This window comes from Vibrio mytili (genome assembly GCF_000830505.1).
In the GTDB taxonomy this organism is placed as follows: domain Bacteria; phylum Pseudomonadota; class Gammaproteobacteria; order Enterobacterales; family Vibrionaceae; genus Vibrio; species Vibrio mytili.
Window position 1 is genome coordinate 1 of the sequence record NZ_JXOK01000003.1, and the last position, 40,551, is coordinate 40,551.

37 protein-coding genes, 1 other RNA gene and 1 pseudogene are annotated in these 40,551 nt (G+C 44.9%); 27 read left to right on the forward strand and 12 right to left on the reverse strand.

Features of this window, described 5'->3' with window-relative positions; all coding sequences use genetic code 11:
• Positions 1-195 precede the first annotated feature (195 nt).
• The 4 genes from epd (at position 196) to mscS (ending at position 5,108) form a co-directional block, all read left to right on the forward strand.
• Positions 196-1,236, forward strand: coding sequence for an erythrose-4-phosphate dehydrogenase (epd, locus tag SU60_RS00405; protein WP_041153821.1), 1,041 nt, complete (start codon positions 196-198; stop codon positions 1,234-1,236).
• 162 nt (positions 1,237-1,398) lie between these two features.
• Positions 1,399-2,559: a phosphoglycerate kinase gene (locus tag SU60_RS00410; RefSeq protein WP_041153822.1), complete on the forward strand. Its 1,161-nt coding sequence runs from the start codon at positions 1,399-1,401 to the stop codon at positions 2,557-2,559.
• 154 nt (positions 2,560-2,713) lie between these two features.
• Positions 2,714-3,790, forward strand: coding sequence for a class II fructose-bisphosphate aldolase (gene fbaA, locus SU60_RS00415; protein WP_041153823.1), 1,077 nt, complete (start codon positions 2,714-2,716; stop codon positions 3,788-3,790).
• Positions 3,791-4,241: 451 nt separating this feature from the next.
• Complete coding sequence (gene mscS, locus SU60_RS00420) at positions 4,242-5,108, forward strand: small-conductance mechanosensitive channel MscS (RefSeq protein ID WP_041153824.1); 867 nt, start codon at positions 4,242-4,244, stop codon at positions 5,106-5,108.
• Positions 5,109-5,196: 88 nt separating this feature from the next.
• Here mscS and SU60_RS00425 read toward each other — a convergent pair whose 3' ends face one another.
• Entirely contained in the window at positions 5,197-5,826 is a 630-nt protein-coding gene (locus tag SU60_RS00425; RefSeq protein WP_041153825.1) for a LysE/ArgO family amino acid transporter, read from the reverse strand.
• 132 nt (positions 5,827-5,958) lie between these two features.
• On the opposite strand from SU60_RS00425, the gene SU60_RS00430 reads away from it, so the two are divergent.
• Both SU60_RS00430 and SU60_RS00435 read left to right on the forward strand, forming a co-directional pair.
• Positions 5,959-6,855 (forward strand): LysR family transcriptional regulator ArgP, encoded by an 897-nt coding sequence (locus SU60_RS00430; RefSeq protein ID WP_041153826.1) that lies wholly within the window; start codon positions 5,959-5,961, stop codon positions 6,853-6,855.
• Positions 6,856-7,038: 183 nt separating this feature from the next.
• Positions 7,039-7,749: an oxidative stress defense protein gene (locus SU60_RS00435; RefSeq protein WP_041153827.1), complete on the forward strand. Its 711-nt coding sequence runs from the start codon at positions 7,039-7,041 to the stop codon at positions 7,747-7,749.
• Positions 7,750-7,827: 78 nt separating this feature from the next.
• On the opposite strand, the gene serA is transcribed toward SU60_RS00435, so the two are convergent.
• The 5 genes from serA to SU60_RS00455 all read right to left on the reverse strand — a co-directional run bounded on the left by serA (position 7,828) and on the right by SU60_RS00455 (position 11,145).
• Positions 7,828-9,060 (reverse strand): phosphoglycerate dehydrogenase, encoded by a 1,233-nt coding sequence (gene serA, locus SU60_RS00440; protein ID WP_041153828.1) that lies wholly within the window; start codon positions 9,058-9,060, stop codon positions 7,828-7,830.
• Between the two features lie 271 nt (positions 9,061-9,331).
• Positions 9,332-9,988: a ribose-5-phosphate isomerase RpiA gene (gene rpiA / locus SU60_RS00445; RefSeq protein WP_041153829.1), complete on the reverse strand. Its 657-nt coding sequence runs from the start codon at positions 9,986-9,988 to the stop codon at positions 9,332-9,334.
• A 52-nt stretch (positions 9,989-10,040) separates the two neighbouring features.
• Complete coding sequence (locus SU60_RS00450; RefSeq protein ID WP_041153830.1) at positions 10,041-10,640, reverse strand: 5-formyltetrahydrofolate cyclo-ligase; 600 nt, start codon at positions 10,638-10,640, stop codon at positions 10,041-10,043.
• Positions 10,641-10,642: 2 nt separating this feature from the next.
• Positions 10,643-10,825, reverse strand: a non-coding RNA gene (ssrS, locus tag SU60_RS21080) — 6S RNA.
• An 8-nt stretch (positions 10,826-10,833) separates the two neighbouring features.
• On the reverse strand, positions 10,834-11,145 hold the full coding sequence (locus SU60_RS00455; RefSeq protein ID WP_041153831.1) for a cell division protein ZapA: 312 nt from the start codon (positions 11,143-11,145) through the stop codon (positions 10,834-10,836).
• A 249-nt stretch (positions 11,146-11,394) separates the two neighbouring features.
• Between SU60_RS00455 and SU60_RS00460 the strand changes: the two genes are divergently transcribed.
• The 3 genes from SU60_RS00460 (at position 11,395) to SU60_RS00470 (ending at position 14,453) form a co-directional block, all read left to right on the forward strand.
• Positions 11,395-11,973 (forward strand): YecA/YgfB family protein, encoded by a 579-nt coding sequence (locus tag SU60_RS00460; RefSeq protein ID WP_041153832.1) that lies wholly within the window; start codon positions 11,395-11,397, stop codon positions 11,971-11,973.
• A 22-nt stretch (positions 11,974-11,995) separates the two neighbouring features.
• Complete coding sequence (gene ubiH / locus SU60_RS00465) at positions 11,996-13,174, forward strand: 2-octaprenyl-6-methoxyphenyl hydroxylase (RefSeq protein ID WP_041153833.1); 1,179 nt, start codon at positions 11,996-11,998, stop codon at positions 13,172-13,174.
• Positions 13,175-13,241: 67 nt separating this feature from the next.
• Entirely contained in the window at positions 13,242-14,453 is a 1,212-nt protein-coding gene (locus SU60_RS00470) for an FAD-dependent 2-octaprenylphenol hydroxylase (RefSeq protein ID WP_041153834.1), read from the forward strand.
• 121 nt (positions 14,454-14,574) lie between these two features.
• Here the strand turns inward: SU60_RS00470 and SU60_RS00475 are convergent, their stop codons facing one another.
• From SU60_RS00475 to ygfZ, 3 genes are all read right to left on the reverse strand, one after another.
• Positions 14,575-14,781 carry a DUF1107 domain-containing protein gene (locus SU60_RS00475; RefSeq protein WP_041153835.1) on the reverse strand — a complete coding sequence of 69 codons (207 nt, stop codon included), beginning with the start codon at positions 14,779-14,781 and terminating at the stop codon, positions 14,575-14,577.
• A gap of 615 nt (positions 14,782-15,396) precedes the next feature.
• Positions 15,397-15,870 carry an aminoacyl-tRNA deacylase gene (locus tag SU60_RS00480; RefSeq protein WP_041153852.1) on the reverse strand — a complete coding sequence of 158 codons (474 nt, stop codon included), beginning with the start codon at positions 15,868-15,870 and terminating at the stop codon, positions 15,397-15,399.
• 29 nt (positions 15,871-15,899) lie between these two features.
• Positions 15,900-16,895, reverse strand: coding sequence for a tRNA-modifying protein YgfZ (gene ygfZ / locus SU60_RS00485; RefSeq protein ID WP_041153836.1), 996 nt, complete (start codon positions 16,893-16,895; stop codon positions 15,900-15,902).
• Positions 16,896-17,101: 206 nt separating this feature from the next.
• Between ygfZ and SU60_RS00490 the strand changes: the two genes are divergently transcribed.
• Together SU60_RS00490 and SU60_RS22700 are read left to right on the forward strand one after the other, a co-directional pair.
• Positions 17,102-17,362 carry an FAD assembly factor SdhE gene (locus SU60_RS00490; protein ID WP_041153837.1) on the forward strand — a complete coding sequence of 87 codons (261 nt, stop codon included), beginning with the start codon at positions 17,102-17,104 and terminating at the stop codon, positions 17,360-17,362.
• Positions 17,310-17,741 carry a protein YgfX gene (locus SU60_RS22700; protein WP_342418099.1) on the forward strand — a complete coding sequence of 144 codons (432 nt, stop codon included), beginning with the start codon at positions 17,310-17,312 and terminating at the stop codon, positions 17,739-17,741. Before SU60_RS00490 ends, SU60_RS22700 begins: the two co-directional genes overlap by 53 nt.
• Before the next feature lie 119 nt (positions 17,742-17,860).
• Here the strand turns inward: SU60_RS22700 and nadB are convergent, their stop codons facing one another.
• On the reverse strand, positions 17,861-19,483 hold the full coding sequence (gene nadB, locus SU60_RS00495) for an L-aspartate oxidase (RefSeq protein WP_041153853.1): 1,623 nt from the start codon (positions 19,481-19,483) through the stop codon (positions 17,861-17,863).
• 572 nt (positions 19,484-20,055) lie between these two features.
• Here nadB and rpoE point away from each other — a divergent pair.
• The 11 genes and pseudogenes from rpoE (at position 20,056) to acpS (ending at position 29,468) form a co-directional block, all read left to right on the forward strand.
• On the forward strand, positions 20,056-20,634 hold the full coding sequence (gene rpoE / locus SU60_RS00500) for an RNA polymerase sigma factor RpoE (protein ID WP_014233001.1): 579 nt from the start codon (positions 20,056-20,058) through the stop codon (positions 20,632-20,634).
• A 26-nt stretch (positions 20,635-20,660) separates the two neighbouring features.
• Positions 20,661-21,287, forward strand: coding sequence for a sigma-E factor negative regulatory protein (locus tag SU60_RS00505; protein ID WP_041153838.1), 627 nt, complete (start codon positions 20,661-20,663; stop codon positions 21,285-21,287).
• The gene (gene rseB, locus SU60_RS00510) at positions 21,284-22,249 is read left to right on the forward strand and encodes a sigma-E factor regulatory protein RseB (protein WP_041153839.1); all 966 of its coding nucleotides are present in this window, start codon (positions 21,284-21,286) and stop codon (positions 22,247-22,249) included. Before SU60_RS00505 ends, rseB begins: the two co-directional genes overlap by 4 nt.
• The gene (locus SU60_RS00515) at positions 22,246-22,716 is read left to right on the forward strand and encodes a SoxR reducing system RseC family protein (RefSeq protein ID WP_041153840.1); all 471 of its coding nucleotides are present in this window, start codon (positions 22,246-22,248) and stop codon (positions 22,714-22,716) included. Before rseB ends, SU60_RS00515 begins: the two co-directional genes overlap by 4 nt.
• 140 nt (positions 22,717-22,856) lie before the next feature.
• Positions 22,857-24,650 (forward strand): translation elongation factor 4, encoded by a 1,794-nt coding sequence (gene lepA / locus SU60_RS00520; protein WP_041153841.1) that lies wholly within the window; start codon positions 22,857-22,859, stop codon positions 24,648-24,650.
• Positions 24,651-24,801: 151 nt separating this feature from the next.
• The gene (gene lepB / locus SU60_RS00525) at positions 24,802-25,701 is read left to right on the forward strand and encodes a signal peptidase I (RefSeq protein WP_041153842.1); all 900 of its coding nucleotides are present in this window, start codon (positions 24,802-24,804) and stop codon (positions 25,699-25,701) included.
• A gap of 163 nt (positions 25,702-25,864) precedes the next feature.
• Positions 25,865-26,542 (forward strand): ribonuclease III, encoded by a 678-nt coding sequence (gene rnc / locus SU60_RS00530; RefSeq protein ID WP_041153843.1) that lies wholly within the window; start codon positions 25,865-25,867, stop codon positions 26,540-26,542.
• Complete coding sequence (gene era / locus SU60_RS00535; protein WP_041153844.1) at positions 26,535-27,497, forward strand: GTPase Era; 963 nt, start codon at positions 26,535-26,537, stop codon at positions 27,495-27,497. The genes rnc and era overlap by 8 nt, the downstream gene beginning before the upstream one ends.
• Positions 27,498-27,615: 118 nt before the next feature.
• A pseudogene (gene recO / locus SU60_RS00540) lies at positions 27,616-28,346 on the forward strand (DNA repair protein RecO).
• Positions 28,343-29,074 carry a pyridoxine 5'-phosphate synthase gene (pdxJ, locus tag SU60_RS00545; RefSeq protein ID WP_041153845.1) on the forward strand — a complete coding sequence of 244 codons (732 nt, stop codon included), beginning with the start codon at positions 28,343-28,345 and terminating at the stop codon, positions 29,072-29,074. Before recO ends, pdxJ begins: the two are co-directional and overlap by 4 nt.
• A 13-nt stretch (positions 29,075-29,087) precedes the next feature.
• Positions 29,088-29,468 (forward strand): holo-ACP synthase, encoded by a 381-nt coding sequence (acpS, locus tag SU60_RS00550; protein ID WP_041153846.1) that lies wholly within the window; start codon positions 29,088-29,090, stop codon positions 29,466-29,468.
• Between the two features lie 145 nt (positions 29,469-29,613).
• On the opposite strand, the gene barA is transcribed toward acpS, so the two are convergent.
• The gene (gene barA, locus SU60_RS00555) at positions 29,614-31,695 is read right to left on the reverse strand and encodes a two-component sensor histidine kinase BarA (protein WP_425337363.1); all 2,082 of its coding nucleotides are present in this window, start codon (positions 31,693-31,695) and stop codon (positions 29,614-29,616) included.
• Entirely contained in the window at positions 31,647-32,387 is a 741-nt protein-coding gene (locus SU60_RS22800) for a HAMP domain-containing protein (protein WP_425337364.1), read from the reverse strand. Before SU60_RS22800 ends, barA begins: the two co-directional genes overlap by 49 nt.
• A 216-nt stretch (positions 32,388-32,603) precedes the next feature.
• Between SU60_RS22800 and rlmD the strand changes: the two genes are divergently transcribed.
• The 5 genes from rlmD to eno all read left to right on the forward strand — a co-directional run.
• Positions 32,604-33,929, forward strand: coding sequence for a 23S rRNA (uracil(1939)-C(5))-methyltransferase RlmD (gene rlmD / locus SU60_RS00560; protein WP_041153847.1), 1,326 nt, complete (start codon positions 32,604-32,606; stop codon positions 33,927-33,929).
• A gap of 126 nt (positions 33,930-34,055) precedes the next feature.
• Positions 34,056-36,275: a GTP diphosphokinase gene (relA, locus tag SU60_RS00565; protein WP_041153848.1), complete on the forward strand. Its 2,220-nt coding sequence runs from the start codon at positions 34,056-34,058 to the stop codon at positions 36,273-36,275.
• Positions 36,276-36,500: 225 nt separating this feature from the next.
• The gene (mazG, locus tag SU60_RS00570; RefSeq protein ID WP_041153849.1) at positions 36,501-37,304 is read left to right on the forward strand and encodes a nucleoside triphosphate pyrophosphohydrolase; all 804 of its coding nucleotides are present in this window, start codon (positions 36,501-36,503) and stop codon (positions 37,302-37,304) included.
• A gap of 253 nt (positions 37,305-37,557) precedes the next feature.
• Entirely contained in the window at positions 37,558-39,198 is a 1,641-nt protein-coding gene (locus SU60_RS00575) for a CTP synthase (protein ID WP_041153850.1), read from the forward strand.
• Positions 39,199-39,280: 82 nt separating this feature from the next.
• A partial coding sequence (gene eno / locus SU60_RS00580) for a phosphopyruvate hydratase (protein WP_041153851.1) occupies positions 39,281-40,551 on the forward strand: 1,271 nt, incomplete at its 3' end.

A 40,551-nucleotide genomic window follows, 5' to 3' on the forward strand; every position in this document is an offset into this window, starting at 1 on the left:
GACTGACAATGTTGTAAACACAGCCAAAGAACTTCTGGCATAATTTTTAGCGTGATAAAAACGCAATGAAAAAACCGAGCACATGTGCTCGGTTTTTTGTGTTTGAAGAGAAGGTAAACGTCACTTACTTAATGCGTTTTCGTTTCTCATCGGGTACTATTTGTGACACGAAATTTCTGCTAGAGCGAAGGATAAATGCTAAAGGTTGCGATCAATGGATTTGGACGTATAGGTCGTAATGTTCTGCGAGCTGTATATGAGAGCGGGAAGCATCAGCAAATAAAGGTTGTCGCGGTAAACGAGTTGGCTCAGCCCGAGGCCATGGTCCATTTACTTCAATACGACACCAGTCATGGTCGTTTTGGCAAGAAAGTCACCCATGACCAAGAGCATTTACATATTCACCATGGCTGCTCAAAGCAGAACTCGGGTGAATATGATTCTATTCGAATTCTTCATCTCGCTGAAATTGAACTACTTCCATGGCGAGATCTTGACGTAGACATTGTATTGGATTGTACCGGCGTCTACGGTTCAAAATCTGACGGGCTTGCTCACATAGCCGCAGGTGCTAAAAAAGTACTATTTTCTCACCCAGCTTCTGCCGATATCGATAACACCATTATCTATGGTGTGAACCACGATACACTCAAAGCTGAACACAAAGTGGTTTCAAATGGTTCTTGTACGACCAACTGCATTGTTCCTATTATTAAGGTTTTGGATGAAGCTTTCGGGATTGAATCTGGCACGATAACAACCATTCACTCTTCCATGAATGATCAACAAGTCATTGATGCTTACCACAGTGATCTACGGCGAACTCGGGCCGCAAGCCAGTCAATTATTCCAGTTGACACCAAGTTGCATAAAGGAATTGAAAGAATCTTCCCGAAATTTTCCAACAAATTTGAAGCGATTTCTGTCCGAGTACCGACAGTTAACGTGACTGCAATGGATTTAAGCGTCACAATAAGTACAAATGTGAAAGTTAATGACGTAAATCAAACCATTGTTAAGGCATCTCAGTGTACATTACGTGACATTGTTGACTATACTGAATCGCCACTCGTTTCCATAGACTTCAACCACGATCCTCATAGTGCGATTGTTGATGGAACCCAAACCAGAGTGAGTAACGGGCAATTGGTAAAAATGCTTGTTTGGTGTGATAACGAATGGGGCTTTGCTAACCGGATGCTGGATACCGCATTAGCAATGGACGCTTTTTCATAAGCTTTGCGTCATGATGAAAAAGTGATGGAGAATTTTTATTTTAAGGCTTGAAATAAATCAGATGTATCTCCATATCAATAACCAGTTTAACGAATTAACAGGCTTGGCAGGGTTGCCGAGTTTTCAAAAACTTTAATTATTAAATATTTGAGAGGACAAATCATGTCTGTGATCAAGATGACTGACCTGGATCTTGCGGGTAAACGTGTATTCATCCGTGCTGACCTAAACGTGCCAGTTAAAGACGGCAAAGTAACTTCAGATGCACGTATCCTTGCATCTCTTCCTACTATCAAGCACTGCCTAGAAGCTGGCGCTAAAGTAATGGTTACTTCTCACCTAGGTCGTCCAACTGAAGGTGAATACGCTGAAGAGTTCTCTCTACAACCTGTTGTTAACTACCTAAACGACGCACTAGATTGCGAAGTTAAGCTAGCAAAAGATTACCTAGACGGCCTTGAGCTAAATGCTGGTGAGCTTGTTGTTCTTGAAAACGTTCGCTTTAACAAAGGCGAAAAGAAAAACGAAGAAGAGCTATCTAAGAAATACGCAGCACTATGTGATGTATTCGTAATGGATGCATTCGGTACTGCTCACCGTGCACAAGCCTCTACTCACGGTGTAGGCATGCACGCGCCTGTTGCGTGTGCTGGTCCTCTACTAGCAAATGAACTAGAAGCACTAGGTAAAGCAATGGACAAGCCAGCTCGTCCAATGGTTGCTATCGTAGGCGGTTCAAAAGTTTCTACTAAACTGACTGTTCTTGAATCTCTATCTAAAATCGCTGACCAACTTGTTGTTGGTGGTGGTATCGCCAACACATTCATTGCGGCTGCTGGCCACAACGTTGGTAAATCTCTATACGAAGCAGACCTAGTTGACACAGCGAAAAAGCTTATGGACGAGTGTGCAATTCCTGTTGCGACTGACGTTGCATGTGCAAAAGCATTCGACGAGAACGCTGAAGCTGAAATCAAAGACGTTTCTGAAGTACAAGACGACGACATGATCTTCGACCTTGGTCCAGATTCAACAGCAGCATTGGCTGAAATTCTTAAGAACGCTAAGACTATCCTATGGAACGGTCCTGTAGGCGTATTCGAATTCAAGAACTTCGAAGCGGGTACTAAAGGAATTTCTGAAGCTATCGCTGCTTCTGAAGGTTTCTCTGTTGCTGGTGGCGGTGACACGCTAGCTGCTATCGATAAATTCGGCATCAAAGCAGACGTATCTTACATCTCAACTGGTGGCGGTGCTTTCCTTGAGTTTGTAGAAGGTAAAGTACTTCCAGCTGTAGAAATGCTAGAAGCACGCGCTAAATAATTAATAGAAAGCGGGGGAATGATTCACCCGCTTTCTTGTTTGCTGCAACGCATAAGGAACTCTGCTAGAATAGCCTTAGTTGTGAGCAAACGTTTGCAAGATTTTCAACTTAACAAGTTTTGTTTAAAAACGACAGATAAATAGGATTACATCCATGTCTAAGATCTTCGACTTCGTAAAACCAGGTGTTATCTCTGGCGATGACGTTCAGAAAGTATTTGAAGTTGCAAAAGAAAACAACTTCGCACTTCCAGCGGTAAACGTTGTAGGTACTGATTCTGTAAACGCAGTACTTGAAGCAGCAGCAAAAGTGAAAGCTCCAGTTGTTGTTCAGTTCTCTAACGGCGGTGCTGCTTTCTTCGCTGGTAAAGGCGTTAAACTTGAAGGTCAAGGTCCTCAAATCCTTGGTGCTGTAGCTGGTGCGAAATACGTTCATACTGTAGCTGAAGCTTACGGTGTGCCAGTAATTCTTCATACTGACCACGCAGCTAAGAAACTTCTACCATGGATTGACGGTCTTCTAGATGCTGGTGAAGCACACTTTGCTGAAACTGGTAAGCCTCTATTCTCTTCTCACATGATCGACCTTTCTGAAGAGTCTCTAGAAGAGAACATCGAAATCTGTGCTAAATACCTAGAGCGTATGGCTAAGATGAACATGACTCTAGAGATCGAACTAGGTTGTACTGGCGGTGAAGAAGATGGCGTTGACAACTCTGATATGGACGCGTCTGAGCTATACACTTCTCCAGAAGACGTTGCATACGCTTACGAAAAACTAAGCGCAGTTAGCCCGCGTTTCACTATCGCAGCATCTTTCGGTAACGTACACGGTGTTTACAAGCCAGGTAACGTTGTTCTAACTCCAACTATCCTGCGTGACTCTCAAGCGTACGTTTCTGAGAAGTTCGGTCTTCCTGCTAACTCTCTAAACTTCGTATTCCACGGTGGTTCAGGTTCTTCTCAAGAAGAAATCCAAGAGTCTATCGGTTACGGTGTTATCAAAATGAACATCGATACTGATACACAGTGGGCAACTTGGGATGGTATCCGTCAGTACGAAGCGGAAAACCACGATTACCTACAAGGTCAAATCGGTAACCCTACTGGCGAAGATGCACCAAACAAGAAGTACTACGATCCACGCGTTTGGCTACGTGCAGGTCAAGCTTCAATGGTTGCTCGTCTAGAGAAAGCATTTGCCGACCTTAACGCTGTTGACGTACTTTAATTCTTAAGAATTAACGTTTTTATAAAGCCCGCTCATTGAGCGGGCTTTTTTTTGTTCTATTTCTAAGTACTTATTTGCTGTGACTGGTATAAGTGATGTTGCTTTGGTTGTTAGCAAGTAAATGCACTCATATGAATAAGATTAAAATTTGTGCGTTTGAGATTCTTTTTTAAACGCTTTGTGAGAATGTGAGTAATAGAAGTGGCGAAATGTATTGACTTTGCGTAACCTATAACAGTTCGATGTAGGAATTTTCTGATAACACCTTGTTTTGCATGTCTTTGCTCAACTAAGTCTATGCAACAAGTCAGAGTTGAGATATCGTTCACAAAAATCTGACACAGCTCAGTAGAACAATAGAACGTTGTTATAGATAAGAGTCATTTAAAAAACGGACTCATTCGTTGGCGGCAATTGGATTGAACTATCTTTATATTTGAGGATAAGAATTATGGCAGGTGAATCGATGGGTATCGATACCACTTTAACTGACGGCTTGAGTAAGGCTGAGAGCTGGCTTTCAAACAACTCAGACTTACTGGTTCAGTATGGTGTAAACATTATTTCCGCACTGATTATTCTGTTTATCGGTAACATGATCGTAAAAGCAGTGGCAGGAAGCGTTTCTAAAGTACTTGAAAAGAAAAACATGGATAAGGCGGTCGTGGAGTTCGTTCACGGTCTTGTTCGTTACTTACTATTCGTTATCGTGTTGATTGCAGCGCTTGGTCGCCTTGGTGTTCAAACTGCATCAGTAGTTGCTGTTATCGGTGCGGCAGGTTTGGCTGTTGGCCTTGCTCTACAAGGTTCTCTTTCAAACTTTGCAGCTGGTGTGCTGATTGTTGCATTCCGTCCATTTAAATCAGGTGATTACGTAGAGATTGGCGGTGTGGCGGGTAGTGTAGAAGCCATCCAAATTTTCCAAACCGTACTAAAAACGCCAGACAACAAAATGGTTGTTGTGCCTAACTCTGGCGTGATTGGTGGTGCAATCACCAACTACTCACGTCACGCTACGCGCCGTGTTGATCTCGTGATTGGTGTCTCATACAAGGCTGATCTTAAACTTACCAAAAAAGTGATTCGTGAAACGTTGGAAAAAGATCCGCGCATCTTGAAAGATCCAGATATAACAATCGGTGTGCTCGCTCTTGCCGATTCTTCAGTGAATTTTGTTGTTCGTCCTTGGGTTAAAACTGCGGACTACTGGGGTGTGTATTTTGATGCAATGCAAGGCATTAAAGAAGCGCTCGATGAAAACGGTATCGAAATTCCATTCCCGCAAATGGATGTTCATCTGAACAAAGTCGATGCTTAATTTACGGCATTGAGTGTTTAGAAAGCGAGGCGTTAAGCCTCGCTTTTTTATATCTCGTAAGGGAATTATTGCAAAGTTGTTCTGATGATTACCAATACTTCTCAATCAACTCGTTAGCCAAGACGCATGCTATGGTGAACATCATCAAGGCTACTGCAACGTCGATACCTTTTTTTACTTTTGGCTTCGACAACGTAGGGCCGAGTTTAGCCGCACCGAGAGACAGTGCGTAAAACCAGACAAATGAGGCCATGATGGTGCCGATAGCAAACGCAAAGCGGTCACTACCTTCAAACTGTCCTCCAATCGAGCCGAGAATAACCACGGTATCTAAATAAAGGTGTGGGTTAAGTACTGTCACTGCGAGCGCACCTAAAATCACCGTGCGTCGTCCACGAGCGGTCACTTCATGTGTCGACTCAGACTGTTTAGTGGGCTTTAGTGCACTTCTAAGTGAGAGGTAGCCATAAACACTTAAAAAGGAGATGCCTCCTACTGTTACTAAAGTAAGTAAGAGTTCATTTTGGGATAGTAGCGCACCACCTCCAAAAATACCCAACGAAATAAATAACATATCCAATATGCTACAAATGGTCGCTGTCGTTAAATGGTGATTACGTTTTATTCCTTGATTCAAGACATAAGCATTTTGTGCTCCGATCGGAATTATCATTGATGCACCTAGACCAAACCCTTGTAATAACACCCAAAAACTCACAACTCACCTCAAAAAAATAATAATGTAACGAACGAGGTTTGGAAGATAAATCTTTTGCTTAAATAAGTATAATTAATGATTTTAATATATTATTAGCAACCCTTATTTCGGTTTGAGTTTGGAGTCGTGCTGATGCGTGGATTGGATTATAAATGGATAGAAGCGCTTGATGCGGTGGTTCATCAAGGCAGTTTTGAGCGCGCAGCTGATAACCTGTATGTGTCTCAATCTGCGGTTTCTCAACGGATTAAACAGTTAGAAAAGTTTTTAGCACAACCGGTGTTGATTCGTGAACAACCTCCAAAGCCAACACCAATCGGCAAGAAGTTGTTGGGATTGTACCGTCGAGTTCGTTTGTTAGAACATGAGATTCTTCCTGAACTCACCAATGACACGAGTGCTCGTCCTGTACAGCTATCCTTAGCGACGAATGCGGATAGTTTGTCAACCTGGTTATTGCCCGCTTTACAAGGTGTCATGAAAACACGTCAAGTTGAGTTAAAGCTGACCATTTATGGAGAGTCGCGATCAATTGAGAAGTTAAAAAGTGGCGAGGTAGCAGGGGCAATCAGTTTAGAGTCACAAGCGATTCCGGGGTGCAGGGCGGATTACTTAGGCCGTGTTGATTATGTGTGTGTAGCAAGCCCTGAGTTTTATCAGCGTTATTTTTCCGCTGGCGTAAATAACATCACATTAGCCCAAGCGCCGGCAGTGTCTTACGACCAGTATGACGAGTTACACAAAAAGTTTCTTACGGAACATTTCAACCTGCGCCCCGATAGTGTTATTCACCACAATATCAGCAGCTCTGAAGCGTTTCTAAAAGTGGCGCTAGCGGGAGTCGCGTACTGCTTGATCCCAAGTCTGCAGATTACCGATGAGCTAGAACAAGGTTTGTTGGTTGATATCACTCCGGGTTTTTTGATGACCAATCGTATTTATTGGCATCACTGGCAATTGGAAACGGGCGTTTTACAAGAAATATCTGAATCAATTGTCAACTATGCTCAGCGACATTTACCACAGTGAAGTTAATGTTTTTGAAGATGTTTTGCCTTGTTTCAGCCTGTCTTGATTAAAATTACAGCAAAGTTACACAGTTAAAGTTATGTTAGGAGTGAATAGCGGCGCTTGGATAATTATCTTAAGGTCTTATTATTAACAATAAACCAATAGATTAGGTTCAGTGTGATTAATGGATGGATTTGTGTAATGAAACGGTATTTGTGTTTACTGACTGCGGCATTTAGTTTATCTAGCATACCACCAGTAGCGGGGGCGGCAGTATCAGAGCAAAGCCCTGGGTTCGCTCACGTTACAACAACAGGGTTTGGCGAGGTAGTCGCTACACCTGATATGGCGACATTCTCCGTGACAGTGGTGGATACAACGATGACAGCAGAGCAAGCAAAACAATCTGTTGATGATTCTGTTGATGAGTTTTTGAAAACTTTATCCGAATCTGGGTTATCGAAAGATCAAGTGACTAGCACGAATTTGTATCTAGCGCCTCAGTATCATTACCCGAAATCGGGTAAGGCTGAACTAGTGGGATACCGGGCTTCTCGCAAAGTTAGTGTTACCGTAACGGAATTAAGCCAGTTGAATCACTATTTGGACCTGGCTCTTCAAGCTGGTATTAATCAAGTAGATAATATTCAGCTTAAAGTCCGCAATCCTGCAGAGTATAAAGAGAAAGCGCGTGTCGCTGCAATCAAAGATGCGCGAGAAAAGGCACGGTCGCTCGCGACTGGATTTGATAAAAAGCTAGGCGATATCTGGCAAATTCATTACAACCAAGTTAATGATCAGCCTGTGCTTATGCGAACTATGGCGATGGATAGTAAGCGTAACGCTGATAGCTATCAGGATTCAACGATGGTGATTCGTGACCAAGTTGATGTGGTTTATCGCCTCAAATAACATCGCGTTCTCTGGTTGTGAGAGAACAAAAAGAAAAGGCAGGGAAATCCCTGCCTTTATCATTTGTATCACGCGGACTTAGTGCAGAATACGAGCACGGATAGTACCTTCGATTCCTTTAAGCTTAGTGAGTGCTTCTTCAGAGCGTTCTGTCTCAACATCGATGACTACATAGCCAATTTCTGCCGCTGTTTGTAGGTACTGCGCCGCGATGTTGATGCCTTCTTCTGCGAAGATGGTGTTAATCTGCGTAAGAATACCTGGACGGTTTTTGTGTATATGTAATAAACGAGAGCATTCACCACCATGTTCAGGCAATGATACTTCAGGGAAATTCACGCTTGAAAGTGTTGAGCCGTTATCTGAGTACTTAGCCAGCTTACCTGCAACTTCAACGCCGATATTTTCTTGCGCTTCTTGAGTTGAGCCGCCTACGTGTGGAGTAAGAATCACGTTATCGAATTTTTGTAATGGCGTTTCAAATGGATCTGCGTTGGTTTTCGGTTCAGTTGGGAAAACATCCACAGCGGCACCTGAAAGGTGACCATTTTCTAGGCTTTGGCATAATGCTGGGATATCTACAACGGTCCCACGCGCAGCATTGATGAAAATGGCTCCTGGCTTCATTAGGGCAAACTCAGCTTCGCCCATCATATTTTTGGTTTCAGGCGTTTCTGGTACATGCAGTGAGATGACGTCACATTTATTTAAAAGCTCTGTCATGGTGTGCACTTGTGTTGCGTTACCGAGAGACAGTTTATTCTCGATATCATAGTAGTACACTCGCATACCTAAGTTTTCGGCCACGATACCTAGCTGGGTGCCAATGTGACCATAGCCAATGATACCAAGACGCTTTCCGCGTGCTTCGTAAGAGTTGTCGGCACTCTTTTTCCAGATACCGCGATGTGCTAGTGCGTTCTTCTCTGGAATACCACGAAGTAGTAATAGAATTTGACCTAGAACCAGTTCAGCAACACTTCGTGTGTTTGAGAAAGGTGCGTTAAATACTGGCACACCACGCTTGGCGGCCGCATTTAGATCAACTTGGTTAGTGCCAATACAAAAACAGCCAATAGCCACCAGCTTGTTCGCCGCATTGATCACGTTCTCAGTTAGGTTCGAGCGGGAACGAATACCGATGAAGTGCACATCTTTGACAGCTTCGATCAATTCTTCCTCAGGAAGTGAGCCTTTGTGATATTCAATATTGGTATAACCAGCTGCTTGCAGTACTTCAACAGAAGAAGGGTGCAGTCCCTCAAGTAAGAGGATCTTAATCTTGTCTTTTTCCAGTGAAACTTTGGCCATTTTTCTCGTCCTTTAAATGGAAAGGTGGGCTAATGTGGCGCACATTGGGCAAAACCATTAAAAAGGGGATAATTAATAGTTTTATTGGGAGACAAACGTTTCCTTGTGCGTCTTCTGTTCAATAAAGTAACAAAAAAAAAAACGCTTTGGGTAAGAAAATTACGGAATAAGGAATAATTTTCTGCGGAAAAAGAAACAAAAACGGTGCATTGCTGCACCGTATGTAATGAAATGACAAAAACTGAGTCAAATATGAGACAGTTGGTGTTATTTACTCTTCGATTTTTGCACCTTCAGGTGTACCTGTAATCACGATGTCAGCACCACGATGAGCAAAAAGCCCGTTAGTGACAACACCTGCGATACTGTTAATTTTGTCTTCCATCTCTTTTGGATTGGTGATTTGCATATTGTGTACGTCGAGAATGATGTTGCCGTTATCTGTCACAACACCCTCACGGTATGCTGGGTCGCCACCGAGCTTGACCAGTTCGCGAGCCACGTATGAACGCGCCATTGGAATAACTTCAACAGGAAGAGGGAACTTACCTAATACATCAACGGCTTTAGTGCCATCGACGATACAGACAAACTTATCCGAGATCGCGGCAACGATTTTTTCTCGAGTTAACGCTGCGCCACCACCTTTAATCATGTCGCGCGTTGGGTTGATTTCATCCGCACCATCAACATAAACATCCAGCTTAATTACGTCGTTACACTCAAATACTTCAATACCAAGCTCCTTCAGACGCTCAGTAGAAGCAATAGAGCTAGAGACGGCACCTTTGATATCGTCTTTCATCGTACCGAGTGCATCGATGAAGTGATTCACGGTAGAGCCTGTGCCAACACCGACAATGCTGCCTTTTTCAACATATTTTAGTGCTGCCCAACCAGCCGCTTTCTTCATTTCATCTTGAGTCATGCCAATCTCCTGAATAGATGTTCGTTAACATTTGCGGCGTGATTATAGCGGCTTACTTGTCACTTTCCCATTGCCAGATTCGGCTTGGCGTCACGATCTTTGGTAAAGGGATATCCCAACTTGCAATTGGTAACTTGTCTACATGTTGACAGTCGTGAGCGATTCCAATAGGTGTGGCGCCTTCTCCGGTCGTAAACCAGTGCGCGAGTGTACGGTCGTAATAACCGCCTCCCATACCCAAACGGTGCCCGATACTGTCAAAACCAACCAATGGCGTACAGATAAGATCGAGTTGTCGTACTGGTTTGAGGTGGCGTATATCGAGCTTAGGCTCCAAAATGCCGTATTTGTTGTATATCAACTGATCGTCATCCAGATACTGCAGAAACAGCAGATGCCCTTTAGCAAAAGGGTGGATAACAGGAAGATAAATGGACTTTCCCTGTTGCCATAACCATTCAATCAGAGGTTTGGTGTCGAGCTCGCCATCGGCGGATAAGTAGATAGCAATATGCTGTGAGGTTTGGATTTCGGGTAATTGCGAAAATTGAGAGATGAGGTCTAGCCCAGCCTGAAACTGAGTATCACTGCACAGCGCGTTGCGCTTTTCACGGATAAGTTTACGAAAATCTTGACGCGTAAGTTCTAACATAGGAGTACCCCAGGGTGCCGTTGAGGATTGTGGCCCTTGAACCAGCTGGTTCAAGGCGGATCAGCAATGATAACCGTAGGCTTCTCGGTGCATGCCGAGCTTGCTCAATAGCTATCAAGTACCAACTTAGGTATTGCTTATCGGCTCAGGGACTTACATCCTGCTGACGCACACCCCAGGGTAAATTTTGTAACTACTGCTGCTGTCCTTGCGTAACTTTACTTAATGCGTTTTCTAAAGACGCAGTGAGCTTTTCCATTCGCTCAGTGATTTCTCTTTGTTGACCGTTAGATTCGTATGATTTGGTATGCAACTCATAGCAAATGTTTAAAGCGGCAAACGTCAGTAGCTGAATCTCATTGGTTACCTTAGTACGTTCGCTCATCTCTTTCAATCGTCGATCGAGATCTTTTGCTGCTGCAGCAAGAGAATCTTCCTGCCCCGTAGGACAGTTCACTCGTGTAACTTTGCCTAGTATTTCAACGTCGATCGCTTGATTGCTCATGATGAATAAACTCTATACTCGCGCTATCTAAGGTGTTGTATCGTACAACTACCGAGGGAGAAACTATAGAAAAACCGCTATTAAGATTCAAGCATTTCCCATTACAGAGAAAGAAATGATGAAGCGATCACACAGGAAATGGTCAAATCGAACAAATGCTGTCCAAAATTGAATTTGATAGTCGTTTCAGACAACAGGGCTTGATGGTACGATACGTCGATATAATGTTAAGCAAATATGAGTCGAGTTATGAGTGAAATCACCCTTCCAGAATATCAATCTATTGCTGCTGAGCTACAATCTGCAAGCCTGGCGGTGACTCCTGCAGAGTTACATGGCTTGTTTATTGGCATGCTAAGTGGAGGGCTCTCAGTAAACGATCAAACTTGGCAACCGATTTTGTTTGATTACACCAATGATGGAATGGGGTGGCCAAGCACAGCGCTATCCTTTGCACAGAGTATATTTAAAGTCAGTGTCGATGAGCTGACTGGTACATCAATGGAGCTCTCGCTATTATTGCCAGATGAGCCGGGTGAAGAAGGCTTGTTTGCATTGGCTGACAGTGTTTCTGACTTCGTAAATCATTTTATTTCAGGCCTCGGTTTATCAGGCGTTTCGTTGAATAAAGCCTCTGATGATGTAAAAGAAGCCTTAGCGGATCTCGAAGAAATCGCCAAGCTGGGCATTGATGAAGATGATGACCTTGACGAGCAAGCCCAACTGCTGGAGCAGGTTATTGAACACATTAAAGCGTGTGTTTTGACTATCCATGCAGAGCTTGGTGCTCGCCCAAAGAGTAACGTTAGCCAGCCTACTATTCATTAATCGTCGAGTTTTAGAGGTAAGCATGAGACAGTATGATGTAGTCATTGCAGGTGGAGCCATGGCGGGGGGGACATTGGCGTTGGCCCTTGAACATTTATCCCAAGGTGATATGCGCATCGCAGTCGTCGAGCCATTTAAGGCGCAGTCGGATGCACATCCAGGCTTTGACTCACGGTCGATTGCCTTATCTTACGGTACGGTAAATTTATTGCGCCATTTGCAGCTTTGGTCTGCGCTTGAACCCTTTGCGACACCGATTGAACACATCCATGTTTCGGATCGTTTTCACGCAGGAATGACTGCTATCACCAAGCAAGAGGTTGGGGTTGAGGCGCTTGGTTACGTTGTGGAGTTGGCGGACGTCGGTCGAGTATACCAAGCCTTGCTGACTGAGCGTGTGACGATCGACTTTTTCTGTCCAGATTCGGTTACGTCTATCGCGCGTGAGCAAGACTTCACAAATGTGACGTTAAGTAGTGGAGAGACGCTAACCGCTAAGTTAATCGTCGCTGCTGACGGGGCAGTTTCACAATGCTGCCAACTAATCGGTTTAACTCAGGTTGAGCACGACTTTGATCAAGTGGCAGTTATTGCCAATGTTGTTACGCAAGAAGCACATCAAGGTCGAGCATTTGAGCGTTTTACTGAAAATGGTCCTGTCGCTCTGTTGCCAATGAGTGATAATCGAATGTCTCTGGTCTGGTGTCTGTCCCCGCAGCAAGCCGAAACGGTGATGGGGCTTTCTGAACGGGACTTTCTTGCGCGTTTACAACAAGATTTTGGTTGGCGTTTAGGCGCGATGACAAAAGTGGGGCAGCGAGCCAGTTATCCGTTGCTGCTAAAACAGCGTAAACAGAACATTTCTCACCGTTTCGCGATTGTAGGGAATGCGGCTCAAACCTTACATCCGATTGCTGGTCAAGGTTTTAATTTGGGCATTCGTGATGTGATGTCTTTGGCTGAAGAAGTGGCTAAACAGCGCGATGACGCAGGACGTTATCAAGGGTTAATGCGTTTCAGTCAACGCAGAGACGCTGACCGTTGTGAGACCATTTGGTTAACGAGTTCACTGGTGCATGTTTTTTCAAATGATTTGCCCGCAATGCGATTTGGTCGAAACATCGCTTTAGCCGCGATGGATAACCTTTCTCTTTTAAAACAGCCACTCCTACGCCAGACGCTTGGTTTAGTGAAACGATAAACGGCTGAAATAAACTAGGTAACTTACCGTTACTGAGTCATCAATAGTCATTAGGTAGTGAATAGCAATGATGCAAAGTGTAGATATCGCCATCATCGGCGGAGGGATGGTTGGATTGGCGCTCGCCGCCGCGTTCAAGGATAGCGATCTGCGTATTGCTGTTATCGAGGGGAGTGTGCCTGACGAGAGACTTGGTACATTGCCTGATGTCCGCGTATCCGCCTTGAGCCGCTCCAGTGAAACCCTGTTACGCAAACTGGGGATTTGGCAAGGTATTGAGCAGCGTCGAGCCACACCATACTACGGTATGGAAGTCTGGGAGCAAGATAGCTTTGCAAAGATCGAGTTTGATGCGTCCAGTATGGCGCAGCCTGATTTAGGTCATATTGTTGAGAACCGAGTGATTCAGTTGGCGCTTCTAGAGCAAGTTGAAAAGCTTGATAATGTGATTCTGCATATGCCAGCGCACTGCGCTACATTGGCCGTGGGTGAACAAGAGAGTTGGCTAACACTCGATAACGGACAGGCCTTAACGGCAAAGCTGGTGGTTGGGGCCGACGGCGCGAATTCTTGGTTACGTCAGCAAATGGCTATTCCTCTTACACATTGGGATTATGGTCATCATGCCATTGTTGCGAATGTAAAAACGGCAGAACCTCACCAGAATATCGCTCGTCAAATTTTCACTCCTCATGGGCCTTTGGCATTATTGCCGCTGTCTGAGCCCAATATGTGTTCAATTGTGTGGTCTACGCAACCAAACAGAGCAGAAAAACTATTAGCGATGCCTGAGGAAGCTTTCAATAAGGTTTTGACCAGTGAGTTTGATGTTCGTCTTGGTGTATGCGAAGTGCAGGGCGAGCGGACTGCCTTTCCGTTAAAAATGCGTTATGCGCGGGATTTTGTGGTTGAGAGAGTGGCTTTGGTTGGTGATGCCGCCCACACCATTCATCCACTGGCTGGACAAGGTGTGAACTTAGGTTTGTTAGATGCCGCTAGCTTGGCGCAAGAAGTGTTAACACTGTGGAACAAAGGCCACGATATTGGTAGCAAACGCAATTTACGCAGCTATGAACGCTGGCGTAAAGCGGAAGCGGCTAAAATGATCGCAGCGATGCAAGGTTTTCGTGATTTATTCTCTGGAGAGAATCCTGCGAAGAAGTTGGTTCGTGGCATTGGCTTAAGCTTGGCCGGACAGTTACCTGGCGCTAAAGATGAAATTATGAAACGTGCGCTTGGCTTGAAGGGGCATTTGCCTGAATTGGCACGCCAATCGTAATCACAGTTCAGTCATTAGTTGATCGTTTCAGACTTGCTTGCTGGTTCATCGCTGCGGAAGACACCATCAAGGACAATAAAAAAGGCTGGGATTTCCAGCCTTTCAGTTCATCGATGTTTTGCTAAGCGTATGCACATCTGAGTTTCATGATTTCTTGATTAATTTCTTTCACTGCGCGGAAGTGTCGTTGCTCGGCTTTTTCCGGCAAGATTAATTTACCATTATCAAACTCAAATCTACCGACTCCGTAAATATAAATTCTACCTTTGAAAAGGCGACTAATGTGCTTCGCTATCATACCGGGTGTGTAGCGTTTAAACAGTCTCATATTTACTTTCCTTTCTCTTACTTAGCCCAGTCATTTTACGTTTTAAACGAAAAAATTTGTGTGATAGAAACAATATTCAGTAAAGGGATTTGTAACGGTTTCAATCTTTGTGTTGTGTTCGACAAATTGACAAAACCAAACCTCAAATAGCGTGAGGATTACCCAAAAAATTATCATTAAATAGTGACGTCATACTTGTCACCTTCTTTGTACGGTGAGCATTAAGCAATAGTTTTGTTACAAGATTAAGAATAGAAAGAAATGGATTGTTTGCGAATTGTTTCTTTTTATTCCACCTCATCTATTTAGAAGAAGATACGAGTAAAAAGTTCAACGCAAAAAAATGCCCGCTTTGGGCGGGCGAATGTCACAGATGCATTACACAAAAGTGGACGACTGACATGATGAGTACAGTCATACTAGTCAGCAGCTTCACTTTGCATCAGCTAGGTTTCTGTTCAGTACCTAACTGATAACTGCAGCATATATGAGTTTTTTATTTGTGACTATTTATGTTTTATTTTTGATTAAAAATTCTTTGTTAATTTATGCGCGGTGTGATCATGGTCACTTTAATGGAGGGTGGCTTGCAATCGTTTACATCAAGTGAATTAGTTAGCGACATATATCGGCGATGGTCGGACAACATAAACCGACCAGATCATCTATCGATAGGGCGAGTCCTGCCATTCGATCTCCGCTACTGATAGTGACTTCCTTTTCCTTTAGAAGAGCCGGATCAAATACAATAGGCATATGGCGCTTAAGAAGCAGGGGCGTTACCGTTCCTACTTTATAACCCGTGATTGCTTCGACATCTGCATGAGCGACACATGTCATCCTGCGGCATTGTAAAAGTGCACGTACTTTCTTTGGGTCGACATTGCGATCACCGGGCGCACAAGCGAGCGCATATTGGTGTCCCATGTCTCGCAGAAGGATTGCTTTGACCATTTGAGAAGGGCGAATGCCGCGTTGCTGTGCGGCATCCTCGATGGTGGTTGCAGGGCTTTGATGCGGTAGAATACGAAACGCGATATTTTGATCGGCTAGAAACTGCATCAACGGCGTTGATAGCACATTATTCATATCATACAAAAAACTGCTCATTTAAAGAATTACTCATCATCCAGTGAGTACGGCAGCTCTGAAATTGTCCATTCGCATTCAGGCTGAGAGGTTAGGCGAAGACGAGTGTCTGCATCTAAATTATTGGGTAACACAATTAAGCCAATCGCATGGTTGTTGCTGAATTGATAGTGCGTGAGAAGCGCACCAACCGAGCGCCAGTTTTCCCCGACACTACGTTCTAGCTCAATTATGCCTTCAGGTAATTCGGACGATGTAGGTCCTTGTACGATACACATCGCTCGTTTATTGATCCCGCGGTATTTTGCACGTGCTACAGTTTCTTGTCCTGTGTAGCAACCTTTAGTAAAGCTGATCCCGCCGAGTGCTTGGAGGTTAAGTGCTTGTGGTATGTGCTCATTCTGAGCTGCAGCGGACACAAATGGTAATCCTGCCTCAATATCAAACCGATCCCACAGTTGGTGAGTAGTGAGCACTGCATCGCTGCCTTCACTTGATGATTCAACCAGCGATTGTGCGCTTTCTTCGTCCAATATTAACAACCAGCGATTCGTCGCGACATTGACGGCGGTGCCGCCGCGAACGACGCGCACATCACTAGATTCTTGGTTGCCATGCTCTTGACTCAAAGCTGAGATAAAATCATCAGCATCAATACCTGCAACACCGAGAATAATCTGACTTGATGATTCGATAGTGACTTTAGAAAATATAGCGTACTTCTTAATTTCGTTAAGCTCTACGTCAATCGCAGACTTTGGTTGAACCATGGCGTAACCATCTTGGTGATGAAAAAGACGGAACACGCTCCAGACTTTACCTTTGGCATCGCAATGCGCACCTAACGTAGATTGTGTTTTTTCTAGAGAGACAACATCACAAGTGACTTGGCCTTGTAAGTAGGACTTTTTATCATCACCGACCATAGTGATGAGGCCTAAATTGTCCAGCAGTGAGATTGACAGTTTTGGTAAAGCGTCTTGAGTTGAGAGTGGGTATGCTGAAAAACGAGTTTGCCATTCCATGATAACGATGCCTTTTGAAGATGTTTTTCGCTATGTTAAATGTAGTTAACGGATTTGTCAGCTTTGAATACTTTTCTATCGCTTAATATTAAACCTCAGTTTTGAGCCAACTCGGGTATAGCGTATTGTGACCGGTACACTAGTTGCGTAAGTGAACCCTTGCTACACTCCGCATTCATAATAAGACATCTATGAAGGAATTCTGAATGTACACTCCGGAAGAAAAGGCGCGTATTAAATGGGGTTGCCGTCGTGGCATGCTAGAGCTCGACGTGGTGATTATGCCGTTTTTTGAAGAGTGCTTTGATACGTTGACAGAGCAAGAGCAACGTGATTTTGTCTCCTTGCTAGAATGCGATGATCCTGATTTATTTACTTGGGTGATGGGGCATGGCCGCAGTGAAAACCTAAGCCATGCATCTATGGTCGATAAAATTGTCGCTCACAACCTCAGTAAAGTTCGTTAGTTTTACGACTTACCCCTCAACAACGGCCCAAATTATTAACGTATCTCTTCTGTTCTTAATGGTTTGGGCGGTTATCCTTTCTGACGTACCACTCGTTATTTGTATCTATTTGTTGTTACTGCTGTTAACGACTTACCGAGAACAACATTTTGTTTTTCCTAGTGTGCAAGGTTGCTGGTCAGTTCATTGCGATGGTACCGTGCGAAGCGAGTCGGGTGTTTCCCTGCTAAATTGGGTGGATACATCGACGCTTCCGATTAAGCTGAGTTTTCAACTCACCTCTGGTAAAAAAGTAACGATTTGGCGGGATAGTTGCGCTGATGAGCACTATCGTCAATTGAGTCTAGTCTTGCGACAATGGGAACGCTCTCAGTCGTAAACAATCCCTTTACTCTGAATAATAAGTCATGCTTTTTCTGAGCTGAGCTGAGCTGAGCTTGATAGGGCCAGTTATTAAAACAGGGAGCCGAGGCTCCCTGTTGAGTTGATATTCTGGCATTACTGCTCAGTTTGCTGTTTAGCCGGAACCAGTATTGTTGGTCCACTGTTCTCCAATTGATATGGGTAGTCGAGAGTATAGTGAAGGCCACGGCTTTCTTTACGCTGCATGGCACAGCGGACCATCAATTCGGCGACTTGTAATAAGTTGCGGAGTTCCAGCAAATTATTTGATACACGGAAGTTACTGTAGTATTCGTGAGTCTCTTGTTGCAGCATCTGAATGCGGCGTAGGGCGCGCTCTAAGCGCTTGTCGGTACGTACGATCCCCATGTAGTCCCACATAAACAACCGCAGCTCGTGCCAGTTATGCTGAATGATCACTTCTTCATCGCTGTTGGTCACTTTGCTTTCATCCCAGCAAGGCACTTGTGAAGCGAGTGATACCTGGTCTCTATGTTTAAGGATATCTTTGGCGGCTGACCAAGCGTAAACCACACATTCGAGCAATGAGTTTGATGCCATTCGGTTGGCGCCATGCAGTCCGGTATAACTGACCTCACCAATCGCATATAAGTTTTTCAGATCCGTGCTGCCATTTCTGTCCACCATCACTCCGCCACAAGTGTAGTGCGCGGCTGGAACAATTGGGATCGGCTCTTTGGTCATATCAATACCAAGATCCATCAAGCGAGAATAGATGGTCGGGAAATGCTTGGTGATAAAATCTGCGGGTTTGTGGCTGATGTCTAAATACATACAATCAGCCCCTAAGCGTTTCATTTCAAAGTCGATTGCGCGCGCAACGACGTCGCGTGGCGCCAGCTCTTTACGTTCATCGAAGTCGGGCATAAAACGTGAACCATCAGGGCGACGTAGATAGGCTCCTTCGCCACGTAAGGCTTCTGTAAGCAGAAAATTACGCGCTTCAGGGTGATATAAGCAGGTTGGGTGGAACTGGTTAAATTCTAAATTAGCCACACGGCATCCAGCACGCCAAGCGATCGCGATACCGTCTCCTGATGAGACATCTGGATTTGACGTGTACTGATACACTTTAGACGACCCGCCCGTTGCGAGAACGACAAATTTAGCTCGCACCGTCTCGACATGTTCATCATTGCGGTTCCAAATATAGGCACCTATGACTTTATTTTTATCGCCACCTATTTTGTCTTCCGTGATGAGATCGAGCGCATTATGGCGTTCCAGAACATGAATGTTTGGGTGATTATGGGCATTATCTTGTAAGGACGTTTGCATCGCCATGCCAGTGGCATCCGCCGCGTGAAGAATTCGGCGACGACTATGTCCCCCTTCGCGGGTTAAGTGGTAACGAGGTGCGTCGTCAGAATCGTCTTCTTCACGATCAAATGGGACGCCACCATCAATTAGCCACTGTACACACTCTTTGGAATGTTCTGCAATGAACTTAACGGTTTCTTCGTCACAAAGGCCGTCACCTGCAATTTGAGTATCCTCAACATGCGATTCAATCGTATCTGATTCATCGAATACTGCTGCGATACCGCCCTGCGCGTAAAACGTTGCTCCTTCACTACGAGGACCTTTACTCAGTACAATGACTTTACAGTGGTTTGCCACACGTAAAGCTAACGATAAGCCAGCAGCGCCACTCCCTACTACTAACACATCACATTCATGTTCACGATTCGTGTTCATATAACTTTTATAATCCCAAGCTAAGATAACAATGTTATCTTGTGTAAAATTTGCACACCATGTGCTTTCCATGTACGCGACATCCGTCGCTGAGGGCTAAGTAGGGAAGCGTCCCGACACCTTTGCTACTTTGGTAACTCTAGTTACTCTTATTTTCATGAGTCGATTGTGTCCATGCAAAGCGCATCATTTACGGTCTGGATAAACTGCGCAACGCAACGACCAGCTATTTTGTTCACTATGCAAATGAAAAGTAATACTTTGTCAATCTGATTGCTTTTCTATCCGCTACCCAGCACAATCTGAGACAAATAAGATTTTATTATACCTATTTCATTCGAATATGCTTAACTGCAAAACTTAGAATTAAGCGCGGTTTAGCCAGAAATAGGTGTATGACATCACACTGTGACCCATACGAGTAAAAAAACTTGGTCAATCAAGGAACTTTCTTATTCAGACTGTAGTCACAATAGTGCTCAAGTAAGCAGTGGTGTCAATACTACGTTTTGCATAATTAGTACCCATATCTGAGAAGAGTAGGGGCATAACAAATAGGAGTATCCGCTCGAATGAACGAGCAGCTGACCGATCAAGTATTGATTGAGCGAGTTCAGAATGGTGATAAGCAAGCATTCAATCTGTTAGTAACTAAATACCAGAACAAAGTATGCAACCTTATTTCCAGATACGTAAGTAATCCTGGCGATGTACCAGATGTAGCACAAGAAGCGTTTATCAAGGCTTACCGAGCTATTCCCAGTTTTCGTGGGGAAAGTGCTTTTTATACATGGCTGTATCGCATTGCGGTGAATACTGCGAAAAATCACATTGTGGCTCAAGGGCGTAGACCCCCAGCGACAGATGTTGATGCTGAAGATGCTGAATTTTACGAAACAGGTAGTGCACTTAAAGAAATTTCGAACCCTGAGAACTTAACGTTGTCCAAAGAATTGCAACGGGTTGTGTTCAGTGCAATCGAAGCGTTACCTGAAGATTTAAAAACAGCGATGACATTGCGAGAGCTTGATGGCTTGAGCTATGAAGAAATCGCTGAAGTGATGGATTGCCCGGTAGGAACGGTACGCTCACGTATCTTCCGTGCTCGTGAGGCGGTGGAAAAGAAAATTAAACCTCTTTTACAGCGTTAGTACAAGTAACAACTATGGTGAAAATAATGGCTGACAAACAAAAACTTTCAGCTCTCATGGATGGAGAATTGGTCGATAAGGCTTTAATTCAAGAATTAGAGCAAGACCAAGAGAGCCGTGAAGCTTGGCAAAACTATCACCTGATTGGTGATGTGATGCGAGGCGAAGCACCAGCGAAGCTAGAGTGGAGTATTGCTGAAAGCGTAGCGTTAGCGTTAGAAAACGAACCTGAGCATCGAGCGATTGATTCGCACAATGCCAATGTTGTCTCAATTTCTGATGCGCCAAAAGAGTCGCAACCAGAGCCGAGAAAAGCCAAACGTCAGCTGCCAAGTTGGTTGACTCAGTTTGGTCAGGTTGCTGTTGCTGCGTGTGTATCGATGGTGGTGATTTTAGGCGTACAACAGTACGGTGGCGGTGACTCAGGAATGCCACAAACCGAACAGTTACCAGTGTTGCAAACGGTTCCATTTGCTGGAAGTGCTGAGCCGGTAAGTTTAACTCGTGAGTCCATGGAACGCTCGGTGAGTGAGGCAAATATGCAGGAGCAGCGTAAGCGTGTTCATGCTATGCTGCGAGATTACGAATTGCAGTTGAGAATCAACAGTGATGCTTCTCAGCAAGATGCACATCTGACTCCGGATATTGAATGAAAAAATTTCTGATCAGCGCTTGCGCTCTGTTCAGTATGATGTCTTCGCAAGCCTTTGCCAGTGATAAGCCGGCGGAGGCTTTATTGCATCAAATGAGCGAGGCGAGTAACAACTTAAGCTACGAACTTTCTTATATCCTTATTAGGAAAAGCAGTATTGAGCCTTTACTGTATCGTCATGCGACTCACGGTGAGGACCAGTATGCGCACCTTGTGTATTTAAGCGGTCCTGTTAGGGAAGTGATCCGTCGCGGCAGCGAAATCAGTTACATAGAAACTGGTACGGAACCTTTTACAATAGAGTCGGGGAAAATGGTTGCGCCAACCATGCCAATGCTGAATAGCAATATCGATGAGTTAAACCGTTACTACGACTATGTCCAGGTCGGGCGTGCGCGTGAATCGGGCGTAGCGACACAAGTTTTACGTATTGTGCCGAAAGACGGGATGCGTTATTCCTACATGTTGTGGATTGATGAGAAAAGTAAGCTTCCTTTGCGTGCAGATCTTGTCGATCGTGATGGTGAAATGCTCGAGCAATACCGAACCATCGCATATACTGTAAACCCCAAAATTGCCGAATTAATGAGCGGCTTGCAAGATGTGCAACTACCTGCTGTTCTCACGATGCCAAAAGGTGATGTTGGAACCAGTAATTGGCATGTCGGATGGACACCCGATGGGTTTGAACCAAACGAGTTGAATCGTTACCGTATGGCCGTCACCGATCAAATGGTTGAAAGTCAATTGTATTCTGACGGCTTATTTAGTTTTTCTGTTTATGTAGCAAATAGAGATGAGCACTCATTGAAAGGGCAGCTTGTTCGACAGGGCCGAAGAACGTTACACAGTTTTGTCAGCGGTAACTATGAAATTTCGGTTGTGGGCGATATACCGCCAGCTACAGCACAACGCATAGCTCAGTCTGTCACATTCGATGTCGCAAAGAGTGAATTGCCATGATGACAGCATTGGCTACCGTGACAGGTGTTCACCGAAACGGTCAACAATACGAAATTGATTTAAGCTGTGAGCAACAAACCAGTTGCAGTAGTTGCTCTTCACAGAAAAGCTGTGGCACGGGCGTGGTCACCAAAGCGGTGGGAAACAAAAGTCTGTTTTGGAACCTCACTACTGAACAGTCAGTGCAAGTGGGACAGGTCGTGGAAATTGGCTTTCCTGAAGACAGCCTGATCAAATCGGCAATGGCGGTCTATTTGTTGCCATTGTTCGGTTTAATCATTGGCGCGATGCTGGGCCATTTTTTATTGTTACCGATCGTTGCTGGCGGTGAGGGGATTGTCATCTTATCCTCATTTGTATTTGCTGCTGGTGGCGTATGGATTGCGAAACGACTCTCTCGCCCGCTGGAGGCACAGTCAAAGCAGCAGGTCACGCTTATTCGTATTCTTGGTGAACCGATCCTTTAAAGCCTCTCGTCTTAAACTCGCACTTAAATTAGGTGCGCCCGCTCATTAAATTCGGTAGAATCTGCCAACTTGATTGAAATGCCGTCAGACGATGGCTTTCATACTGTCCCAATTTGTAAAGAGTTAGTCAGCCTAAATCTATGAAGCACATTCGTAACTTTTCGATTATCGCCCACATCGACCATGGTAAGTCGACCCTATCTGACCGTCTAATCCAAGTTTGTGGAGGATTAAGCGATCGTGAAATGGCCGCACAGGTTCTGGATTCTATGGATCTTGAACGTGAGCGTGGTATCACCATTAAATCTCAGAGTGTGACGCTTAACTACACGGCAAAAGACGGTGAGACTTATCAGCTGAACTTCATCGATACTCCGGGGCACGTAGACTTTGCTTATGAAGTTTCTCGCTCTCTGGCAGCTTGTGAAGGCGCACTTTTGGTCGTTGACGCGGGTCAGGGTGTTGAAGCGCAGACATTGGCGAACTGTTACACCGCGATCGAGATGGATCTTGAAGTCGTCCCTATTCTCAATAAAATCGATTTGCCGGCTGCTGATCCTGAGCGCGTGGCAGAAGAAATTGAAGAAATTGTTGGTATTGATGCAATGGAAGCGACCCGCTGTTCTGCGAAGACAGGTATTGGGGTTGATGACGTGTTAGAAAATATCGTATCGGCAATTCCTGCACCAGAAGGTGATCCAAAAGCCCCATTGCAAGCACTGATCATCGACTCATGGTTTGACAATTACCTAGGTGTTGTTTCTCTAGTCCGTATCAAAAATGGTGTTCTAAAGAAAAACGACAAGATCAAAGTCATGAGCACAGGCCAAACGTGGGGTGTAGACCGTTTGGGCATCTTCACACCTAAACGTGTGGACACCGATGTTCTTAATACTGGCGAAGTAGGCTGGGTTGTTTGTGGTATTAAAGACATCCTAGGCGCGCCCGTTGGCGATACGCTGACACAGGCGAAAAATGGCAGTGAAAAGCCATTACCAGGCTTTAAGAAAGTAAAGCCTCAGGTATACGCAGGTCTGTTTCCAGTTTCATCTGACGATTATGAAAACTTCCGTGATGCCTTAGGCAAGTTAAGTCTTAATGATGCATCACTATTCTACGAGCCAGAAAACTCTGCGGCTCTGGGCTTTGGTTTCCGTTGTGGTTTCCTTGGCATGCTGCACATGGAAATTATCCAAGAGCGTCTGGAGCGTGAATACGATCTTGACTTGATTACTACGGCGCCAACCGTAGTGTATGAAGTAAAAGAAACCAACGGTAACTTATTATATGTTGATAGCCCGGCAAAACTGCCTGCTGTTAACGATATCGAAGAAATTCGTGAGCCAATCGCGCGTTGTAATATCCTTGTGCCTTCTGAGTACTTAGGTAACGTAATCACACTGTGTGTTGAGAAGCGTGGTACGCAGGTGGATATGGTATATCACGGTAACCAAGTTGCAGTGACTTACGATATTCCAATGGCAGAAGTGGTGCTTGATTTCTTCGATCGACTAAAATCGACGTCTCGTGGCTACGCTTCATTGGATTACAACTTCCAACGCTTTGAAGCCTCAAATATGGTACGTGTCGATGTATTACTCAACGGTGATACGGTTGATGCACTGGCGATGATTACTCATAAAGATCAGTCACAGACGCGTGGCCGTCAGTTGGTTGAGAAGATGAAAGAGTTCATCCCACGTCAAATGTTTGATATCGCGATTCAAGCAGCGATCGGTAACCACATTATTGCACGCTCGACGGTGAAACAGTTACGTAAGAACGTTATCGCAAAATGTTACGGTGGTGATGTGAGCCGTAAGAAAAAGCTTCTTAAGAAACAAAAAGAAGGTAAAAAGCGTATGAAGCAGATTGGTAACGTCGAACTGCCGCAAGAAGCATTCTTGGCGATTCTTCATGTCGGTAAAGATTAATACTAATCGTAGTAAATCAAGCGTCATGAACAATGGCGTTTGGTATTAGTTGAACTTTACTCCACCTTTGTCGGTCATAAGACGTTAGAACTTAAAATAAGTGAAAGAGTTGATGCTCTTTCACTTTCGCATTTTTAGATAAGGGAATTTAATGGCGAATACATTCTCACTGATTTTGGTTATCGTGACTTTGGTAACTGGAGTTGTTTGGCTACTGGAAAAACTGGTTTTTGCAAAGAAACGTCAGGAAAAAGTAGCGGAAGTCGAAGCGCAAACAGCCAATGGTTTAGATGCGGTAACCTTGCAGAAAGTGGAGCGCCAACCTTGGTGGGTTGAAAACAGCGTATCTATTTTCCCTGTGATCGCATTTGTCCTTATTTTGCGCTCTTTCATCTACGAACCGTTTCAAATCCCATCAGGCTCAATGATGCCGACGTTATTGGTTGGCGACTTTATCTTGGTAGAAAAATATGCCTATGGTCTCAAAGACCCTGTGTGGCGAAATCAACTTGTTGAAACTGGCAAGCCAGAACGTGGTGATATTGTCGTCTTTAAGTACCCACCTCATCCAAGCATTGATTACATAAAGCGTGTAGTTGGTCTTCCAGGTGATGTTGTTCGCTATACCGGTGACAAACAGCTGTGCATTCAGAGTCAAGGTGATGGAGCATGTAAGCCTGTCAAACTGAGTAATGTTGAAGAAAGCCAGTTCGTTTCAAATGGTATCCCAATGATCCAAATGGATGAAAAATTGGGTAATGTTGAACATAATATTTTGGTTAACCCTCTGGTTCGTAATCACGTGGAGCAGTACTTTCCACGCAGTGGTACAACAGAATGGGTTGTTCCTCAAGGTCAGTACTTTGTGATGGGGGATAACCGTGACAACAGTGCTGATAGCCGATACTGGGGCTTTGTTCCAGAAGCCAACTTAGTTGGCAAAGCTGTTGCCATTTGGATTAGCTTCGAATTTGAGCGTGGCGCAGATAGCATTTTACCGTCATGGATTCCGACTGGTGTGCGTTTCAACCGCATCGGTGGTATCCACTAACTTCTCGTCATATTTGAGGTTGTAGCCTTGTTGACTACATTAATCCACCGGATCGCCGGCTGCCCTAATAACACGGTATGTCTATGCTATTGAGGCTGAATTTATTTGTCGCTTAGCTGCAACTCCAACTATATAGAGAAATAAACATTGATATCGAGAGAGTATGACTTCTCCAATTGATAAACTAGAACGAATGCTCGGCTACCAATTCAAAGATGCCGAGCTGATTAACTTGGCGCTGACTCACCGCAGCGCTAATAGTAAGCATAATGAACGTCTTGAGTTTCTGGGCGATTCAATTTTAAGTTTTGTCATCGCTGATGATCTCTACCATCGTTTTCCTAAAGTAAATGAAGGTGATATGAGTCGTATGCGCGCAACACTTGTTCGCGGACACACATTGGCGGAACTGGGTCGTGAGTTCGACCTAGGAGATTATTTAAAATTAGGTCCAGGTGAATTGAAGAGTGGCGGCTTTCGACGTGACTCTATTTTAGCCGACGCAGTAGAAGCGATTATCGGTGCAATTTACCTTGATAGTGATCTTGAAGCCGTGCGTGGCATTGTGCTGAGCTGGTATAAAACTCGTCTTGAAGCGATTAAACCGGGTGTTTCACAAAAAGATCCTAAAACTCGCCTTCAAGAGTTCCTGCAAGGTAGAAGAAAACCGCTGCCTGTGTATACAGTGACTAATATTAAAGGTGAAGCACACAACCAAGAGTTTACGGTTGAGTGTGAAGTTGCAGGTGTGGATAAACCTGTAATCGGCAAAGGCACCAGCCGCCGCAAGGCAGAACAGGCGGCAGCGGAAACAGCATTAGAGCAATTAACGAATGGCTGATAACGAATTTGATATTGATGCATTTTTTGCATCACACGGTGAAGTAAGCTCACCAGAAAACCAGCATTGTGGCTTTATTGCCATCGTTGGTCGACCGAACGTGGGTAAATCGACCCTACTAAACAAAATTCTCGGTCAGAAGATTTCCATTACATCTCGTAAGCCACAGACAACGCGTCACCGCATCATGGGTGTCGATACCGATGGTGATTATCAAGCGATTTATGTGGATACGCCAGGACTGCACATTGAAGAAAAACGTGCAATCAACCGCTTGATGAACCGTGCTGCAAACTCGTCATTGAGTGATGTCAACTTGGTGTTTTTCTTAGTCGATGGGACGCATTGGACCAAAGACGATGAAATGGTGCTGACCAAGCTACAAAAATCGAACTTCCCAGTGGTATTGTGCGTCAATAAAGTTGACAACGTACAAGATCGCAATGAAGTGATGCTGCACATGGCGGACATGTCCAAGAAAATGGACTTTGTTGATGTCGTACCAATTTCCGCCAAGCAAGGTAAGAACATCGATGTGCTTCGTAAGCATGTTCGTGAGCATTTACCCCAAGCAACGCACCACTTCCCTGAAGAGTATGTCACAGACCGCTCACAGCGCTTTATGGCATCGGAAATCGTGCGTGAAAAACTGATGCGCTTTACCGGTGAAGAATTACCTTACTCCGTTACGGTCGAAATCGAACGCTTCGATTACAACCCAGACACAGACGGCTTCCATATCAATGCCTTGATTCTGGTTGAGCGTAATGGTCAGAAGAAAATGGTGATTGGTAAAGGTGGTGAAAAAATCAAAACCATCGGTCGTGAAGCTCGTTTAGATATGGAAGAGCTTTTCGGGCGCAAAGTTTACCTAGAAACCTGGGTTAAAGTGAAATCCGGTTGGGCTGACGACGAACGAGCACTGCGCTCTCTGGGTTATATTGACGACCTATAAATAGTTCGATTAGCCACCAATATCGATTAGAATAAGGAGCCACTTGGCTCCTTATTTTTTATTTTCATACTTTTGGGCACACTGATCCAGATAGGCATTATTAGGCACAGCAATAGAAATGAGTAATTTGTCTGCAGAAGGCTTACAGCGCTGTTTTGTCCTGCACCGGCGCCCTTACAGTGAATCGAGCTTAATTCTTGATGTTTTTAGTGAAGAGTATGGTCGTATCACGTTGATGGCGAAAGGGGCTCGCAGTAAACGCTCAAACCTTAAAGGTGCATTGCAACCTTTTACGCCTTTATTACTTAAATGGTCCGGTAAAGGCTCAATGAAAACCTTACGCCAAGCTGAACCCATTAGTCTTGGCTTGCCTCTTACTGGCATCAATCTTTACTCTGCCTTATATGTGAATGACTGATAGGTCGAGTGTTAATGGCCGAAGTGCCAATGCCGGCGCTGTTTCACGATTATCTACATGCGTTAACCGAGCTGGCTCAGTGTACCAACCCAGAGCCAGCACTGCGCCGTTTTGAATTGGCTTTGCTTTCTGCGCTGGGATATGGAGTCGACTTTTTGCATTGTGCTGGTACTGGTGAGGCAGTGGAGTCTGATATGACGTACCGTTACCGGGAGCAAAAAGGGTTCATTGCATCAGTGAGGCACGATAATCTGACATTTTTAGGCAATGAATTGATTGCGATCAGTGAGCGCCGATTTGTTACGAAAGAGCAGTTAAAAGCGGCAAAACGCTTTACACGTATAGCACTAAAGCCGTATCTTGGCGGCAAACCTTTAAAAAGTCGTGAATTGTTTATTCAGACATCCAGAGCACGGAGTAATGGAAAATGAGCTCAATCTATTTAGGCGTTAATATCGACCATATCGCTACTTTGCGTAATGCACGCGGAACCAAGTACCCAGATCCAGTTCATGCTGCGGAAATCGCAGAGCGAGCAGGGGCGGACGGTATTACCATTCACTTGCGTGAAGACCGTCGCCATATTTTAGACCGTGATGTTCGTATTTTGCGTGAAACGCTCCAGACTCGCATGAATCTGGAAATGGCGGTCACTGACGAAATGGTTGAGATTGCGCTCCAGACTAAGCCTGAGTTTGTGTGTCTGGTTCCAGAAAAGCGCGAAGAGCTGACCACAGAAGGTGGCTTAGATGTTGTTGGTCAATTGGATAAGATCAAAGCAGCCACTAAAAAGTTGACCAAAGCGGGCATTAAAGTGTCTTTGTTCATCGACGCGGATCGTCAGCAGATCGAAGCGGCCAAAAAATGCGGTGCGCCTTTTATCGAGTTGCACACGGGGCATTACGCCGACGCGACGAATGAAGACGATCAGCAAGCGGAACTGAAAAAAATCGCCGCAGGCGCAAGCTACGCAGATGATTTGGGTATCATCGTCAACGCAGGTCATGGCCTGACGTACCATAACGTTGCACCCATTGCCGCACTACCAGAAATTTATGAATTGAACATTGGTCACTCTATCATTGGCCGTGCGGTGTTCGATGGCTTAGAAAAAGCAGTGGCTGATATGAAAGCCATCATGATCGAAGCTCGCAAGTAATCAGGCATTCCTGATGGCTATTGTAGGGTTAGGTACCGACATCGCAGAAATTGAACGTATTGAAAAAGCACTGAGCCGAAGTGGTGAAGCGTTTGCTCAACGGATTTTATCAGAAACCGAAATGGCCAAGTTTTCATTGCTCAAACAAAAAGCTCGCTACCTTGCTAAACGTTTTGCGGTAAAAGAGGCAGCTTCTAAAGCATTGGGAACAGGAATCGCGAAGGGAGTGACATTCCACGACTTCACCGTTTGCAATGATGCGCTAGGCAAGCCTGTTGTTACACTCTCTGGCGTCGCGAAACAAATGGCCGCTCAGATGGGGGTGAAGCATATTCACTTGTCGATATCAGATGAACGTCATTATGCCGTTGCGACGGTGATTTTCGAGTCGTAAGTCATATCATTGGTGTTAAATAACGGCTCATTCTCGATGGTCAAACGTGGTTGATAACGTCGTTAACTTCTCATTGCTATGATGTGCGGATAGGAATAAAAAACCAGAGCCACATTTCACGCTCTGGTTTTTTGTGTAAGCCTAGTTACTGAGCTAGGTACAATTTTGCTGTAGTGGTCACTTTAATCATCTCATCTTGTAACTCGAACATTTCAGGTTCCACTTCTTCGATGGTTGCACCTGAGCGCAGTGCTTTTTCAAGTGTCGCGCATAAAGTTTTCAACCTTGGAACTCCGCAATAAGAACTGCTGCCATGCAGTTTGTGAACCAAATGAATCAAATCATCACGAGAGAAATGACTGTCTTCTAACGCTTGCTCGACCGCGCTATCCACTTCTGGGATAAAATCGACCAACATCTGTAGCATTTCTTTGGCTAAATCTTCCTTGTTGGCGCTTTGTTTTAGCGCGGCTTGCCAATCGATAATGATATCTTGTTGCTCATTGCCCGTACTTGCTGATTTTTTGCTGTCTTGAACATCAACATAAGAAGGCGCGATCTTATCAATTGTTTCTGAGCAAGCATTCGGGTTCCAGTGCATCAATACTTGCTGGAGTACATGTTCCTCAATCGGCTTGGTTAGGTAATCATCCATTCCTGCTGCCAGTAAGCGCTCCCGTTCTCCCTCCATCGCGTGTGCAGTCACGGCAATAACAGGCGTATCTTTGTTGAGTTCCAGCTGCTTAATATGTTTACACGCGGTGACGCCATCCATTTGTGGCATTTGGATATCCATGAAAATTAAATCGTATTTCTTTTCGGTCGCGAGGTTGACCGCTTGTTGCCCATTGGTGCAAGAGGTGACCGTTTCAACGCGTTCTTTTAGTAGGGCGGCGATCAGTTTTAAGTTGGCTGGGTTATCGTCGACGGCTAAAACTGTTAATGGCAGCCGCTCTTCTTCCTGCGTCGAAATAATGGGAGCCATTAATGCTTGAGGTGACTCGATATGTTCGCTAATTAAGCTTTGTAATAGTTTTCTTCGCGATATTGGCTTGGTCAGACACTGAACGTTATGCTCGATCATGATTTGATCGGCAAGCGCTAGCTCGGTACTTGGTGTTCCCATAATGACACTCGGTGCGAAATGTTTGGCTTGCTCTATGAGCGCGGACACCGATTGTTCGTCGTAAGTTTGATTGGCCGCCAGATTAAGTACGACGTAGTCATATTGCTCATCATTGTCTGGCAAAGTTGGTCGGTAGGTCACGATGACGCCTTCTTGACCTAACAGCTGCTGAGTGACGGAGGCGGCTTGCATATTTGGCTCAACCAACAGTAATTGCTTGTTCGTTAACAGCTCCAAATCGAGCAGCTCGCTCATCGGCATGTCGGTCGCATGGAGATGTAAGGTAAACCAGAACGTAGATCCTTGGTGAAGGCGACTGGTCAAGCTGATTTCGCCCCCCATTTGACTCACCAACTTCTGGGTGATGACCAACCCAAGTCCTGTGCCACCATAGCGGCGTGAAATGCTGGCATCGGCTTGGCTAAAGGCTTGGAACAGCTGAGCTTGTTGACGTTCAGAAATACCGATCCCTGTATCTCGCACCATAAACTGTAACTCGACAGAATCATCGACTTGCGATCGCATCTCGACACTAATATCAATGTTGCCGCGTTCGGTAAATTTGATGGAGTTCCCAACCAAATTAGTCAATACCTGTTGAATACGTAGGGGGTCACCGATTAAACCTGACGGTATTTTCGGATCGATTTTGAGGGTAATTTCGAGTCCTTTCTCGTGTGCGCTGGTCGCTTGCAAACTAATGACTTCTTCTAAGCTCTCTCGGAAATCAAACGGAATGTTTTCCAATGCGAGCTTACCAGCTTCAAGCTTCGAAAAGTCGAGAATGTCATTAATGATATTTAATAGGTTATTTGCTGATTTTTCAATGGTTTGAAGATAATCGGTTTGGCTGTTTGAAAGGTGTGTCTTTAGCATTTGGCGAGTAAAGCCAATTACGCCATTCAGTGGCGTACGCAATTCGTGCGACATGTTTGCCAGGAATTCTGACTTAACCCGAGCGGCTTCCTGAGCTCGTTTCTTAGCAATGTCTAATTCGACGTTCTGAATTTCTAACTGTTCTAAGGTTTCCCGTAGATCTGACGTCGCTTGGTCTATGCTGTGTTGCATCTCCATATGGTATTCAGACAATGAGACTGCCATGCGTTAATGCCGTTTTTCAGTTGATCCAGCTCGCCGTGCATTTTTCCTTCAATCCGCACATCCAAATGCCCCCGACGAATGCGGTCGACGACGTTTTTCATATGGGTGATGGGTTGAGTGACATCATGCATCAGGCGAGAGGCAAAGACACTGGCAAGGCCGAGGCCTAAAATAAGAACTAAAAAGGCAGAAAAGATTTCTTGGTATTGCTGCAGGCGCAGAGAAGATAAGTCTAATTCGACCGCAATGTAACCAATCGCTCTGGTACCTTGATCTTGATGGGAAAGTTCTGAGCTAGAGTAACCGTCAGTTAAAATGGGAACACGTAATATTAAAGAGTGATCGTAGGTTTCAGAGTCACCAAGCTTAGGTATCGGTTTGTCCTTGGGGAACATCAGAGCTTCAAAGTTCGGATGGAAGTTTGATGTCACAAACAATTCATGATGAGAATCAAACACCGCGATACTACGCACTAGCTTAGAGTTCTTGCGGTGCGCGTAACTGATTAAGCGGCGGACGGATTCGCGGCTTTCAGACAGTAAATGTTCTTCGCTAGCGATCGCAAGTGGCTCAATGATGCTGTTGCCGGTTGTGATGACTTGTTTCTCAAGATCTTGGTAGCGGTTAAATGAGAAAAAACCGCTCAGTAATAAGCCAATAATGAGAGTAGGGGCGAGAGTTAGTGTTATCACACGAGCTCGTAAGCATATCTGGTCATGTTATCTAATTACATCGGAGTCTGGATATGGGAAAATAACGCACTAATGTTCCACTCCATAGAGTGCGGGAACAGAGGAGTGACGTCATCGAATAAACGATAAGCATAATCAAGTCACTCGAATCACACAACGGCTGCAGTCAATAATAGTGAAGCTGTAGGGCAATTAGACACAAATCAGGCACAGAGCATGGCACGTATTTTTCAACCCAAAAAGAAAACTCAACTTAACACTCGCCATCAATCGGTGCTGGTGGAGCGTTTGGATCATCAGGGTGCTGGTATTGCATACCTCAAGAAAAAGCCACTATTTATCGATGGAGCACTACCTAACGAGGAAGTCGTGACTCAATTGGTGGAAGAAAAAAGTAAGTTTGCTCGTGGTAAGCTGATCAAAATACTCAAACCGAGTGAGGCGCGAGTTACGCCTTTCTGCCCTTATTATGATGAGTGTGGCGGATGTGACCTGCAACATTTGGATTATGACCAACAATTGACGTACAAACAGCAGACGCTGCGTCAGTTAATGCGAAAATTCGCAGGCAGTGATATTGAGCTTGATGCCCCTGTGTTGGGCGAGGGCTTAGGTTACCGTCGCCGAGCTCGAGTTAGCTTGTTTGTCGATAAGAAAACACGCCAGTTGCAATTTGGCTTTCGTAAAAAGCAGAGCAAACATATCACTCAGGTGACAGACTGTGCCGTATTAGCCCCGGCTTTAAATACGTTACTGCCTGAAATATACGCTATTTTGAAAACATTTAAAAAACCTGAACAGTTAGGACATGTTGAGCTCGTTTTGGGTGACAATGGTCCTTGTATTACTTTGCGTCACATGAGTAAGCTGACTGAGCTTGAAGTGAACGCATTACGTGAGCTTGCGAAACGTCACCAGGCATCACTGTATCTGATGCCAAAGGCCGATCAACTTGATCTAATTGAAGGGCAGCCCCCTTTCTATCAAGAGGCCGGGGTCAAAGTGCCATTTACGCCTAACAACTTTATTCAGGTTAACCAAGCGATAAACCGTCAAATGGTTGAGCAAGCCATCTTATGGTTAGATCCACAATCAAGCGATCGAGTGCTGGACTTGTTCTGTGGCCTCGGTAACTTCAGCTTACCGATAGCAAAGCTGGTTCAACAGGTAGTCGGCGTCGAAGGCGTGGCGGACATGGTCGACAAAGCAGCAAATAACGCATTATTGAACCAAATCAATAACGCGCAGTTTTATCACGCTAACCTTGAACAGGATTTTGAAGGGCAAGATTGGGCCAACGCGCATTTCGACAAAATACTCCTCGATCCAGCCCGAGCAGGGGCGAGTGGGATCGTCGATCAAGTTTCACAGTTCGGGGCACAGCGTGTAGTTTATGTTTCTTGTAATCCTGCTACCCTTGCAAGGGACAGTCAGAGCTTACTAGAGCAAGGCTACAAATTAACCCGATTAGGTATGTTAGACATGTTCCCTCATACCAGTCATTTAGAATCAATGGCCTTGTTTGAGAAAATTGATGCTTAGTGAGAGACGAACGAATATTTAGGCCTTTACTTGTGGTGGGTCAAAAAACAGCGTTCAGCACTGATGAAAGAACGAATTTGGACGGTAATAGTCAAACCACACGAATATAATAATTAGGACGATGAAATGGTTGCGGTAAGAAGCGCACATTTAAACCAAAATGAACAGTTTGAACTTGAGCAATGGGTGGCTAGCCTAGGGCAAGAGAAAAGCATAGCAAAGCGCTTAATCGAGGTGTATCGGGATTGTCAAGCCATCTTGATCGATCACGAACAAGCCGAACTGCTGCTTTGGCGCGGTCGAGAAATGATCGAAATCTTGATCACGTTATCGATGGACAAAGCGACGCTCGTCGCTGCACAACTGTTCCCTTTAGTTTCAAGTGGTGCTTTTGACAGAGAGCTGCTAGAAGAAAAATACAGCAAAGAAATCATCAAGCTGATTGATGGTGTTGAGGAAATGGCGGCCATTGGCCAGCTGAACGTCAATATGGAAGGCAGTGCTGCATCGTCTCAGGTCGACAATGTGCGTCGCATGTTGCTTGCCATGGTTGATGACTTTCGTTGCGTGGTTATCAAGCTAGCAGAACGAATTTGCAACCTGATCGAAGTGAAAAAAGCGCCTGATGAAGTTCGACGCGCTGCGGCGAAAGAGTGTGCCAATATTTATGCGCCGTTGGCTAACCGTCTTGGTATCGGTCAGCTCAAATGGGAAATCGAAGATTACGCCTTCCGTTATCAGCAACCCGATACGTACAAGCAAATTGCGAAGCAGTTAGCCGAGCGACGTATTGTCCGTGAGCAATACATCAAAGACTTTGTTGATGATCTTACTCAGGAAATGCAAGTTTCAGGCATTAATGCCGAAGTGAGTGGGCGTCCGAAGCATATCTACAGCATCTGGCGTAAAATGCAGAAGAAGAGCTTGGCATTTGATGAATTGTTTGACGTTCGTGCGGTACGTATCATTGCCGACAAACTGCAAGATTGCTATGCAGCATTAGGCGTTGTCCATACCAAATACAAGCATTTGCCAAGCGAGTTTGATGATTACGTCGCAAACCCGAAACCCAATGGTTACCAGTCGATTCATACCGTGATTCTCGGCCCTGAAGGGAAAACCATCGAAATTCAGATTCGTACCAAGCAAATGCATGAGGAATCGGAACTCGGTGTTGCTGCTCACTGGAAATACAAAGAAGGGGCAACAGTCCGTAGCGGCTACGATGAGAAAATTACTTGGTTACGCAAATTGCTTGATTGGCAAGAAGAGATGTCTGATTCCGGTGAAATGCTGGATGAGCTTCGCAGTCAAGTATTTGATGATCGTGTTTACGCGTTTACCCCGCGTGGGGATGTGGTCGACTTACCGATGGGAGCAACGCCATTAGACTTTGCCTACCATATCCACTCAGAAGTGGGCCACCGTTGTATTGGTGCCAAAGTGGGCGGACGAATCGTTCCCTTTACCCATAAGCTTCACATGGGAGACCAAGTTGAAATCATCACTTCAAAAGAGCCAAATCCGTCGCGTGATTGGTTAAACCCTTCACTGGGCTTTGTCCATTCCGGTCGTGCACGTGCCAAGATCAACGCCTGGTTCCGTAAACAAAGCCGTGAGAAAAACCTAGAAGCGGGCAGAGAAATTCTCGAGCACGAACTGGTTAAAATTGGCGCGACAATGAAAGATGCCGAGCGGTATGCGCTGCAGCGCTTCAACGTCAAATCGGCCGATGAGCTGTTTGTCGGTGTGGGCAGTGGTGATCTACGTATTAACCAGATCATCAATCACATCAACGCACTGGTCAACAAACCAACCGCGGAAGAAGAAGATCAACAAGCGCTCGAAAAACTTAAAGAAGCCGGACAGAAAACGCCAGCGCACAGCCGCCCTAAGAAAGATGCGGTAGTCGTAGAAGGTGTTGATAACTTAATGACGCACCTCGCTCGTTGTTGTCAACCCATACCTGGTGATGAAATTTGTGGTTACATCACTCAAGGACGAGGTATATCCGTTCACCGCAGTGACTGCGAGCAGTTAGAGGAACTTCGTCATCACGCGCCAGAGCGGATCATAGATACCGTCTGGGGAAGTGGTTTTGTTGGTTCTTATATTCTTACCGTTCGTGTAGAAGCGATGGAGCGAGGCGGTTTGCTCAAAGACATCACCACCTTGTTTGCCAACGAAAAAATCAAAGTAACCAGCATGAAGAACCGTGTCGATTATCGTCGTCAGTTAGCCATCATGGACTTTGATCTCGAAGTGACTAATATCGAGGTTCTTTCTCGCGTGTCGAAACGGGTTGAGCAAATAAAAGATGTGATGACGGTGAAACGTCTCGGCTAAAACTCTCGTCATAGTTATTGTTGTAGCGTTGTTGACTGCACGCACTCACTCCATCACATGGTGAACCATGCTCAGGAGTCTTACAATATTACCGCCTTGTTAGAAGAACCAACTACTTAGCAAAAATAGAGATATGAAAATTTATAAGGTGAGTGGTGATGCTGCTCGCCTTTTTGTTTTTAGGAATCCTGATTTAAAGGAACATTTTGTTTTAAGGGAAAGTATATGAACCATCCAATTGAACAGCTTGAAGCGATTATGGCGCAGTTGCGTGATCCAGAGAGTGGTTGTCCGTGGGATCTGAAGCAGAGCTTCGACACCATTGTGCCGCATACGCTAGAAGAAACGTATGAAGTTGTCGATGCAATTCAGAATCGCGATTGGCCCAACCTCAAAGAAGAACTGGGTGATTTGCTGTTTCAGGTGATTTTTTATAGCCAGTTGGCGAAAGAACAGGAACTGTTTGATTTTTCAGATGTAGTGGAAACGGTTAATGAAAAACTGACTCGACGCCATCCGCACGTTTTTTCCGACGTTACTTTCGACTCTGACGACGAAATTAATGCTAATTGGGAAGCGGAAAAAGCAAAAGAAAAAGTTCAAGTAGGCAAACAAGAAGAAAGTATCCTAGACTCAATACCAAATGCGTTACCGGCACTTTTACGTGCTACAAAAATCCAAAAAAAATGTGCGAGAGTAGGGTTTGATTGGGACTCTCTCGGCCCAGTAGTGGCTAAGGTGCACGAAGAGATTGATGAGGTGATGGAAGAGGCTTTACAAGTCGAAGTCGATGAGGAAAAAGTCGCATTAGAGCTGGGGGATTTATTATTTGCCACAGTTAATTTGGCTCGTCATTTAGGTCAAAACCCTGAAGTGGCATTGGGCAAGGCCAATCTAAAGTTTGCTAAGCGCTTTAAGCAAGTGGAGTTGAAAGTAGCCTGTTCTGGTAAAGAATTGAACGATTGTAGTTTGTCTGAGCTTGATGCGTTTTGGAATGAAGTCAAAGCTGAAGAATCGAGACAAAATTAAATTGCATTATTATTTATGAGACAAGCGGTTGTTTATGAATGTTTTTTATGAGAAAAGTTATTGGTTTTGAGACCGGTTTGACTCGTCACCCATCTTAGGGGGTTACTTTCTCTCTGCTCACTTTGATTTGAAGCAAAAAATAAAAAATTGCACTGTGATAGATTTCACGTTGTGGCGGTAAGGAGCTTCTGGTATATTTATCTCCCGTCCAGAAGCACTCCATTTCCCTCATTCAACCAATTTCAGGTTAAACATGACGACAAATTACATTTTTGTTACTGGCGGGGTTGTATCCTCTCTAGGTAAAGGTATTGCAGCAGCATCTCTTGCGGCTATTCTAGAAGCTCGTGGTCTTAAAGTGACTATGATGAAGCTTGACCCTTACATCAACGTTGATCCGGGCACAATGAGCCCAACTCAACACGGTGAAGTGTTCGTCACGGAAGATGGCGCAGAGACTGACCTTGACCTTGGTCACTACGAGCGTTTCATCCGCACCAAAATGACTAAGCGTAACAACTTCACTGCTGGTCGTGTTTATGCCGACGTACTTCGTAAAGAACGTCGTGGTGATTACCTAGGCGCAACCATTCAGGTTATCCCTCATATCACTAATGCTATCAAAGACCGTGTTATCGCTGGCTCCGAAGGTCACGATGTGGCTATCGTTGAAGTAGGCGGTACTGTCGGTGATATCGAATCACTCCCATTTATGGAAGCGATCCGTCAATTGGCTGTTGAGCTAGGCCGTGAGCGCGCAATGTTCATGCACTTAACGCTGGTACCTTACCTAGCGGCTGCTGGTGAAGTAAAAACTAAGCCGACTCAACATTCAGTTAAAGAGCTGCTTTCTATTGGTATTCAGCCTGACATCTTGGTGTGTCGTTCAGACCGTGCGATTCCAGCCAATGAACGCAAGAAGATTGCGCTATTCTGTAACGTGTCAGAAAAAGCCGTGATTTCAATGAAGGATGTAGATTCGATCTACAAGATCCCGCAATTGATTAAGTCTCAAGGTCTTGATGATTTAGTCTGCACTCGTTTTGGTATTAATGCGCCAGAAGCTGACCTGTCAGAATGGGAACAGGTTATCTATGAAGAAGCCAACCCAACGGGTGAAGTGACCATCGGCATGGTCGGTAAGTACATTGAACTGCCAGATGCGTACAAGTCGGTTAACGAAGCGCTTAAGCATGCAGGTTTGAAAAACCGTTTGAATGTCACGATTAAGTACGTTGACTCACAAGATATTGAAACCCGTGGTGTCGAACTGCTAGAAGGTTTAGATGCGATTCTTGTTCCTGGTGGTTTCGGTGATCGCGGTGTAGAAGGTAAAATCCTTGCGGCTCAATATGCTCGCGAAAACAAAGTACCATACCTTGGCATTTGTCTAGGTATGCAAGTTGCCCTTATCGAATACGCACGTAACGTTGCGGGTATGGAAGGAGCACATTCAACAGAATTTAACAAAGAGACCAAGTATCCTGTGGTAGGTTTGATCACAGAGTGGGTCGATGAAGAAGGTAACGTAGAAGAGCGTACCGAAAAATCTGACCTTGGTGGTACTATGCGTCTTGGTTCACAGCTTTGTCACCTAACCAAAGGAACAAAAGCGTACGAATTATACGGCAGTGCGACGATTCATGAGCGTCACCGTCATCGTTATGAAGTGAACAATGTTCTTCGTCCTAAAATTGAGAAAGCAGGGCTAAAAGTCTCTGGTTTGTCTGCGGACAAAAAACTGGTGGAAATGATCGAAAACCCTGCACACCCATGGTTTGTAGCGGCGCAATTCCACCCTGAATTCACATCGACGCCTCGCGATGGTCACCCATTGTTTGCAGGCTTCGTTAAAGCTGCGGGTCAATTCTCACGCGGTGAATTCGAGAAGTAAGCAAAAGGATACGGGTGGCGGAGAAGGTTGTTCTGCTACCCTTTAAAATTGACATTTATATTTGAAACGAGAGGAAACATTAATGTCTAAGATCGTTAAAGTTCTAGGTCGTGAAATCATCGACTCACGTGGTAACCCAACTGTAGAAGCTGAAGTACACCTAGAAGGCGGTTTCGTAGGTATGGCAGCAGCTCCATCTGGTGCTTCTACTGGTTCTCGCGAAGCTCTTGAGCTACGTGACGGTGACAAAGCACGTTTCCTAGGTAAAGGTGTTCTTAAAGCTGTTGAAGCTGTAAACGGCCCAATCGCTGAAGCTCTAGTTGGCAAAGACGCTAAAGACCAAGCTGCAATCGACGCAGTAATGATCGAACTAGACGGCACTGAAAACAAATCTAAATTTGGTGCTAACGCAATCCTAGCGGTTTCTCTAGCAAACGCAAAAGCTGCAGCAGCAGCGAAAGGCATGCCTCTATACGAGCACATTGCTGAGCTAAACGGCACAGCTGGTCAATTCTCTATGCCTCTACCAATGATGAACATCATCAACGGTGGTGAGCACGCAGACAACAACGTTGACATCCAAGAGTTCATGATCCAACCAGTTGGTGCTAAGACTCTTAAAGAAGGTCTACGTATTGGCGCTGAAGTATTCCACAACCTAGCTAAAGTTCTTAAGTCTAAAGGCTACAGCACTGCAGTTGGTGACGAAGGTGGTTTCGCTCCTAACCTTAAGTCTAACGCTGAAGCTCTAGAAGTTATCGCAGAAGCTGTTGCAGCTGCTGGTTACGAACTAGGTAAAGACGTGACTCTTGCTATGGACTGTGCAGCATCTGAGTTCTTCGACAAAGAAGCTGGCATCTACAACATGAAAGGCGAAGGTAAAACTTTCACTTCTGAAGAGTTTAACCACTACCTAGCTGAGCTAGCTAACCAATTCCCAATCGTTTCTATCGAAGACGGTCTAGACGAGTCTGACTGGGATGGCTTCAAGCACCAAACTGAACTACTAGGTGACAAGCTTCAACTAGTAGGTGACGACCTGTTCGTTACTAACACTAAGATTCTTGCTGAAGGTATCGAGAAAGGCGTTGCTAACTCTATCCTTATCAAATTCAACCAAATCGGTTCTCTAACTGAGACTCTAGCTGCAATTAAGATGGCTAAAGATGCAGGTTACACAGCAGTAATCTCTCACCGTTCTGGCGAAACTGAAGATGCAACTATCGCTGACCTAGCGGTAGGTACTGCTGCAGGTCAAATCAAAACTGGTTCTATGAGCCGTTCTGACCGTGTTGCTAAGTACAACCAACTAATCCGTATCGAGGAAGCTCTAGGTGAGCGCGCTCCTTTCAA

What these genes read in the sequence shown, in the direction of transcription:
- rpoE (WP_014233001.1), top strand. Translation starts at nt 20,056, where the DNA reads ATGAACGAGCAGCTGACCGATCAAGTATTGATTGAGCGAGTTCAGAAT.
- ubiH (WP_041153833.1), top strand. Translation starts at nt 11,996, where the DNA reads ATGAGACAGTATGATGTAGTCATTGCAGGTGGAGCCATGGCGGGGGGG.
- mscS (WP_041153824.1), top strand. Translation starts at nt 4,242, where the DNA reads ATGGCAGGTGAATCGATGGGTATCGATACCACTTTAACTGACGGCTTG.
- rpiA (WP_041153829.1), bottom strand. Translation starts at nt 9,988, where the DNA reads ATGACTCAAGATGAAATGAAGAAAGCGGCTGGTTGGGCAGCACTAAAA.
- SU60_RS00505 (WP_041153838.1), top strand. Translation starts at nt 20,661, where the DNA reads ATGGCTGACAAACAAAAACTTTCAGCTCTCATGGATGGAGAATTGGTC.
- mazG (WP_041153849.1), top strand. Translation starts at nt 36,501, where the DNA reads ATGAACCATCCAATTGAACAGCTTGAAGCGATTATGGCGCAGTTGCGT.
- SU60_RS00455 (WP_041153831.1), bottom strand. Translation starts at nt 11,145, where the DNA reads ATGAGCAATCAAGCGATCGACGTTGAAATACTAGGCAAAGTTACACGA.
- SU60_RS00480 (WP_041153852.1), bottom strand. Translation starts at nt 15,870, where the DNA reads ATGAATAATGTGCTATCAACGCCGTTGATGCAGTTTCTAGCCGATCAA.
- fbaA (WP_041153823.1), top strand. Translation starts at nt 2,714, where the DNA reads ATGTCTAAGATCTTCGACTTCGTAAAACCAGGTGTTATCTCTGGCGAT.
- rlmD (WP_041153847.1), top strand. Translation starts at nt 32,604, where the DNA reads ATGGCACGTATTTTTCAACCCAAAAAGAAAACTCAACTTAACACTCGC.
- SU60_RS00450 (WP_041153830.1), bottom strand. Translation starts at nt 10,640, where the DNA reads ATGTTAGAACTTACGCGTCAAGATTTTCGTAAACTTATCCGTGAAAAG.
- pdxJ (WP_041153845.1), top strand. Translation starts at nt 28,343, where the DNA reads ATGAGCTCAATCTATTTAGGCGTTAATATCGACCATATCGCTACTTTG.
- SU60_RS00470 (WP_041153834.1), top strand. Translation starts at nt 13,242, where the DNA reads ATGATGCAAAGTGTAGATATCGCCATCATCGGCGGAGGGATGGTTGGA.
- nadB (WP_041153853.1), bottom strand. Translation starts at nt 19,483, where the DNA reads ATGAACACGAATCGTGAACATGAATGTGATGTGTTAGTAGTAGGGAGT.
- acpS (WP_041153846.1), top strand. Translation starts at nt 29,088, where the DNA reads ATGGCTATTGTAGGGTTAGGTACCGACATCGCAGAAATTGAACGTATT.
- SU60_RS00515 (WP_041153840.1), top strand. Translation starts at nt 22,246, where the DNA reads ATGATGACAGCATTGGCTACCGTGACAGGTGTTCACCGAAACGGTCAA.
- SU60_RS22700 (WP_342418099.1), top strand. Translation starts at nt 17,310, where the DNA reads ATGCATCTATGGTCGATAAAATTGTCGCTCACAACCTCAGTAAAGTTC.
- lepB (WP_041153842.1), top strand. Translation starts at nt 24,802, where the DNA reads ATGGCGAATACATTCTCACTGATTTTGGTTATCGTGACTTTGGTAACT.
- SU60_RS00475 (WP_041153835.1), bottom strand. Translation starts at nt 14,781, where the DNA reads ATGAGACTGTTTAAACGCTACACACCCGGTATGATAGCGAAGCACATT.
- SU60_RS00460 (WP_041153832.1), top strand. Translation starts at nt 11,395, where the DNA reads ATGAGTGAAATCACCCTTCCAGAATATCAATCTATTGCTGCTGAGCTA.
- SU60_RS00410 (WP_041153822.1), top strand. Translation starts at nt 1,399, where the DNA reads ATGTCTGTGATCAAGATGACTGACCTGGATCTTGCGGGTAAACGTGTA.
- SU60_RS00435 (WP_041153827.1), top strand. Translation starts at nt 7,039, where the DNA reads ATGAAACGGTATTTGTGTTTACTGACTGCGGCATTTAGTTTATCTAGC.
- rnc (WP_041153843.1), top strand. Translation starts at nt 25,865, where the DNA reads ATGACTTCTCCAATTGATAAACTAGAACGAATGCTCGGCTACCAATTC.
- epd (WP_041153821.1), top strand. Translation starts at nt 196, where the DNA reads ATGCTAAAGGTTGCGATCAATGGATTTGGACGTATAGGTCGTAATGTT.
- SU60_RS00575 (WP_041153850.1), top strand. Translation starts at nt 37,558, where the DNA reads ATGACGACAAATTACATTTTTGTTACTGGCGGGGTTGTATCCTCTCTA.
- barA (WP_425337363.1), bottom strand. Translation starts at nt 31,695, where the DNA reads ATGGCAGTCTCATTGTCTGAATACCATATGGAGATGCAACACAGCATA.
- serA (WP_041153828.1), bottom strand. Translation starts at nt 9,060, where the DNA reads ATGGCCAAAGTTTCACTGGAAAAAGACAAGATTAAGATCCTCTTACTT.
- era (WP_041153844.1), top strand. Translation starts at nt 26,535, where the DNA reads ATGGCTGATAACGAATTTGATATTGATGCATTTTTTGCATCACACGGT.
- relA (WP_041153848.1), top strand. Translation starts at nt 34,056, where the DNA reads ATGGTTGCGGTAAGAAGCGCACATTTAAACCAAAATGAACAGTTTGAA.
- lepA (WP_041153841.1), top strand. Translation starts at nt 22,857, where the DNA reads ATGAAGCACATTCGTAACTTTTCGATTATCGCCCACATCGACCATGGT.
- rseB (WP_041153839.1), top strand. Translation starts at nt 21,284, where the DNA reads ATGAAAAAATTTCTGATCAGCGCTTGCGCTCTGTTCAGTATGATGTCT.
- SU60_RS00490 (WP_041153837.1), top strand. Translation starts at nt 17,102, where the DNA reads ATGTACACTCCGGAAGAAAAGGCGCGTATTAAATGGGGTTGCCGTCGT.
- SU60_RS00430 (WP_041153826.1), top strand. Translation starts at nt 5,959, where the DNA reads ATGCGTGGATTGGATTATAAATGGATAGAAGCGCTTGATGCGGTGGTT.
- ygfZ (WP_041153836.1), bottom strand. Translation starts at nt 16,895, where the DNA reads ATGGAATGGCAAACTCGTTTTTCAGCATACCCACTCTCAACTCAAGAC.